Annotated in this window: 41 protein-coding genes; 25 read left to right on the top strand and 16 right to left on the bottom strand. The window is 60.1% G+C overall.

Translation table 11 applies throughout. The annotated features are described in order from the left end of the window. Positions 1-188 precede the first annotated feature (188 nt). Positions 189-902 carry a 4'-phosphopantetheinyl transferase family protein gene (locus PSTU_RS0106570; RefSeq protein ID WP_019340246.1) on the top strand — a complete coding sequence of 238 codons (714 nt, stop codon included), beginning with the start codon at positions 189-191 and terminating at the stop codon, positions 900-902. A 141-nt stretch (positions 903-1,043) separates the two neighbouring features. On the opposite strand, the gene PSTU_RS0106565 is transcribed toward PSTU_RS0106570, so the two are convergent. The 3 genes from PSTU_RS0106565 to PSTU_RS0106555 are packed head-to-tail and all read right to left on the bottom strand — an operon-like array spanning position 1,044 to position 4,390. After that, the gene (locus PSTU_RS0106565; RefSeq protein ID WP_019340245.1) at positions 1,044-2,663 is read right to left on the bottom strand and encodes an ATP-binding protein; all 1,620 of its coding nucleotides are present in this window, start codon (positions 2,661-2,663) and stop codon (positions 1,044-1,046) included. Next, positions 2,660-3,382: a response regulator gene (locus tag PSTU_RS0106560; protein ID WP_019340244.1), complete on the bottom strand. Its 723-nt coding sequence runs from the start codon at positions 3,380-3,382 to the stop codon at positions 2,660-2,662. The genes PSTU_RS0106565 and PSTU_RS0106560 overlap by 4 nt, the downstream gene beginning before the upstream one ends. A 36-nt stretch (positions 3,383-3,418) precedes the next feature. Then, positions 3,419-4,390, bottom strand: a complete 972-nt coding sequence (locus tag PSTU_RS0106555; protein WP_157999797.1) for a diguanylate cyclase — start codon at positions 4,388-4,390, stop codon at positions 3,419-3,421. Between the two features lie 983 nt (positions 4,391-5,373). Here PSTU_RS0106555 and PSTU_RS0106550 point away from each other — a divergent pair. From PSTU_RS0106550 to PSTU_RS0106520, 7 genes are all read left to right on the top strand, one after another. Continuing rightward, positions 5,374-8,268 carry a ribonucleoside-diphosphate reductase subunit alpha gene (locus PSTU_RS0106550; RefSeq protein WP_019340242.1) on the top strand — a complete coding sequence of 965 codons (2,895 nt, stop codon included), beginning with the start codon at positions 5,374-5,376 and terminating at the stop codon, positions 8,266-8,268. 585 nt (positions 8,269-8,853) lie between these two features. After that, positions 8,854-10,101: a ribonucleotide-diphosphate reductase subunit beta gene (locus tag PSTU_RS0106545; RefSeq protein ID WP_019340241.1), complete on the top strand. Its 1,248-nt coding sequence runs from the start codon at positions 8,854-8,856 to the stop codon at positions 10,099-10,101. 62 nt (positions 10,102-10,163) lie between these two features. Beyond that, on the top strand, positions 10,164-10,745 hold the full coding sequence (locus PSTU_RS0106540) for a hypothetical protein (RefSeq protein ID WP_019340240.1): 582 nt from the start codon (positions 10,164-10,166) through the stop codon (positions 10,743-10,745). 11 nt (positions 10,746-10,756) lie between these two features. After that, positions 10,757-11,497: a DUF4145 domain-containing protein gene (locus tag PSTU_RS0106535; RefSeq protein ID WP_019340239.1), complete on the top strand. Its 741-nt coding sequence runs from the start codon at positions 10,757-10,759 to the stop codon at positions 11,495-11,497. A gap of 172 nt (positions 11,498-11,669) precedes the next feature. Further along, a complete protein-coding gene (locus PSTU_RS0106530) occupies positions 11,670-12,158 on the top strand; it encodes an REP-associated tyrosine transposase (protein WP_019340238.1) in 489 nt (162 codons plus the stop codon). Positions 12,159-13,294: 1,136 nt separating this feature from the next. Beyond that, positions 13,295-14,557 carry a hypothetical protein gene (locus tag PSTU_RS0106525; RefSeq protein ID WP_029404645.1) on the top strand — a complete coding sequence of 421 codons (1,263 nt, stop codon included), beginning with the start codon at positions 13,295-13,297 and terminating at the stop codon, positions 14,555-14,557. Beyond that, positions 14,554-14,943, top strand: a complete 390-nt coding sequence (locus tag PSTU_RS0106520) for a hypothetical protein (RefSeq protein WP_019340237.1) — start codon at positions 14,554-14,556, stop codon at positions 14,941-14,943. Before PSTU_RS0106525 ends, PSTU_RS0106520 begins: the two co-directional genes overlap by 4 nt. 519 nt (positions 14,944-15,462) lie before the next feature. Here the strand turns inward: PSTU_RS0106520 and PSTU_RS0106515 are convergent. The 4 genes from PSTU_RS0106515 to PSTU_RS21980 form a co-directional block, all read right to left on the bottom strand. Next, positions 15,463-15,978, bottom strand: coding sequence for an acyloxyacyl hydrolase (locus PSTU_RS0106515; protein ID WP_019340236.1), 516 nt, complete (start codon positions 15,976-15,978; stop codon positions 15,463-15,465). 207 nt (positions 15,979-16,185) lie between these two features. Beyond that, positions 16,186-16,455 (bottom strand): DUF2790 domain-containing protein, encoded by a 270-nt coding sequence (locus PSTU_RS0106510; RefSeq protein WP_019340235.1) that lies wholly within the window; start codon positions 16,453-16,455, stop codon positions 16,186-16,188. Between the two features lie 142 nt (positions 16,456-16,597). Beyond that, positions 16,598-17,032, bottom strand: coding sequence for a hypothetical protein (locus PSTU_RS0106505; protein WP_141566883.1), 435 nt, complete (start codon positions 17,030-17,032; stop codon positions 16,598-16,600). A gap of 447 nt (positions 17,033-17,479) precedes the next feature. Beyond that, on the bottom strand, positions 17,480-17,665 hold the full coding sequence (locus PSTU_RS21980) for a hypothetical protein (protein WP_019340233.1): 186 nt from the start codon (positions 17,663-17,665) through the stop codon (positions 17,480-17,482). 323 nt (positions 17,666-17,988) lie between these two features. Between PSTU_RS21980 and PSTU_RS0106495 the strand changes: the two genes are divergently transcribed. Continuing rightward, entirely contained in the window at positions 17,989-18,486 is a 498-nt protein-coding gene (locus tag PSTU_RS0106495; protein WP_019340232.1) for an RrF2 family transcriptional regulator, read from the top strand. Between the two features lie 234 nt (positions 18,487-18,720). Here the strand turns inward: PSTU_RS0106495 and PSTU_RS0106490 are convergent, their stop codons facing one another. After that, positions 18,721-19,626, bottom strand: a complete 906-nt coding sequence (locus tag PSTU_RS0106490) for a LysR substrate-binding domain-containing protein (RefSeq protein ID WP_019340231.1) — start codon at positions 19,624-19,626, stop codon at positions 18,721-18,723. A 117-nt stretch (positions 19,627-19,743) separates the two neighbouring features. On the opposite strand from PSTU_RS0106490, the gene PSTU_RS0106485 reads away from it, so the two are divergent. Continuing rightward, positions 19,744-20,484 (top strand): FMN-dependent NADH-azoreductase, encoded by a 741-nt coding sequence (locus PSTU_RS0106485; protein ID WP_019340230.1) that lies wholly within the window; start codon positions 19,744-19,746, stop codon positions 20,482-20,484. Positions 20,485-20,770: 286 nt separating this feature from the next. After that, on the top strand, positions 20,771-21,466 hold the full coding sequence (locus PSTU_RS0106480) for a GNAT family N-acetyltransferase (RefSeq protein WP_019340229.1): 696 nt from the start codon (positions 20,771-20,773) through the stop codon (positions 21,464-21,466). A 28-nt stretch (positions 21,467-21,494) separates the two neighbouring features. On the opposite strand, the gene PSTU_RS0106475 is transcribed toward PSTU_RS0106480, so the two are convergent. After that, positions 21,495-22,238: a class I SAM-dependent DNA methyltransferase gene (locus PSTU_RS0106475; protein WP_029404644.1), complete on the bottom strand. Its 744-nt coding sequence runs from the start codon at positions 22,236-22,238 to the stop codon at positions 21,495-21,497. Between the two features lie 204 nt (positions 22,239-22,442). Here PSTU_RS0106475 and PSTU_RS21975 point away from each other — a divergent pair, with 204 nt between their 5' ends. Both PSTU_RS21975 and PSTU_RS0106465 read left to right on the top strand, forming a co-directional pair. Next, positions 22,443-22,619, top strand: a complete 177-nt coding sequence (locus PSTU_RS21975) for a hypothetical protein (protein ID WP_019340227.1) — start codon at positions 22,443-22,445, stop codon at positions 22,617-22,619. A 107-nt stretch (positions 22,620-22,726) separates the two neighbouring features. Beyond that, entirely contained in the window at positions 22,727-23,218 is a 492-nt protein-coding gene (locus PSTU_RS0106465) for an RNA methyltransferase (RefSeq protein WP_019340226.1), read from the top strand. Between the two features lie 85 nt (positions 23,219-23,303). On the opposite strand, the gene PSTU_RS22160 is transcribed toward PSTU_RS0106465, so the two are convergent. From PSTU_RS22160 to PSTU_RS0106450, 3 genes are all read right to left on the bottom strand, one after another. Further along, the gene (locus PSTU_RS22160; protein ID WP_019340225.1) at positions 23,304-23,432 is read right to left on the bottom strand and encodes a hypothetical protein; all 129 of its coding nucleotides are present in this window, start codon (positions 23,430-23,432) and stop codon (positions 23,304-23,306) included. A gap of 151 nt (positions 23,433-23,583) precedes the next feature. Next, positions 23,584-23,733 (bottom strand): hypothetical protein, encoded by a 150-nt coding sequence (locus PSTU_RS21810; RefSeq protein WP_019340224.1) that lies wholly within the window; start codon positions 23,731-23,733, stop codon positions 23,584-23,586. 148 nt (positions 23,734-23,881) lie between these two features. Beyond that, positions 23,882-24,700 (bottom strand): CAP domain-containing protein, encoded by an 819-nt coding sequence (locus PSTU_RS0106450; RefSeq protein ID WP_413771556.1) that lies wholly within the window; start codon positions 24,698-24,700, stop codon positions 23,882-23,884. Positions 24,701-24,898: 198 nt separating this feature from the next. On the opposite strand from PSTU_RS0106450, the gene PSTU_RS0106445 reads away from it, so the two are divergent. From PSTU_RS0106445 to PSTU_RS0106420, 6 genes are all read left to right on the top strand, one after another. Further along, entirely contained in the window at positions 24,899-25,600 is a 702-nt protein-coding gene (locus PSTU_RS0106445) for a response regulator transcription factor (RefSeq protein ID WP_019340222.1), read from the top strand. Continuing rightward, entirely contained in the window at positions 25,600-26,931 is a 1,332-nt protein-coding gene (locus PSTU_RS0106440; protein WP_019340221.1) for a sensor histidine kinase, read from the top strand. The genes PSTU_RS0106445 and PSTU_RS0106440 overlap by 1 nt, the downstream gene beginning before the upstream one ends. Before the next feature lie 137 nt (positions 26,932-27,068). Then, positions 27,069-29,117 carry a TonB-dependent receptor domain-containing protein gene (locus PSTU_RS0106435; RefSeq protein WP_019340220.1) on the top strand — a complete coding sequence of 683 codons (2,049 nt, stop codon included), beginning with the start codon at positions 27,069-27,071 and terminating at the stop codon, positions 29,115-29,117. Between the two features lie 133 nt (positions 29,118-29,250). After that, complete coding sequence (locus PSTU_RS0106430; protein ID WP_019340219.1) at positions 29,251-29,553, top strand: hypothetical protein; 303 nt, start codon at positions 29,251-29,253, stop codon at positions 29,551-29,553. Further along, complete coding sequence (locus tag PSTU_RS0106425) at positions 29,550-31,112, top strand: PepSY-associated TM helix domain-containing protein (RefSeq protein ID WP_019340218.1); 1,563 nt, start codon at positions 29,550-29,552, stop codon at positions 31,110-31,112. Before PSTU_RS0106430 ends, PSTU_RS0106425 begins: the two co-directional genes overlap by 4 nt. Next, positions 31,109-31,444, top strand: coding sequence for a DUF3325 domain-containing protein (locus tag PSTU_RS0106420; protein WP_019340217.1), 336 nt, complete (start codon positions 31,109-31,111; stop codon positions 31,442-31,444). Before PSTU_RS0106425 ends, PSTU_RS0106420 begins: the two co-directional genes overlap by 4 nt. A 434-nt stretch (positions 31,445-31,878) precedes the next feature. On the opposite strand, the gene PSTU_RS0106415 is transcribed toward PSTU_RS0106420, so the two are convergent. Next, a complete protein-coding gene (locus PSTU_RS0106415; protein WP_237709845.1) occupies positions 31,879-34,158 on the bottom strand; it encodes a TonB-dependent siderophore receptor in 2,280 nt (759 codons plus the stop codon). Positions 34,159-34,313: 155 nt separating this feature from the next. Here PSTU_RS0106415 and PSTU_RS0106410 point away from each other — a divergent pair, with 155 nt between their 5' ends. Both PSTU_RS0106410 and PSTU_RS0106405 read left to right on the top strand, forming a co-directional pair. Next, a complete protein-coding gene (locus PSTU_RS0106410) occupies positions 34,314-36,314 on the top strand; it encodes a peptidase U32 family protein (protein WP_019340215.1) in 2,001 nt (666 codons plus the stop codon). A 366-nt stretch (positions 36,315-36,680) separates the two neighbouring features. Further along, positions 36,681-37,457 carry a transporter substrate-binding domain-containing protein gene (locus PSTU_RS0106405; protein WP_019340214.1) on the top strand — a complete coding sequence of 259 codons (777 nt, stop codon included), beginning with the start codon at positions 36,681-36,683 and terminating at the stop codon, positions 37,455-37,457. Between the two features lie 7 nt (positions 37,458-37,464). Here PSTU_RS0106405 and PSTU_RS0106400 read toward each other — a convergent pair whose 3' ends face one another. Further along, positions 37,465-37,719 carry a hypothetical protein gene (locus PSTU_RS0106400; protein ID WP_019340213.1) on the bottom strand — a complete coding sequence of 85 codons (255 nt, stop codon included), beginning with the start codon at positions 37,717-37,719 and terminating at the stop codon, positions 37,465-37,467. Between the two features lie 272 nt (positions 37,720-37,991). Between PSTU_RS0106400 and PSTU_RS0106395 the strand changes: the two genes are divergently transcribed. After that, entirely contained in the window at positions 37,992-38,402 is a 411-nt protein-coding gene (locus PSTU_RS0106395; protein ID WP_019340212.1) for a septal ring lytic transglycosylase RlpA family protein, read from the top strand. Positions 38,403-38,485: 83 nt separating this feature from the next. Beyond that, a complete protein-coding gene (locus PSTU_RS0106390; RefSeq protein WP_019340211.1) occupies positions 38,486-39,799 on the top strand; it encodes a methyl-accepting chemotaxis protein in 1,314 nt (437 codons plus the stop codon). 84 nt (positions 39,800-39,883) lie between these two features. Here PSTU_RS0106390 and PSTU_RS0106385 read toward each other — a convergent pair whose 3' ends face one another. Both PSTU_RS0106385 and PSTU_RS0106380 read right to left on the bottom strand, forming a co-directional pair. Then, positions 39,884-41,071 (bottom strand): sugar transporter, encoded by a 1,188-nt coding sequence (locus tag PSTU_RS0106385; protein ID WP_019340210.1) that lies wholly within the window; start codon positions 41,069-41,071, stop codon positions 39,884-39,886. A gap of 398 nt (positions 41,072-41,469) precedes the next feature. After that, entirely contained in the window at positions 41,470-41,901 is a 432-nt protein-coding gene (locus PSTU_RS0106380) for a hypothetical protein (RefSeq protein ID WP_237709844.1), read from the bottom strand. A gap of 246 nt (positions 41,902-42,147) precedes the next feature. Between PSTU_RS0106380 and PSTU_RS0106375 the strand changes: the two genes are divergently transcribed. Both PSTU_RS0106375 and PSTU_RS0106370 read left to right on the top strand, forming a co-directional pair. Continuing rightward, on the top strand, positions 42,148-43,011 hold the full coding sequence (locus PSTU_RS0106375; RefSeq protein ID WP_019340208.1) for an SDR family oxidoreductase: 864 nt from the start codon (positions 42,148-42,150) through the stop codon (positions 43,009-43,011). Between the two features lie 185 nt (positions 43,012-43,196). Further along, positions 43,197-43,793, top strand: a complete 597-nt coding sequence (locus tag PSTU_RS0106370; protein WP_019340207.1) for a hypothetical protein — start codon at positions 43,197-43,199, stop codon at positions 43,791-43,793. The last annotated feature ends 87 nt before the right edge of the window (positions 43,794-43,880 follow it).

The following is a 43,880-nucleotide window of genomic DNA, read 5'->3' as shown; positions in this document are numbered from 1 at the left end:
GTAGTGCAAGGCGGCCGGTTGATCATCCCCGCCGGCGCGCCCCGGTTCGCGAGCAAAGCTCGCTCCTACGAAAAGCTGCACGGCGCTTACCGAAGGTAGGAGCGAGCTTGCTCGCGAACAGACGCCATGACTGAAGAAGCCCGTCGCCGAGACTGCGTCAGGCCCGGTAGTGAGGCAAACTAACGCCCATGACTTCGATTCTTTATCACCCGACCTGCTGCTCGCCCCTGAGCGATCGCTGGCCGCTGCCGCTCGCCTTGCGAGGCGTGCAGTTGATCAGCACCCGCTTCGACCCCGTTCTGCTCGACCCCGAGGACTTCACCCGTTGCGGCGTGCCGGGCATGAGCGCCGTAAGCAAGCGCCAGACCGAATTCCTCGCCGGTCGTCTCTGTGCCCACGAAGCCTTGCGCCGGGTAACCGGCGCACCCTGCATCCCGACCGTGAACGAGGACCGCTCGCCCTGCTGGCCTGTTGGGGTGGTTGGCTCCATCACCCATGGTGCCGGCTGGGCTGCGACCGTTGTGGCGCGTCGTGAGCAGTGGCGCGGCATCGGGTTGGATGTAGAGAAGCAAATTCCCGTTGCACGCGCGGACCGTCTGGTTGCTGAAATCCTCACGCCGCGCGAGCTGGGAGATTACGCCGCACTCAACGAGGCCCAGCGCCGGCTGCGCGTCACCCTGACCTTCTCCATCAAGGAAAGCCTGTTCAAGGCACTCTATCCGCTGGTGAACAAGCGCTTCTATTTTCAGGACGCCGAGCTGATCCATCACGACAGCAGCGGCTACGCTCGCCTGCGCCTGCTCACCGATCTATCGGAAGAATGGAAGACCGGCGCCGAGTTGGATGGCCAGTTCGTGCAGTTCGAGGATTACCTGCTGAGCCTGGTCGCCATTACGGCCTGATTGCGTTTGAGCTCGATGAATGGGTGCGCCGATGGGTCGATGGGTTTCACCCACCCATATGCAGGGCAATCGCGGCCTTGGCGGCTCGAGAGTTGCTTACATGGATGGGTGCAACCCATCGCTGCAAAGCCCTAGCGCCGATCACTGCGCTGGGAGGCGCGACCCCGTCTGCCTTCGCGGCCAGACCAGACTGAAACGTGCGCCGCCCAGCTCGCTGTGCCCGATCTGCGAACGACCACCGTGCCAATAGGTAATCCGCCGGACGATGGATAGCCCCAGCCCGTGCCCGCCGGACGCACGCGTGCGGCTGTCGTCAAGGCGTAGAAACGGCTCGAAGATTTTCTCCCACGCCTCCTCAGGCACGCCAGGACCATCATCGTCGACCACCAGTTGCGCCCGCTCGGCATCGATGACGAAGCTGACCTGAACCCGCGTTTCTGCATGGCGCATGGCGTTGCTGATCAGGTTGCTCAAGGCGCGACGCAGGTAGTGCGGCTCGGCATCGGCCACACTGCTACCGTCAGGGGCTGAGTTGGAGAGCCCGCGCTCGACCCGCACCGTCGGGCGCAACGGCGCCAGCTCGCCGATGACCTGATCGACCAGCGCGCTCAGATTCACTTGCTGAAACCTCAGCTCCGGCGAACCGCGTTCGAGGCGCGTATAGACCAGCATTTCATCCACCAGACGATCCAGATCGTCGATGTCACCGTCCATGTCGTCCAGATAGCGATTCCGCGCTTCGGGTGTCTGCGCCGAACCGGCCATCTCCAGGCCGAATCGTAACCGGGCGACCGGTGTTCGCAACTCATGGGCCACCGCGCTGACCATTTCCCGCTGCACTGCCAGCAAGCGCTGCAGATGGCTTGCCATGCCATTGAAAGCCTTGGCTAGACGGCCCACCGAATCTGTCCCGGCATCCGGCACGCGCGCGTCCAGCTGGCCGGTCGCGATGCGCGTGGCAGCGCGCTCGACGCCTCGCAGGCGCCGCTCCAGCTGGCGCACCAGCAGATACACCGTCAATCCGATCAGCGACAGGCCCAGCACACCGATGAATATCAGCAGCTCCGGTGGATAGGGATTGAGTTGGCGCAGCGGCCCCAGCGACATGATCCAGGGCGTTCCGGCAATCGCGGCGAACACCCGGATGGCCTCGCCGCCGTTGACCAGCGCCATAACCGTGTCGCCTTCATCCAGCCGGCGGCGCTGATCGTCATCGAGACTGGCGCTGTCGCGGGTCAGCAGTTCCAGTGGATAGCCGAAACCACGCGCCGTCTTCAGTTCGGCCAGGCGCTGGGGTTGTTCGGCTTCGGGATACCGAATCAGCTCGTCGATCAGCAGGTAGATGGTCGCGCGTGCCAGCTGTTCGCTGAGTTGCTCGACCTCGCCGGTCAGCGCCAGACGGTCATCGGCGCTGACCAGGGAATAGATCGTCACGCTGCCGGGACGGACCTGCTCCACCAGAACCTGGCCGCGCAGCAGTCGGGCCTCCAGGCCGCTTTCAAGCCGGATGTCTTCCAGGGTTCGCACGCGCAAGGGGATACCCAGCAGTCGCCCCCAGAGGTTCGCCGCCTGACGCCGCTCGATGGGCGTCATGCTGCTCATGTTGTGCGCCATCAGACGAAAGGTGCCGGCTGCCAGCGCCTCGCGATGATGATCCGCCCGTACCTGATTGAGCAGATGCAGACCACCGGCGCCCAACAGCCCGACCAGCACCAACACGGCGAGCATGCCGCCGTAGATGCGCAGGAAGATCGAATTCACTGCAGCGCTTCAGCCGCTTCGGAGACGAATAGATAGCCTTTGCCACGCACGGTCTTGATCAGGCGCGGGTGATCGGGGTCGTCACCGATCTTTGGACGGATGCGTGAAATGCGCACGTCGATGGAGCGATCCTGGCCGTCGTATTCGATCCCGCGCAGTTCGGTGAAAATATGTTCACGGGACATGATGCGTCCGGGATTGGAGGTCAGCAGCCAGAGCAGGTCGAACTCGGCGCCAGTCAGTTCGATGCCTTCGCCTCGCAGCCAAGCCTCGCGCAGCGCATGATCGACCACCAACGGCCCGTACTGGATACGCTTGCTGGGAGCAGGCGCCGTTTCGCCGCCCTCACGCCGCCGCAGTAGCGCGCGGATACGCGCCAGCAATACCCGCGGCCGCACCGGCTTACAAACGTAATCGTCTGCACCAATCTCCAGGCCGAGCACTTGATCGAGATCGTCCGCGCGGGCGGTGAGCATCAGGATCGGGCCGTCATAACGGTCACGCACCTTGCGGCAGATGGACAGGCCGTCTTCGCCTGGCAGCATCAGATCGAGTACGACCAGATCGGGTCGCTCATTGATGATCCGCTCGGCTGCCTGAGCACCGTCCGCTTCGATCGTCACCTGCAAGCCATTGCTTTCGAGATATTCCCGGGTCAGCTCGGCCAACCGCTGGTCGTCTTCGACAATGAGAATTCGCCAAGCTTCTTGATCCGTCATGCGCCCTCCTTACAGGCCATCGGGCGCATTGTAGCGTCAGGCTGCAGCCACATGGCAGCGGTTGCGACCGCCCCGCTTGGCAGCATACAGGGCGTCATCGGCGCGCCGTATCAGGTCGGCACTGGGCGAGTCGCCAAGGGGACGGGCGACAGCAGCACCGATGCTGGCGGTGACGCAGGATTGATCACCGATAGCGGTATGTGGAATCGCCAGGCCCTCGATCGCGGTGCGCACCCGCTCCGCCACACGCCGCGCGGTCGGCAGATCCGTCTCAGGCAATAGCACGACGAATTCCTCACCACCCAGTCGCGCCACCAGATCCTTCTTTCGCACCTGTTTATCGAGGATCGCGGCGACCCGCTGCAAACAAACGTCACCCATCTGGTGGCCGAACGTATCGTTGTAGGATTTGAAATGGTCGATATCAATCATCAGCAACCCCACCTCATCTCCGGTCGTTCCGGCTTCCCGCCAGATCGTCTCGAAAACCTGCTCGAACCGGCGGCGGTTCGCTAGCTGGGTCAGCGGGTCGGTCTGGGATATATGCGTCAGAGTGAGGTTGTCCTCGCGCATGGCATCGGTGCGTAACTGCTCACGCAAGAGGAACAGATACGCACGTCGATCGGTCACCTCGAATCTGAGATTCGCGATCAGCGTGAAAACCACCGTCGCCGTCGCAAGCACCAGCGAAAACAGCTGCGCATCAACGCCCAATGTAGAGGAAGACAGTACGTACCCCGCCATCACCAGCAGGCCGGCCACCGAGGCGGCGAGCGCGTACTTGAAGCGCAGCGCGATGACAATGTTCCCGGCCAGCAGAATCAGATCGAAGGAGAACGGGTCGAACATGTCGACTGGCGAGGTGGTGATACGGAAAATCTGCCCCGAAACCGCCATTGCCATCACCACTAGGCAGGCCATCAGCCCCTCCCTCCACCGCGCCGTCACGCCCCGATGAATCAACAGCAAGGAGAAGAGGCCGACGGGCGTCATCAGGCCCAGACGCAACAGCAAAATTTCAGCGAAATTTGCCTGTCGCATCGCGTAGTCGCCGATGAGAAACGCATTGAAGATGCACAGGGACACCAACCCAGTAAGCACAAACATCCGCGCCCGTCCTGCGCCGGTATCGGATTCGAATCGTTGCTCCAGGTCCGGGCTAAAGCGTAAGCGCGTTCTACACAGATTGGACTCGATCTGTCGTAACAGATCGTCGGTGGTCGGCGGAGTCGTTCGGGGCGCGTTCATGATGTGGCTCGCTGAGCTCGACTGATATCAGGTGGCCATTATTCGCGATCTTGTAGGGATGCTACGTTGCCTGTCGTCGGAAAACTGCTGAAAGCCATAATTTAGGCGGAAAAACAAACACTACATGTAGTGTCGTCACGAAATTAATTCAACCTGCATTTTTGTGCTCAGAGGGCGACGAAGCACCAACGCCTTGAGCCGTCTGGACCTCAGCTTTTAACCCACAATCCGCCCACATGTTATCCACAGGTTGTTCATTTAGAGCACCTTGCGTTGCTCGTGAAGCGCAACTATCGTGTCGATCCTGGCGGGCAAAACCCCTATATGTGGGGCCTATACGATCACGCAGACACAACTGCAGAAAAAAGCAAGCAGAATAGTTTTTCCCGTTTCTTGCAGCGCTGAGAACCCCTGCTCGGCCAATGCGGCACCCCTGCGAAGCCCGGCGTACCGAGCTCATCGTTGATTTCGGTCAAGCCTATACCTAGCACGCCCGCCAAGCGCATCACACTACATGTTGTGTTTTGAGGTTGTGATCCGCACAGCGGCTGACTATGCTTCGGCACATGCGATTCGGTACCTCCTGGTGCCGAATCGTTTCCCGTTTTGGTAACCCATGCCCAGTTCGTTGGGGATGGTTGATGCAATAGCGATACAGCGATACGCAACACCCGATCAGCGCCGTCCACGAAGATGGCCCGACACCTTACGTGCTACCGAGACAGAGAGAATCCGGAGACCCCATGCAGAACGAGTCCATTCGCGAGAACCCGCAGGCAGCCGACAGCACGCTGGACCTGGCCGCCACGGCGCCGGGCCAGCTGCGCGTGATCAAGCGCAACGGTACAGTCGTCCCCTACACCGATGACAAGATCACCGTCGCCATCACCAAAGCGTTTCTCGCAGTGGAAGGCAACAATGCCTCCGCCTCCTCGCGCATCCATGACACCGTGGCCCGCCTGACCGAACAGGTCACCGCCACCTTCAAGCGCCGCATGCCCTCCGGCGGCACCATCCATATCGAAGAAATCCAGGACCAGGTCGAACTGGCCCTGATGCGTTCCGGCGAGCAGAAAGTTGCCCGCGACTACGTGATCTACCGTGAATCGCGCAGCCAGGAGCGCAAGCGCGGCGCCGTCGAAGCCCGGGTCGATGCCCATCCGAGCATTCGTATCAAGCGTGCCGACGGTAGCCTGTCGCCGCTGGACCTGGGCCGTCTGAACACCATCATCACCGAAGCCTGCGAAGGCCTCGAAGAAGTCGATGGCGCGCTGATCCAGAAAGAAACCCTGAAAAACCTCTACGACGGCGTTGAACAGACCGACGTCAACACCGCCCTGGTGATGACCGCCCGTACTCTGGTCGAGCGTGAGCCGAACTACTCCTACGTCACTGCCCGCCTGCTGATGGACACCCTGCGCGCCGAAGCCCTGAGCTTCCTGGAAGTCGCCGAGTCGGCCACGCACCACGAAATGGCCGACCTCTACGCCAAGGCGCTTCCCGCTTATGTGGCCAAAGGTGTGGAGTTCGAACTGCTCGACCCGCGCCTGAAGGAATTCGACCTGGCCAAGCTGGGCGCCGCGATCAACCATGAGCAGGACCAGCAGTTCACCTACCTCGGCCTGCAGACCCTCTATGACCGCTACTTCATCCACAAGGATGGCGTGCGTTTCGAGCTGCCGCAGATCTTCTTCATGCGCGTCGCCATGGGCCTGGCCATCGAGGAAGAACAGCGCGAAGCCCGCGCCATCGAGTTCTACAACCTGCTGTCGTCCTTCGACTACATGGCCTCCACGCCGACCCTGTTCAACGCCGGCACCCTGCGTCCGCAGCTGTCCTCCTGCTACCTGACCACCGTGCCGGACGACCTGGGCGGCATCTACGACGCCATCCGCGATAACGCCCTGCTCTCCAAGTTCGCCGGCGGCCTGGGCAACGACTGGACCCCGGTCCGTGCACTCGGCGCCTATATCAAAGGCACCAACGGCAAATCCCAGGGCGTCGTGCCCTTCCTGAAAGTGGTCAACGACACCGCGGTGGCGGTCAACCAGGGCGGCAAGCGCAAGGGCGCGGTCTGCGCCTATTTAGAAACCTGGCACCTGGACATCGAGGAGTTCCTCGAGCTGCGCAAGAACACCGGTGACGACCGTCGCCGTACCCACGACATGAACACCGCCAACTGGATTCCGGACCTGTTCATGAAGCGCGTCTTCGACGACGGCAAGTGGACCCTGTTCTCGCCGAGCGAAGTACCCGACCTGCACGACCTCACCGGCAAGGCCTTCGAGGAGCGCTACGAGTACTACGAGGCCCTGATCGAATACGGCAAGATCAAGAACTACAAGACCCTGCAGGCCAAAGACCTGTGGCGCAAGATGCTGTCCATGCTGTTCGAAACCGGCCACCCATGGCTGACCTTCAAGGACCCGTGCAACCTGCGCAGCCCGCAACAGCACGTCGGCGTGGTGCACAGCTCCAACCTCTGCACCGAGATCACGCTGAACACCAACAAGGACGAGATCGCCGTCTGCAACCTGGGCTCGATCAACCTGCCGCGCCACATCGTCGACGGCAAGCTCGACACCGCCAAGCTGGAGCGCACCGTGCGCACCGCCGTGCGGATGCTCGATAACGTCATCGACATCAACTACTACTCCGTGCCGCAGGCGAAGAACTCCAACTTCAAGCACCGCCCGGTGGGCCTGGGCATCATGGGCTTCCAGGACGCGCTGTACCTGCAGCACATCCCCTACGGTTCCGATGCCGCCATCGACTTCGCCGACAAGTCCATGGAAGCGGTCAGCTACTTCGCCATCCAGGCCTCCTGCGACCTGGCCGACGAGCGTGGCGCCTACGAAACCTTCCAGGGTTCGCTGTGGAGCCAGGGCATCCTGCCGCTGGACTCGCAGCAGATCCTTATCGAAGCGCGTGGCCAGAAGTACATCGACGTCGACCTGACCGAGTCCCTGGACTGGGCCCCGGTCCGTGCCCGCGTCAAGAACGGCATCCGTAACTCCAACATCATGGCCATCGCGCCGACCGCAACCATCGCCAACATCACCGGCGTGTCGCAGTCCATCGAGCCGACCTACCAGAACCTGTACGTAAAATCGAACCTCTCGGGCGAATTCACCGTGATTAACCCCTACCTGGTTCGCGACCTCAAGGCGCGCGGCCTGTGGGACGCGGTCATGATCAACGACCTCAAGTACTACGACGGTTCGGTACAGCAGATCGAGCGCATCCCGCAGGAGTTGAAAGACCTCTACGCGACCGCCTTCGAAGTGGAAACCAAGTGGATCGTCGACGCCGCCAGCCGCCGCCAGAAGTGGATCGACCAGGCCCAGTCGCTGAACCTCTACATTGCCGGCGCCTCGGGCAAGAAGCTGGACGTGACCTACCGCATGGCCTGGTACCGTGGCCTGAAAACCACCTACTACCTCCGTGCCCTGGCCGCGACCAGCACCGAGAAGTCCACCGTCAATACCGGCAAGCTCAACGCCGTGTCCAGCGGTGGCAACAGCGGCGCCAGCGCTGCTCCGGCCAAAGCGGCGCCAGCACCAGAAATGGCAGCCGGCCCAGCACCGGTGCCAAAGGCGTGCGCGATTGATGAACCAGATTGCGAAGCCTGCCAATAAGTAAGTAGTTGAAAGTCGCGGTCCCCAGAGCGGACCGCGCGTTGTTGCCGGGCAGGCCGGCCCCCATCACGTACATGCGTACGCTCAGGGGCTCCGACCCGCCCGGCGCCTAGCGCTGCCTCGCTCTGGAAACCGCTTGCACCGAGTGGCTGCTGATCAAGCAAAGCGACGACAAGCGTCCGACTCACTAAATGATTAGTTAGATGTAGTAGCGACGAGCGCTTGCTTGCAAGTAGGCCTAGCCGGCACAGCTGGCAATTTGAGCAACGGACCGGATGCCACCTCAAATCCAGTCCCCTCGCCCCTATGGGGAGAGGGTTAGGGTGAGGGGGCGACCTACCAGACAACACATAGGCCGGGCCCAAACCCCCGACCACCCCTCGCCCCACCCGGGAGAGGGCCAAGGTGAGGGGCAACCCCACCAGACAACATCAAGGCCGGGCCCAAACCCCGACCTAATACAGAACACCCGGGACCAGGGCACCACCACCCTCCCCCAACCAAACACCCGCTTTTGCGTGCACACACAAAAGCCCAGAACATTCCCGACCGGCCACAACCGGTCCCCAATCAGGAGAAACCACCATGCTGAGCTGGGACGAATTCAACGAAGAAGAGACCACCACTGCCGCGCCGGCCGCCGCTACCGCACAGCCCACGCAACAGAACACCGCCAAGCTGGATAACGAAGCCGCCGGCTCCGTCGAAGAAGCCCGCGCCGTAGCCTCTGACGACTCCGCGGCCGTCGCCCGCGCCAAGAAGGCCCTGGACGACCTCGACATCCAGGAAGGCCTGGACGAACTCGAAGGCGAATCCGCCCGCGTTCACGTCGGCGACAAGCAGATGATCAACGCCCGCGCCGACCTCAACCAGCTCGTCCCCTTCAAGTACGACTGGGCCTGGCAGAAGTATCTGGATGGTTGCGCCAACCACTGGATGCCGCAGGAAGTGAACATGAACGCCGACATCGCCCTGTGGAAGACGCCGGACGGCCTCTCCGAGGACGAGCGTCGCATCGTCAAGCGCAACCTCGGCTTCTTCTCCACCGCCGACAGCCTGGTCGCCAACAACCTCGTGCTGGCCGTGTACCGCCTGATCACCAACCCCGAGTGCCGCCAGTACATCCTGCGCCAGGCCTTCGAAGAGGCGATCCACACCCACGCCTACCAGTACTGCATCGAATCGCTGGGCATGGACGAAGGCGAGATCTTCAACATGTACCACGAGATCCCGAGCGTCGCGAAGAAGGCCTCCTGGGGCCTCAAGTACACCCGCTCGATCTCCAACCCCGAGTTCAACACCGGCACCGTCGAGACCGACAAAGAGTTCCTGCGCAACCTCATCGCCTACTACTGCGTACTCGAAGGCATCTTCTTCTACTGCGGCTTCACCCAGATCCTCTCCATGGGGCGTCGCAACAAGATGACCGGCACCGCCGAGCAGTTCCAATACATCCTGCGCGACGAATCCATGCACCTGAACTTCGGCATCGACGTGATCAACCAGATCAAGATCGAAAACCCACACCTGTGGGATGCCGCCATGAAGGACGAAGCGACCCAGATGATCCTCCAGGGCACCCAACTGGAAATCGAATACGCCCGCGACACCATGCCCCGCGGCGTCCTCGGCATGAACGCCTCGATGATGGAGGACTACCTCAAGTTCATCGCCAACCGTCGTCTGACGCAGATTGGTCTGAAGGAAGAGTACCCGGGCACCACCAACCCGTTCCCGTGGATGAGCGAGATCATGGACCTCAAGAAAGAGAAGAATTTCTTTGAGACGCGGGTGATTGAGTATCAGACGGGTGGGGCTTTGAGTTGGGATTAAGTAACGAAGACGGGCCAATTGACCGAGAGCCTTGTACCTAGCATTTACTGAGGGAATAGCAAGTGAGTAGTAACGAAGCCAGGTTTCATCTTTCTATCCGTGACGGAATCTTTGAGATTACTGGTTCCGAAGGGTTCGTCTCGGAGCAAATTAATAGCTTCAAAGAAGCGATCTTGGACACTTTGACGAGAAGAACGGTTGACGCCCCCATCGTTGGGCATCAACCGTCGCCCGCGCTCCCCCAAATTCTGCTAGAGGCGCCAGCAGAGGAAGAGCCTGCATCCGCGAATTCATCAGATACGTACAATCGGGTTCTTCATATGGAGGGCGATCAGGTCAGGGTGCTTAAACGGATCCCCGGCGGCACTCTTGCGAAAAAAACAGTTAATGCTGCACTGGTCTACCTTTGGGGAAAACGGTCTCTAGGCATTAACGAAGTACCCATGCAAGAAATCAGACAGCTTTGCCAAGAACAAAGCTGTCTTGACGCTTCAAACTTTGCCGGAATCCTTAAAAACGCAAAGGAATTTATTCTTCTGGATGGAAAAAAAGGTTCCGCATCCAAAACATGCAAGCTGACTATTCCAGGGGTAGAAGAGGCTGGAAAACTGCTAGCACAGCTGAATGGAAAGTCCAACGAATAGGAACCTAGCCCTTGAAGCTAGAAGTTTTCGCCAATATCGCAAAATTGAACGACAGAACCGAGCTTGAGAAAGCTGAATATCTCGCTTTCTACTTCTCGGAAAACAAGGATCAATCTGAGATCGAAGCAAAAGATCTTAGCGCAGTATTGACTGCGCTAGGCTTTGCTCGACCAAACTCAAGCCGTCTACTATCGAAGATCAGAAAATCACGGTCCTTTGTTAAAGGAACTCAAGAAAACTCTTTTCGCCTAGCCCCTAAAAGACGAAGCGAAATAAAGCTTGAGATTCCAGACATCACAGACATTGAAGAAATTATTTCTGACGACTCGATCCTTCCAGAAATACTTTTCACCAACACCAAAAGACCCTACTTGATAAAGATTGCTCAACAAATAAACTCATGCTACGAAAACAATTTATTTGACGCATGCTCCCTCATGATGAGGCGCCTGTTAGAAATACTACTAATTCATTGCTTCGAAGAAACCGGGCTAGGCGAACAAGCCAAAGACCAAGAAGGCAATTACAACAACCTGAAAACACTAATCAACAAAGCAACATCAAGAAAAGAAATTGGCCTATCTCCAGAATCAAAGAAAGAAATTGACTCCTACCGGGAACTCGGCAACCTATCAGCGCATCGCATAAAATATAACTGCCGAAAAAGCGATATCAAGAACGTTCGCATAATCTATCGAGCGCTAATTGAAGAGCTTTTATACATAGCAAAATTAACTCAACACCCGCTGTAGCGAGGTAGCCTGGAAGTAACGCGTGGAAAAGGCTTCGCCGTTTTCCACCCTACCTACGGCAACGTCGATGCGTCGGCGGTGCGGGCGGGTGAGATGACGTAGGGTGGATAACGCTTTGCTTATCCACCGATACGGACTTTCCGCCCACACAAACGCTCAAGGATGAGCCGCCATGTCCCGCTACCGCCGCGCCCAAGTACCGGGCGCCACGTATTTCTTCACGGTCAATCTGCTGAACCGCCGAAGCGACCTGCTGGTCCGCCATGTCGACCTGCTGCGCGAGACGGTGCGAGCCACACGCTCACGCCACCCCTTCCACATCGATGCCTGGGTCGTTCTGCCTGATCACATGCACTGCGTCTGGACGCTACCCGACGGCGACGCTGATTTCGCGCTGCGCTGGAAAGTCATCAAGTTCGCTTTCGCCCGGCGGCTGCTAAAGACTGAAGTACTGACGGCAACCCAGCGCTCCCGTGGCGAGCGTGGTATCTGGCAACGGCGCTACTGGGAGCACCTGATTCGAGATGAACGGGATTACCGACATCACGTCGACTACGTGCATCGCAATCCGTTAAAGCACGGTTTGGTGGAGCGTGTCGTGGATTGGGCTTATTCAAGTTTTCATCGGGCGATCGGAGCTGGGGTCTACCCAGCGAGGTAGCCTGAAAAATGAAGCGTGGAAAAGGCTTCGCCGTTTTCCACCTCTACTTGCTCACATTTTCCTCGCCCCGACTGGCAGGTTTCCGCGAGACCGTACGAGCCACCCGAGAAAAGGGACAAATTTGTTTTCTTGTCCCCCGCCTGCTTGCATTCGCCACCGGCCTTGGTCGGCCTCAGGTCTCGTCTTGCACGGCGAGCCGCCAACCTCAGCGGACCGCCTCATAAGCGAACTTCTCTTAAACCGATAATTTCCGAATTGAACTTGAATAAAATTTTGATGTACGTTAAAAATTAACGTACATCACTCTGACTAACTAAGACATTTAAGATAACGCACGAAATGAACAAATCAGCAACCATAGCGACGGTTAGCATTTCCGTTTTCGCACTTGCAGTCTCGGCATGGCAAGGTTATGCGTCACGGGAGCATAATCGTCTCTCCGTAAAACCATACGTTCAAAGCACGCCTTACCTCGAAGGGCCTAACAAGCGAAATGGGATATATATTTCAAACTACGGCCTTGGGCCTGCAATACTAAATAAAGCAACAATAAACATAGACGGAACGTCCCACCTATTATCCAAGGATATATGGGAACAGGTATTTAAACCTATAGGAATCGATGACTTGTGCTTTTCCAAGTCATGGGTTCCGCGAGGCTCAGTCATACCCATAAACAAAGAGATTCATCTAATAAAACTAACATCAGCCGAATCATCACGCTGCCTATTAGAAGTAGCCAAATTTCTGAGCGAGCACGATCTGTCTCTTACGCTGGAATACGCTTCAATGTACAACGAGAAGATTACTACAAAGAACAGCTTCAATATGAAAAGCTTTGGAAGAGATCTTTCTCGAGCGACACGTAGCACCGGACATAATTAAAATTGTCCAGATTTATTTTCTAGTCCTTCGCTGGGCCGCCTCCACACACTTTCGTCAGCATTGACGACAGGCTTCGCCTTGCACGGTGTGCGAAGTGGCCAGGAAGAAACGACAGTGATACCGGCCAGTAGTGACTCCGAACGGAAAACCACTGGCCGCACCAGACGCAACTTTCGTGAACAGGAGCTGGTTAGCAAAGGACTTCAAACAGATAGACTGCCCCCGATTCAACAGCACAAGGAAGATTTTTCATGGGGACGGATACCCTCAAAGACGCGGCCTACCCGTTCGATCAGGGATGGGATCTGGACACTGGCTGGAAGCCTGACAGCACCGGCAGCCGCGATTCAAGTTGGTTACCTGATCATGGCTGGGGCCACCAGACCGAGTTGCCGAAGCCCAAGCCAGGTAACGGCGGCGCCTCCTTTGCCGCCTGGGAGCAGAAGGTCGAAACCACTCCAGAGCTTTCGGACTGGCCCCCACCCGATATGCTCAAGCTTCCCGAGGCCCTTCCGCCCGGGTTCTACCGAGTGCCGCGCAGCATGTCCGGCGAGCAGGTGCTTGCCAGGCTATTCGCCGACGCGCCGCACAAACATCTAGTGAATCGCATCAAGGCGCTAAATCCGACCTTTGCGAAGGGCTTCAAAGCCGGGGAAATGTTTGTTCTCGGCAACCTGATCAATCCAGCCGCTTGCTCACGTGAAGAAGCTGACCTGATGGCAGCAGCAGCGAAGGTGCGTACAGCTCTTGAACCCTTGAGCGAGAGCGAAGCCAATTTCATGGCCGATCATCAAGCCGAAATCGCTTTGATGGTCGGCGGCGCAAGCGGGTCGCTTGGGCTCGGCACCGACGTGCTCGGGAATGGTTTAAAGCAAATCGAGAGCACACTGCGCGATATCGAATACCTTCATCAGCGCGAGTTCGCAGCGCATGGTCATCTGCGCAGCCAGCAGTTCTTCACGTCCCGCCAACAGCTGTACCGCCAGCTCGACAACCAGTTGAAGGCGACCTTCCTCGGCAAGCAACTGGGGCTGGGCAACTACCCAACCCTGCGCCAGGATCTCGGTATCTCCACCCGTAGTTTGGTGCACCATTGGAGCAAGGGCGGCGCGCCTGGCCAGATACCTGGCTACGCCACCCATATGGATAAAATTGCCAAGGCGGCGAAGTACTTGAAGTATGGAAGCTATATCGGCATTGCACTGGGCGGTACCGCCTCTACATTGAAAGTCCAAGAGGTTTGTCAGGCAGGCGAAACCCGGGCGTGTCAGAAGATTAGATTTACCGAGACGGGTAACTTTGCTGGCGCGCTGGGTGGTGGGGCGCTAGCTGGGGCGATTGCTAGTCCTGCAGCGGGTTCGATTTGTGTCGCTCTCGGAGTAGCAACAGGCGGGCTAGGCAGTGTTGCCTGCGGTCTGATAGTGGTAGGCGGGGCTTCGGTTGCTGGCGGGGCCGGTGGTGCCGCAGGTGGTGAGTGGATGGGAGAATTCTTGTACAGGCAGACTAACCCATGACTGAGTTCTGGAATTCTTGGTGGGCTTTCGCTTTTATGCTGGCCCCTTTCGCAATTGGGTTCTCCGGCCTGCTCATGATTATTGTCATGGCTTACCGAGATCTCGACACGATTCTCCACACGTTTCCAAACAGCGAATATGTAATTAGGCAGAAAATGCTTTGGGGTGATAGCGGCCTCTACTCCCGTTTTATTCTAACCAGTAGTTTGGCAGCCGTAGGCTTGTTCCCAAAAGGTCACATAAACCGCGGAGAGCTTTTGGAGAGTGAAGTTCGCAATTTACCCCGCCGTCTTAAACGCCGCATGGTCATGGCCTGGTGGCTATGCTTTGCCGGCATGGCCTGGCTGCTTTTGGCAGTAGGCCTGCTAAAACTCACGGCAGCTTGAATACGAGATCAGCATCAACACCCTCATGCCGATGGCCCAGCATTGCCTTACATAGCCGACTCTTCACTTACTAATCGAAAAATGCGTCAGTGCTGGCGATTAGTCAAAGGAATGGTGCGGTGGGCAGACGTAGCGATCTCGAATGTAGTTGGATAATCCAGCCAGGAAAAGGCTTGGCCGTCCACAGACTATCCGCTGGGTGCGGTCAACCGTATAACCTCCGAGCAGCCTATCCAGAACCGTATGCATCATGGCGAGAAACAGACCGCAGGTTTATCCACCCGTCGCCTGGTCGGTTCAAGACTCGGCGCTGTGTAACCGCTGCGCTATTGGCAATACGGTTTTGCATGCCGGTAGCGGCTTGGCGCTTCGATCGCCATCAAGGCTGACTTGAGCGAGTGATGCAAAGTTGGCGGCACCGATCTGTGAATATCTCCGGGATCTTTGGTGCCGCTATAGAAAATCCATCCAGCCTAGAGGCGTCAATAAGTTAGGAATTAACCTGACTTTATAAACGCATCAGAACGAATCACGGTAATGAATTGCGTAACTCTCAATTCCATCGTTTGGATTCTTAATACCTGCGTTCGAATAGTGAATCGCCCGCAAGCCTATCTCATGGCCACCAGCGAAACGAAGGCCGGCGCCGATGCGGTCTTCGAACTGGAAAGAAGATCCTAGGCCATTGTTTTCGATTTCTGTATTTTCGAATACCGCGATACCAACCGCCGCTTCGAGATAGGGCTTGGCTGACGCACCGTTGAATTCGTACACGAATACCGGTGCCAGTGAGATGCTGTGGTTGTTGGAGATCCGGTCTCCCTCCCAGTACGTAAACCCTGCATCCCAGTATCCCTTTAACCTACCGACTTCTGTCTGAAACCAGCTGCGCTCGAACTCCTTTTGAATACCGAATCGGTAAGTTGTCGTTGACTCACCGGTGCGCCCAACAGCAGCGGTAAAATCTAAAGCGTATGTAGCAACCGGCATAAGCACAGCCGTCGCAACCGCGGCGAAATAGGCCCATCTTTTCATTTTGGCTTCCTGGAAATACGGATTATCTCGGCGCCAGGTAACGAGAACCCAGCGCCGTTAAACGGAGTGGAATAACAAGCTGGAATGGATAAAAACACTACAGACATGGTCGTACAGAGAAAGCCAAAAAGATGGCTAAGGCACATGTACTAAACAGTTCTTAAAAAATGGAAAACCTAGGGCGCTTGGATTGGCCCGAGGATCGTCCTAGTGCCCTCTGCTGCAAGCGTCTGAAAGAGCCTTGTATTTAACCGTTTGGATTTTTCCAGACGAATCTGTGTACTTCATTATGTGATCTATTGGCTTGCAGGTACGACCTTCTTCAATTGAAGATATGGACAGGACGTTCTGAATATCCAGACTGGCGTCATAGGTATAGATTGTCGGAGCATTTTCAGCGAGCGCATCTAGAGATAAGAGCAAGCCAAGGCTGGCGAAAATAAGGTTTGCTGGTTTACTAACTTTCTTGCTGGTCATATTTCTATTCCTAGTTACTAAATAATTGCTAGACATCTTCAGGCGCGGCCTCAGCAAACTATAAAATTAGCAAGCGACATGGCGATATTCGCACTCCTGAAGCACTATTAAAGCTAGAAGTAGTCAGCCGAATAAATTTCGATCAATAAATAACCTCGGTCACCCCCTTTTGTAGACTTGCAGATAAATTTTTGGAACACGCGACCATTCGGTCTACTAAGCGGCCTTGGTCACGAAGAGCGGCTCTTTGATACACTGCGTACCTGGTGTCGTCTTGCAAGATATAAAATTCAACAAGTCTTGATGGGCCTGCATCGCCAGGCGAATCGGCATAAATGTTGGACTCGTCGTCTCTTCTTATTACAAAGAACTCGAACCCTTTATTAACATCGAATTTTATACAGTCGTAGAATTCCGCCTCCTGTTTCTGGGTTATTTCGAGGTGTCCATCGCGCCACTGCCTCATTTCCGGGTTTTGCGCGCAGCCGGTTAGCAGCGAGACCGAAACAAGCAAAGCCCACACAATTAACAATGAAGAGAAACATTTACCGAGCGCACGATTTTTAATAGTTCTCACAATCGCTTCCCCTGACGATAATCATTGCAAACAGCCGCAGAAAGGCGCGCCCAACACTTTTCACAACCGAGCGAGAGATTTCGCTATTAATGGCCAGCAAAGATCAGAGGGCTTACGGGTCTAAACAACAGAAAACGAAGTTGTCCTTACACTATTTGTAAGCGTTAACCACTTTACCCTTTCAAGCTAAAGTTTTATCGATAACCGGCTATTATGCGATTACAGGAATTAGTGGATCTTCTCCTGCCCATGCTGCATGTCGATTATTCGTGTATAGACGACCATAATCGTCGCACTCGCCTGGAATGTATTCGGCCAATGATCCCGCGTACGCTGACAGTCCAGACTACGGTAGCCGCAGCTATATGTTCGCCATTTGCCAGGATCACACCCGCTTATCTGCAGAAGGCGACAAGGTTGTTCAGGCGCCACTCCAAACCCTGCTCTTCACTTAGGGAAACAATCGACGCCCGCGATCAAGGTCACGTCGACAGCGGCTAAGAACTCGTCCGGCGGCGCCATGACCAGAACTTCGACGTCATCGCGGTCGTGTTCTTCCAACATACGAGCGGCGCCAAGCGCACTCCTCATGCCGCTGAACCATGCACCAACGATGAGAATGCGCTGCTTCATCTGAACCTTTCCTGAATTACAAAGCGGGTGCTCACCAGACCTGTAGGCCGACAGCGGCTATTAAGCGCTGAAATGAGCGAGCCGCCTCAATAACTACGACAATACTAGTCGGAGATTTGCAGTGCAAGCTTTTGTTGATCTGCAAGGGCCACCGCTTGCCACGTTCAAGCGGCTGCGACCATGCAGCGCTTGGTTTACGTGCGATTCAGGCATAATCTAAGACGGATGGGAGCCTTCTTGCAGGCAGGTCAACGGCAGACTCCCCTTGAAATAGCCCAAAATGTTCCAACCGAAGTGCGGTCACTATAGGCGGAGTTTCTGACATGGCGTTGTACAGTGCAGGAGTGGAGTACGGGGTTCACTGCCTACTCTTCTTAACTGACGAGAAAGGCAATGCACGCGAGGCCAGTGTGCGAACGCTGGCAGAGCTCCAAGGTGTTCCCGCGGAATTATTGGCGAAGGTATTCACTCGCCTGGCCAAGGCTAATTTGGTTGTCGCGACCGAAGGGGTGCGTGGCGGTTTCCGTTTAGCGCGCCCTGCAGACGAAATCAGCGTGCTGGATATCGTTCGAGCAATTGATGGAGAGAAGGAAATCTTCAAGTGCCGCAATGTGCGTCAACGTTGCGCAGTGTTTGAAAGCCACTGTCCAGAGCCGGATTGGGAAAGCTTTGGGCTCTGTAGCATCCATGCCGTCATGATTCAGGCTCAGCAGCGGATGGAGGAAGCCCTTGCTCAGCAGACCATCCTGGATATTGTCCGCCGGATTGCACGTAAAACACCGCCAGAGTATGGAGAGCAGGTACTGAAGTGGATCAGTTGACTGCTCTGGAAGCAGCGAACGGGCCGCCTTTGTAATTCCTTGGCAGCCTTTCTTCACGTCTGCCGACAATCCGAAAATTCGGCCGTACTTCCATGGCCAGCGGCGCTAGATATCTAAGCGAGCCAAGCGAGACAGCCGGATGGCCGAGCACGGACTAACCAGCGAGTAGCCTGGAAGTGATACCTGGAAAAGACTTCGCCGTTTCCACGCTACGAACGCGGAGCACAGCTGGTATCAGCCCACCAACTCACACAACCCACCCGGTACCGCCATTACCCACTCCCTCACCGCCAGCACCGTCGGATCATCCCGGCGGCTCTCCGGATACACGAGGTGAAACGGCTTGCCCTCCAGCTCCGGCCCGAACGGCTGCATCAGCCGCCCTGAACGCACCTCGCTGTCGATCAACTGTCGGCTCATCAAAGCCACGCCCTGCCCGTCAATGGCGGCAGAAATGGCGTGAGTTTCATCGGAGAAAACCAAGCCGGCGCTGACGTCCAGCCCCGGCACCTTGGCCAGTTTCTGCCACGCCGCCCAATGAATCGGGGCGGAAACTGCGCCCTGGGCGCGAAAGTGGATGAGCGAGTGCTTGGGCAGATCGGCCGGATCATGCAAGCCAAGGTGAGGGCTGCAGGTCGGTACGAAGGTGTTGTCGAACATCTTCTCCGCCACCAGCCCTGGCCAGCGGCCATCGCCGTAGCGAATGGCGACATCTGCCGTGACGCCATCCAGCGCGACCGGCTCATGGGAGGTGTGAAAGCGCAGATCGATGTTCGGATGGGAATCGCGCAGCAGGCACACCCAGGGCACCAGCCAGCGCACCGCGATGGCCGGCGTGGTGCTGAGCGTGATCGCCTGGCGACAGGGCCCGGCGCTGAGGCGACTCACCGTTGTGGCAATGGTGTCGAACGCGGTCTGCAGCACCTGTTGCAGTTCGCGCCCGGGGTCAGTCAGCTCCAGCTTGCGGGGTTTGCGCAGAAACAGCGCCACGCCGAGGGATTCTTCCAGCAATCGAATCTGGTGGCTGATGGCGGTGGCGGTGACGGACAGCTCTTCGGCAGCCTGCTTGGCGCTCTCATGACGGGCGGCCGCTTCGAAGGCGCGCAGTGCAGAAAGAGAGGGTAATCGGCGGTGCGCCATGGCTGAGTTTTCCTCACCTGTATCTGGAAATAATCATCGTTTGTGGCTCACAGAGCCTAGACCTAGCCTGGGTCTACCGCGAATGACAGATGAATTCATTCACAGAGGAGACGCACCATGACGCACCTATTGCACCTCGACGCCAGCGCCCGCCCCGGTATTGCCGGCAAAGACGCACACGGCTCCCACAGCCGCCATCTCAGTCAGCGTTTCGTCAGCCAATGGCGGGCCCGCCGCTCGCAGGACAGCGTGACCTACCGGGATATCGGCCAGAACCCACCGTCGTTCGTCGACCATGACTGGATCGCCTCGGCCTTCACGCCGCAAGAGCGTCAGGAACCGTGGATGGCGGATGCACTGGCCGAAAGCGACCAACTGATCGATGAGCTGATCGCCGCCGATGTGCTGGTCATCGGCACGCCGCTCTACAACTTCGGCATGCCGGCGGCGCTCAAGGCCTGGATCGATCAGGTGGTGCGCCTCGGCCGCACGGTTGGCATCGACGAGTCCCGACTTTCCGACGACCCGTATCTGCCCATGCTGGAAGATCGGCCACGGCACGCGGTCATCCTCACCGCCCGGGGCGGCGTTGGCTTTGGCCCTGGCGGCGAAATGGCGCACATGAACCATCTGGAGCCGAACCTGGTGACGGCGCTCAACTTCATAGGGATCACGCGCATTCACCAGATTGCCATTGAGGGCCAGGAGACGGGCGGCGAGGTGTTGGCGGCCTCGGTGAAGCAGGCGTTGCGGCAGGTGGATGTGTTGGTGGATGACATTCAGGGCGCGCTTGGATCAAATCTTCAGCCCGTCTTCACTCAACACGCCTCTGCTGCAGCCTCGGCACCGGCTTCGTGAATAGCGCTACTGGGCTGTCTTTAATCGGCATGGGCTGACTTCTTCTGGTGGTTGGCCTACTGCACTCAAGGGAAGCTGAAGCGCCCAGCGTTAGCGCCTCTGCGGGGGGATACAGACAGCCTTTGACAGACCCGCCAATAGACTGCCAACAACCCTAGGTCGCACCGCAACCAGGCTTCCACGTTAAACGTGGGAGCCTTCATACGCCGATCACCCGCACTGGCGCTCGCGGGTGCGCAACGCCCGGTACAATGGCGCCTTGCCGCACCGCCCGGAGCCTTTGCCAATGTTTACCCTCACTCACCTGAACACCCCACCGCCCGAATCGATGAAAAACCAGGTGTTGCAGATGGTGGTGGATTACCTCAGCGACATCAGCGCGGTATCGCTCCCGCCGAGCAACCCGCTGTATCAGCTGTATCAGTACGTGGTGGGCTTGGAGGTGCATCGTTATCTGGACAGCATGGACGGTGCGCAGGCAGGCAAGCCCGAGCTGATCATGGCGTTGGATGCTGACGATCCGGCTAGCCTGCTCGGCTTTGCGCTGTACCTGCCCTATGTGGATGATCCCGACGCCTGCTCGCTGCTGTATCTGGCAGTACAGGACAGCCATCGCCGACAAGGCATCGGGCGGGCTATGGTCGAAGAAATGCTGGCGCGCTATCCGCATGGAGAGGTGGCGTGTGTAGCCGGTAAAGTGCCGTATTTCCAATCGCTGGGCTTTCAGCCATTGGCGGCTCGCGGCCCTCAGGTACTCATGAATACGCGAAGCCAGGCGTCCAGCGGACTGGTGGCGGTGCAGGACTTGGAGCCGATCTTCAAGTCGGAGGAAGTTCGCCAGATTCATAGCTACCTGGTCAAACAACACGGCGCGCAAGCCATGAGCGACGCGGAGAAAAACCGCGATCAATTACTCGATGAGTTGGCCCAGCAGGCGACTCATCTGACGCAGACGTCCTCGACCGCCAATCGCTTGCATTGATTGCCAACGCCTGACACCTCCGAACAGCTCATCGCTTCACACAAGCGAAGATCGCATTGCCGGACGTCCCGTTCCATGGAAGGATTTTTTCGTAATCGTGCTCAAGCACATGCACCTCGAAGTACGGCTTCAACAGCTCGCTCAGTTCGGCGAAACTCACCGCCACCATGGGATGCTCGTCGTGCCATGTCTGACTGCGCGCCAGCATTTTCCTTTCAATCCGCAGCCTCAACAGTTGCCGCTCTCCCGTGCCTGGGTAGTGCCAACCCGAACTGAAGGTGAATAGGCCGTCGGGATGGTCTGCGTCGTGCGATACGAACGAATCATTGTCGATGGTGTACTTGTCGACGGCATTGAAGCAGAACAGCCCACCGGCCGCTAACGCGCCGTGAGCACTGGCGATACAGGCCTTCAGCCGCTCGACGCTGGCGCTGTAGTGGATGGAATACAGGAAGCAGGTAATCAAATCGACTGGCTGATCCAGGGTGAAACCACACATGTCCTGGCGGGAGAAATGCGCTTCCGGGCAGCGTATGGCCGCTCTGTCCAGCATGGGCTGATTGATGTCGAGCCCGCTGCTTTCGAAGCCCGCGTCGATGAAATGCCGTACATGCGGCCCAGTCCCACAGGCGAGATCCAGGTGCGTCTTCCCGTTGTTGCCGAACAGCTGTTGAAGCCGATGAATACAGCGGCTTTGCGCGCTGTAGTCGATGTCGGCACACATGAGGTCGTAGTAACCCGACAAGTCGGTATAGAGCGCATTGCCGGGCATGATGGCCTGCTGGTCGAGCGGGAGCGTTGAGGGGCGCATCATAATCTCAACCCCGGCACGGTGGAATGGCCCTGTGGCGGCCGAGCTCAGCCCAGAATCATGAATACAGTGAGCCTGATCAGGCGCTGGCCGGCCCGCAGCCGCAACCTTATTTCGCGCCCTATCAGATCAAGAAGCGCAACGCTGACTGGGGGGCCGGCCGAGGTGACCCGCCGCTTCAACGAGGCGCAACTGGCCTTTATCGCCCGGGTAAGCGATGCGCAGCAGCCCTGGATGCAAGTCAGCGAACACGCCGGTCTCGAAGCCGCACAAACACTGGCCGAAGCCCTGATAAAAGGCGACATCAACCCGCTTGAGGGGCACGCTGTAGTTCTCGACTGAGCCACCTGTCGCTGCTGTGATGCTCATGGCAGCCAAACGCAGCAAAGGGCCGGCTGGCGACGAGCCTGTCCCGTATACTCGCGCGTTTTCCGCGCGAGTCTTCCCTTGTGAGCAACAAACGATACGCCTGCATCGGCCTGAGCAACCCGAAATCGCCCTCTAACGTCGGGTCGATCATGCGGGCCGCGGGCTGCTACGGCGCGGCCTCGGTGTTCTACACCGGCACTCGCTACGACCGAGCCAAGGATTTCATCACCGACACCAAGAAAGTCCACCAGGACATTCCGCTGATCAACATCGACGACCTGCGCAAGATCCTGCCGCTCGGCTGCGTGCCGGTCGCCGTGGAATTGGTCGACGGCGCGCGAGCCCTTCCTGAATACACCCATCCGGATCGCGCGCTGTACATCTTCGGCGCAGAAGATGGGTCCCTGAGCAAAGAGATCCGCGACTGGTGCGAGGACGTGATCTACATCCCCACCAACGGCTGCATGAACCTCGCGGCGACAGTCAATGTGGTGCTCTATGACCGACTGGCCAAGGGCAACAACACCCGTTCCGGTCCTGGATTCGGGCGCCACCCCCAACAAACCAGCTAGTCGAATGCCAGGGGTACGGTTGGGCGAGCCCTAGACGCAGCTAACAGTGGGTGACCGGCAGGCCTGTGGGATAAGCCGAGCCGGGTCACGCCGACTTCATCATCACCAGAACGAAGCCGACGACGATACCGGCCACGGCGATTACCCAGCCGATCCGATGGGCGCGGTTCTTTTCTGCTTGGCGAACAGGGTCTACTGGCTTCTTCTTTCTCACGATCTACCTGCCTTTGAAAATACACACCGCTGCCGACTAGCACCTTTGCGCTACCGAGCACGACGCGCGTCCTTTTAAGCTGGGCGGATCGAATTGTCCAGCATGGCGCCTGGCGAAAGGTCCCTGCCGGCATGGGAGCTGGTGCTAGCGGTTAGCCGAGCGGACTTTCTCCGGCGTTCGGCTCGTCTTTGGGATCAAGCTGTTCATCGTGCTCGTTTTCACCCGACTCAGGCACGTCGCCATATTCGTCGTAGTCCGGTGGCGTCAGGCCATCCTTGAGCGGATCTTTAGGGTCGGTCATGTCGTTGGTTCCTAGTCTGCTGGCTGAAAGATTGGGCGGCTCCCTGGTTCGAACGCACTGCCCCATCAAATGTTCGCTGGCGACCGAGCAGGATCAGAAAACAAACGTCCGCCATCGTTGACCGATAGAGGTTTCGGCCCAGCGGGCCTCATTGCGCACCGAAGAATCCGACCCAGTAGATGCCAGCATCACTCTGCGGGTCCACGGCATAAGCCGCGCCCAGTTCGGTGAACTGCGGGTTCATCAGATTGGCGCAGTGCCCTGGGCTCGCCAGCCAGCCTTCGACGATCCGCCGCGGCCGATCCAGCGCAGCGGCGATGTTCTGGCCGACCGGTGCGCCGGGATAACCGGCCAGCTCCGCCCGGTCGCCTGGCGTTCGGCCATCGCGATCCAGATGACTGAAGAAATTGCCGTTGGCCATGGCTCGGCTGTGAGCCTCGGCGAGGCCGGCAAGCGTTGAGTTCCAGTTCAGCGCAGCGGCTGCGGCGAAGGGTTTGCCAGCACATTGGCGCGCGCTGGCTCGCACCCGGTTGATCTCATCGAGCAGCGCCTGGCCTTCAGCCTGAGAGTCTTTCAGGTGCCCGCCGAGCATCGGTCGTGCCAGCACGATGCGCCAATCGCGGCCTTCACGGCTCACGCCAATGTCGGCGTGCTGCGGATCGACCACCACGCGACAAAAGCTTTCGCGAAGCGCCTGCATCGCGGCTTGCGCATCACGGGGTCCGGACAGGCTGATGGCTTGCACGTTAGCCATCGGATACCCGTTGCGACCCAGCGCGCCCTGCAGGTCACCGGCGCCGGTTGCCGGTAACACCAGGCGCGAATCCGGCAAAAGTGCCGTCAGCTCCTCGCTTGGCCGCTCTTCGCAGCGCTGCACTTCGCTGCGATAGGCGTTGATCGACTCGATCAATTGCGCCTCCTCGCCCGTGCGGGCAGCCATCGCAACGGGGCTCCCGCTGAGCAGCATCAGCGTTATGAGAAGCAGTGAAAAGCAAGGCAGGCGCATGGATACCTCCAGATGGCGCGGATCGCAAACGCCGAAGATGCACCGGGCACCCTTGCAAGTCGAGCCCATGTGGCTAACCAACCCTTGAACCAGTAACCACGCTTGCCGTTCCGCCCCAGCAGCAATCTATAATCGTTCTTATTTGCACCGGAACTCTGCATGTCCTCCTGCGTAGCTCGTCAGATACTGGCGATCGAAGACGACCCGATCCTCGGCCCTCACCTGAAAACCTCTCTGGAACATCGTGGCTTTCACGTCACCCTTGCCGACGACGGCCCGACCGGCCTCGCATTGGCCAGCGAAGCGACGTACGACCTGATCCTGCTGGATGTGATGCTGCCGGAACTCAGCGGCATGGAGCTGTTGACCCGGTTGCGGGAGCAACGCTGCACACCTGTGCTGATGATGTCGGCGTTGGGCAACGAGGCGCACCGCATACAGGGCTTTGATAGCGGCGCCGACGACTACCTGCCCAAGCCGTTCAGTATCGAGGAGTTGCAGGTGCGCATCGCCGCCATCCTGCGGCGCGTGGCGTACGAGCGCAGCGTAACGCCAGCGGCGAACCAGGATGCGGTGCGCTTCGATGACCAACGCAGCGACCTGCAGTACGAGGGGCGCTGGGTCGGTCTGACGGCAACCGAATATCGCCTGATGAAGGTTCTGCACGACGCCGCTGGCGAAGTACTGAGCAAACCGTTCCTCTACCAGCAAGCGCTGCGCCGCGGCTATTCACAGCATGATCGCAGCCTGGACATGCATATCAGCAATATCCGTCGCAAGCTGACGCGCGAACAGGTGGCAACCCTGCGCCTGGAGTCCGTGTGGGGTAAAGGCTACGTGCTGGAACTGCAGGCCTGCTGATGCCCAACCGTCATTCGCTGTTCTGGCGACTGGTGGTGCTGGTCGCCGGGTTCTGTCTGTCGATGATCTGGGCCAGCGGCTACGTGAGCCGTTATATCGACCGGACCAGTTCATTTCTGTCTGAACAGGCGCGCGTCACCCTCACCGGTTATGCAAGCGAAGCTCAAGCCGCCCTGCAAGCGGGCCCAGAGACGTTGAAGCAATGGCGGACGGTAATGAAAGACCGTGAGCCGACCTGGCTGGTGGTGGTGAACGAACAGCTGCAACCGCTGGGCGGCCAGACACTGAGCGATGAGGAGCGGCAGAAACTCACCTTCGTGCGGCACTACGACTGGCCCATGAGCCGGCGCCATGACGGCCTGCCGCTGGTTTCCGTGCCGCTGGAGGACAGCGGCGCCCAGCTGATCATCCAGCTGCCGGAACGCTTCCGGCCCTGGCGCAACCATGCGTTGCTCAAGGCCGGCGGCGTCTATCTGCCGCTGGTGCTGCTGTCCGTGCTGTTCTGCTGGATGCTTTACCGCCTGCTGGTCTCGCCGCTGGACAGCTTGCGTCGGCAGGCCAATGCGCTGCGCGGGAACCGCCTCGACTCGCTGCTGCCGCCGTCGATTGCCGGGCGTAACGATGAGCTCGGCGAGCTGGGACGTTCTCTGGAGTACCTCACCCAGCGCCTGCGCGACTCCATTGCGCAGCAGCAGCAATTGTTGCGCGATCTTTCCCACGAGCTGCGCACGCCGCTCAGTCGTCTGCGCGTCGCTTGTGAGAGTGAGCTGAGCGCAGAGGAGATGCGTAGCCGCACCGACCGCGAAATCACCAGCATGCAGCAGTTAGTCGACAGCACGCTGGAGTTCGCCTGGCTGGACAGCGAGCAGCCCCGCTTCGAGTGCGAGCCGGTGGAAGTGGCAGCGCTCTGGGATGTGCTCAGCGAGAACGCCTGCTTCGAATCCGGTTGGCCACGCGAGCGCATCCAGGCGCGGGTGCCAGAGGACTGCCTGGTACTTGGCAACCTCAACGCGCTAGCGCAAGCCATGGAAAACATTCTGCGCAACGCCATTCGCTACTCTCCGGCCGCGGGCACGGTCTGCCTGTCGGCGGAACCCGACGGCGATCACTGGCAGCTGCGCATCGAAGACCAGGGACCTGGCGTGCCAGCGGACCAATTGCCAATAATCTTCCGGCCCTTCGCCCGGCTCAGCGCGGCTCGGCCTGGTGGCGACGGTTTCGGGCTGGGCTTGGCAATCGCTCGCAGCATGGTGTTGATGCAGGGCGGCGACATCTGGGCCGAGAACGGCAACTCCGGGCTACGCATGACCATCCGGCTGCGAAGTGTATAGATTGTAAATGCGCTTTACTCTCAAATGAGAATACTTAGCATTGCGAGCGGCGTGATCACCGACACGGGCGACGCGCCTGATTCGCAGCCTCGATCGGCCGCGGACAATGAATGCTAAGGCTCAGGGAGAACGCGGGAATGGTCATTTTCAATCGACACCGGCTGGCTGGCGCCATCGCCATGGCAACCTGGATCAGCGCACCGGCCCATGCCGAAGAACCGCTCGAGCTCCAGCCGACCACAGTGGTGACCGCCGCCGGTTACGAACAGAACATTGCCAAGGCCCCGGCCAGTATTTCCGTGATTACCCGGGAGCAGCTGGAAAAGCAGTCCTACACCAACATTGTCGACGCGATGAAGAATATTCCCGGCGTTTACGTCACCGGCGGCGGCAATATGCAGGACATCAGTGTCCGCGGCATGACCTCGGCCTACACGCTCTATCTGGTCGATGGGCGCCCCGTTTCCGCCGGTCGCTCGGTCAATACCAACGGTAGCGATGGCGGCAAACAGATCGGCCTGCCACCGCTGGCAATGATCGAACGCATCGAAGTGATCCGCGGCCCGATGTCGTCGCTGTACGGCTCCGAGGCCATGGGCGGCGTGATCAACATCATCACTCGCAAAGGCGGTGACGCCTGGGCTGGCACCATTTCCACCGATTACAGCCATTCGCTGAACGACATCAACGAAGACGAAGCGACGACCAACTTCTATCTCGGCGGCGCGCTGATTCCGGGCCTGCTCGGGGCCAAGCTGAACGGCAGCTATACCCGTGCCGACGAAAGCGATCACATTGGCGCAGACGACGGTGCAGCCAGCACGCCGGACAGCCAGCGCAAGCAGGGCGGCATCGAACTCTACCTGACGCCCGACGAGCAGAATCGCTTCTCCGTCAGCTACCAGGCCGCACGCTTGAACGAAACTCATCATCCGGGCCAGAGCGTCGACATCACTGCGACGAAGAACACCACCGACTACGAGAAGGACATTTACGTACTGGCCCATGACGGCCAGTACGCCGACTGGCAAATCAGCAGTTATCTGCAACATGACGAGTCGGAGCGTGTTCAGGACCTCACCAAGCGCGAAGAGATCACCACGCTGAACACCCAGGCCAGCTACTTCTGGGGCTCGCATGTGTTCACCTTCGGCGGTCAGTACAAGTACGAAGATTTCGTCGACGAATCCAATGGGCTGCTGGCATCGAACGTGCCGGGTGCCGTAGCGAGCGTCGACCGCTGGCTGGCGGCGATCTTCGCCGAGGCCGAGTGGGGCGTGACCGAGGACCTGGCGATCACCACCGGTCTACGTTACAACGACGACGAGCTGTTCGGCGGCTACCTGTCTCCGCGCCTGTATGGGGTTTACCAGTCCACGCCGAACCTGACTCTCAAAGGCGGCGTCTCTACCGGTTATAAGCAGCCTGGCCTCGCCGACGCCACCGAAGGCTTCGGCCGTGGTACGGGCGGCGGTGGATCACCGGCGCCACATCCGCGCGCGCTGATCATCGGCAATCCGGAGCTGGACCCCGAAACCAGCACCAACTTCGAGCTGGGCTTCAATTACGACAATCCCGAACTGGGCTTTGCCACCAGCCTCATGGCCTTCCATACCCAGTACAAGGACAAGATCACCGAGGACCGCCTCTGCGAAACCGACACCGATGGCTCCACCACCAACCGCAACAACGTCGCCGCTTGGTCCTGCGACTTTGGCGGCACCGACTACTACTTCCTCAGCACGCGGATGAACGTCGATGAAGCCATCATGCAGGGCATCGAGTGGACCCTGGACTACAATTTCAGGCCCAATCTGCGCCTGAGCACCAGCTACACCTTCACCGACTCCGAGCAGAAGACTGGCGAGTTCAAAGGCGACCCGCTGAACAAGCAGCCCAAGCACATGGCCAACGCGCTGCTCGACTGGCAGGCTACCTCCCGCCTCAATGCCTGGCTGCAGGGCAACTACCGCAGCGAAACCAGCGATTACATCAGCCGCACCAGCATGTCCGACGGCACGCCGGGCTACGGCTTCTTCGACGCCGGCGTCGTCTATCAGCTGACGAGCAGCGTCGATGTGAAAGCCGGGCTGTACAACATCGCCAACAAGGAAGTCACCAACGACGACTACGAAGTGGTGCTGGATGGCCGCCGGCTGGTCGTTGGCATGACGGTTGATTTCTAAGCGATCGCGACGCGGCGTGCTGCTTGCCTTCAAAGACGCGGCATACCGCCTCTAACCAACTGCCCGACCGGTCTGCTAAGCAGCCGTCGGGCTTTTTTGTCTGACTTCAGCCCTTTCCCACCGGGAGCCTGTCGTGACTCGTTCCGTATCGCAATCGCGTAACGCCTGGCCTGACATCGCCGCACGTGCCGCCCTCGCCGTGCTTGGCGGCTACGCCTTCACCTACGCGTTCACCGCCGCGCTGGCGCGCCTGCTGCCAGTGGATCGCGTGGATGCGCTGACCACCGCCTCGCTGCTGTCGTTCGTGATCTATCTGGTGTTCATTCTCTGGGCCTTCGCCGCGGCCTCGCTACGCCGGGTGCTGGTCGCTCTGGGTGCTGCGGTGCCACTGGCAGCCATCGGCTTCTGGCCACAGTTGCTGGAGGCCGTACGATGAAAGGCAGCCTGACGCAGTCGATGTCCTGGCTGCATACCTGGTGCGGGCTCTTGCTCGGCTGGATGCTGTTCGCCATCTTCCTCACCGGCACGCTGGCGGTCTTCGATAAGGAGATCAACTGGTGGATGCAGCCGGAGCTGGTCGACCGGGCGCAGCCGGCCTCAGAGGCCGCAAACCTGGCGCAGCGCTGGTTGACGGAGAATCATCCGAACGAATCGAACTGGAACATCAGCCTGCCCACCGAACGCTCGCCAGACCTCAGCGTCAGCGTAGGTGAGCGACGCCGCGGTGCCGAGCGCACGCAGCTTGATCCGCAGACGGGCGAGATCGTCGAGGCGCGGGAAACCATCGGCGGCAATTTCTTCTTCCACTTCCACTACACCCTGCACCTGCCACGCATCCTCGGCATCTGGGTGGTCGGGTTCGCCGCCATGGCGATGCTGGTGGCGCTGATCAGCGGCGTCATTATTCATAAGAAGATCTTCAAGGAGTTCTTCACCTTCCGCCCGGCCAAGGGGCAGCGTTCATGGCTAGACGCACATAACGCCAGCGCCGTCCTGCTGCTGCCGTTCCACCTGATAATTACCTATACCGGGCTGGCCATCTTTTTTCTGCTCTACATGCCGGCAGCCGTAGATGCTCTTTATGACGGCGACCGCCAAGCCTATTTCCGCGATGCGCAGTCAGGACGCGCCGCCGAGCAGGCGCCGCGCGGCGAGGGGCGCGGCAGCAAACCCGTCGCGGCACCGGCGGCACCAATGTTGGCATTGGGTGAAATTGTCGGCCGTGCCGAGGCGCACTATGGCAAGGGCATGATCGGCGGTCTGGCCGTCAGCAACCCGGGCAAGACAAACGCCCAGGTCACGGCGCGACCGGTACTGGGCAACCGAATCGAACTGACCAAGGGCGAAGGCATAGTCTTCAACGGCGTCACTGGTGAGCTGATCCAGGCGCCCGAGCCGTCACGCACCAGCCAGCTGACCCAACGGGTGATGGCGGGCCTGCACTTCGCGCAGTTCGGCGGCTATCCAATGCGCTGGTTGTATTTCCTCTGCGGCCTGGTCAGCAGCGCCATGATCGGTACGGGGCTGGTGCTCTATGCCGTCAAACAACGCAAACAGGCCAAGGCCAACCCGCAATTTCTGCGCGTCGTCGAAAGCCTCAACGTAGCAGTCGTTGCCGGGCTTTCGCTGGCCTGTATCTCGCTGCTGTGGGCCAATCGCCTGCTACCGGCAGAGCTGGCTAACCGTCAGGACTGGGAACTGCGCCTGTTCTTCGGCATCTGGGCGCTGAGCTGGCTGCACGGCTGGATGCGTAAACCGATGCACGCCTGGCGCGAGCAGTTGTATGCAGCCGGAGCACTGGCGTTAGGTCTGCCACTGATGGACGCGATGACGGGAAGTGCTACCGGCGACACGGTACGCCTCTCATTGCTCGCCTGCGTGGCGGCCGTGGGACTCGCGCTCGGCTGGACTGCCTGGAAAATCCCGGCGGTCGTCGCTGCGCGGAAAGCGCGAGCGGCGCCGATCAACCGCCCGGCACAGGGAATCTCATCATGAATGGTTCAGCCCTGTTTGCCAGCATGATGTTGGCCTATGCCGGCATGCTCGGCTTCTGCCTGGGCAAGGAGCGGCACTGGAAGCAGTTGGTCAATCCACGGGTTTCCGTGCGACTTCGCCGCCTGTGTACGCCGGCCGGCGCGGTTCTGCTTGGCCTTAGCGCTTTCGCGGCTCTGCGAGTCTGGCCTGGCGGCATGGCGCTGGTTGGCTGGTTCGGCGCGATGTCGCTGACGGGCTTTGCGTTGCTGATGTTGATTCCCTATGCGCCGCGCGTAGCGACGTCGTTGCCCGTGCTAGGCGCGGCGATTTGGGTGGCAATGGCGTCGCTATAGGGTATGAGGCGGCTGATCGCTTAAGCGCGCGGAACAGTCTCCAGGCCGGGCACGTAGCCTGTTCAGGACAATCACGATAAAAATCGGCGCCGCGAGCATGTCGAGCGGAGCTATTTAGCGCCAGAACTGGAGGTTCAGCCCACATCCGCTTCAAACCCGTTGTCTGTAAATCGCGGGGCAATTGATCTTCATGGCGCATCCAATCCAGTTTCGGTAACGGGAAAGAGACTGGCCGACTTACGGGGAGGTAGCAGGGCTGTTTGGATCGCCGTCCAAGGCCCGGGAGGCCAAGGACGGTGAAATTTCCAAACCCGGTATCCGGTAGATCGTAAGGCTGCTCCGCTTAAGTGAACAGCATTAAGCCTTGCGGACGGGGCTTTGAATCTCGGCCTTCTGGATCGCCCTGACGAGCGACCCTTCTGCCGACGCATCCGTTAGAAGCGATACTTTGCCGATGCAGTGACGCTGCGGGGCGCACCGTACGTCAGCGCGCCGTAGGCTTCGAACATGTCGAAGTATTCCTCGTCGGTCAGATTATCCACGTTCAACTGAGCGGTGAGGTTCTCGGTCACATCGTAACGAGCCATCAGGTTGACCAGCGCATAGGCTTCCTGCTCGACCTTTTGCCGGTTGCCGGCAGGGTCGGTGGCATAGGTGTAGATGCTGTCCTGCCAGTTTACGCCGCCGCCGATGGTCACTTTGTTGAGAACACCCGGTAGACGGTAGGTCGTGAAAGTGCGCACCAGCTTGGTAGGGAAGCGCGTGCTGCGAGCGTTACCGTCCGGGTCCTCGACTTCAAATTGGGTATAGCCCGCCATGAGATTCCAATCCGGAGCCAGTTCGCCGGAAACCTCCAGCTCGAAGCCCTCGCTGGTCACGTCGATAGGCTCGTACGCAAACTCCCCCGCCATGCCGCCGGGAACGGTAATACCTGTGCTCTCGCCCAGACCATCCTGCTTGATCTTGAAGATGGCCGCAGACGCGTTTAGCCGGCCTTCGAAGAATTCGCCCTTCAGGCCGGTCTCGTAGCTTTCACCGATGACCGATTCCAACTGCTGACCAGTAATATCCCGCCGCGCCTGGGGCTGAAAGATATCGGTGTAGCTGGCATAGGCCGACAGGTTCTCTGTTAGGTCATAAACGATACCGGCGTAGGGTGTCAGTTCATGCTCATCCAGGCGGGAGGGTGAGGTGAACGGGGTGTCGTCACTGGTCTTCTCGTAGCGGTTGTCACGCGCGCCAAGGATCACTTTCAGACCGTCCGTTACGCTCAGCCGAGTCACGGCGTACAGCCCCTTCTGGGTCAGGTCGCCGTAGCTGTATGGAGTCAACCCTTCCCATGCCGGCGCAGGAAATTCGCCGTCATAGGCGTCGAAATTGGCGACGCCACCGAAGCCGCTCTGCGCGACACGCCTGTCGGCATCAAAGTCCTGCTGACTATAGATGTAGCCGAAAGCGACCTCGTGTTCGCGCCCCAACAGCATCACCGGCCCGCCAAAGCGAATGCTGTAATCGTCCTGCACAGTTTCAGTCTTGTAGGAGCCAGGAAAGGATGACATCGGTGCGCTGCCGTCGCGGCCAGGGTTACCCGACAGGTACAGCAGATAAGAATCGGAGCTGCGTTCGCCGCGGTTGTAGCTCAGGTTCACTTCCCAATCGTTGGCAAAGCGGTGATCGAGATTGATGAAGTAGGTGTCGTACGTGCTGTCCCATTTACTCCACTTGGCGGACGTCGTCTTGGAACGGCTCCAGTCCGTGCGACTGCCATCGGCATACCAGACAGGCAGGCCACCCCACATTGGCGAGTCGGACTCGTTTGTCTGACGGCTAAGACCGAACCAAAGGGTGGTATCTGGCGTGAGGTCAATGTCCATGGTTCCGTAGAAGGTTTCGCGCTGTTTGGATTTCAGGTCAATCCAGCTGTCTCCTTCGTTGAACTCTCCTACCAACCTGGCACGTATCGTACCGGCCTCGTTGACGGCGAAGGACAGGTCGCCCTCCGTGCCATAGGTATCCCAGCTACCAGCGCTGACCTCGACAGAACCCGTCAGCTCGCGGCTGCTAGCACGTTTACGGACCAGGTTGAGCGAAGCAGACGGGTCTCCGGCCCCCGCCATCAGACCGTTTGCTCCGCGCACCACCTCGACGCGGTCATACATTGCCAGGCTGCTGAACATCTCACCCGAACTCCACGGTTGCTCCCATATCGTCGGCACACCGTCGATCATCAGGGAGTTGATCGCGAACCCACGCGCGTTGAACTGCGCCCGATCCGTTTCGTAACGGTTAACCGAAACACCGGTGGTGTTATTCACCACATCAAGGATGGTCTGCATGTCCTGATCTTCAATGCGCTGCTGCGTTATCACGCTAACCGACTGCGGCGTTTCGCGAAGGGACATGCTGAGCGGGGTGGACGTACGTGCGGCGCCGGTCGTGTAGGAGCCCGTTCCTTCCGTCACGTCTTGCACCGCCTCACCGGTGATGGTGACCGCTTCGAGGGTAGTTGCCTCGTCTGCCTCAGTTGCAGCGGCGGACTGCGCGTAAACAGGCATGGCGGGAAGGATCGCACCAACAGCGAGTAGGTGAACTACCAATGTGAGCGGCTTCAGGGCGAGCTTTGAGCATCCGGCAGCGGGTTTGAACTGGGCAAACGTGGTGTTCGGCATCTCTGGTTTCCATGTAATGAGATCGATTATGAGAATATTTCGCATTATATATTTCTATGAACACCGTCGAAAGCCCTTCGATGAAACGAACAACCAAGCCATGAAAAGCGCTCGCGCGACCCACTCGCCCAGTGGCCAGCCCCAAACGTGCCGCAAGCCATTACAATGCGCGCCTTTCGATCTGCACCCGGTCCGCGCCCATGTCCTTGCCCAAGCACCATCTCGAACTGCTCTCCCCCGCTCGGGACACCACCATCGCTCGCGAGGCCATCCTGCATGGCGCCGATGCGGTGTACATCGGCGGGCCGAGTTTCGGTGCCCGGCACAACGCCGAGAACAGCGTGGCAGACATCGCCGAGCTGGTGACATTCGCCCACCTGTTTCATGCGCGGGTGTTCGTGACCCTCAACACCATCCTGCATGACGACGAGCTGGAAGCCGCGCGTACGCTGATCTGGCAGCTCTATGAGATCGGTGTCGATGCGTTGATCGTGCAAGATATGGGCGTGATGGAAATGGACCTGCCGCCGATCGAAATCCATGCCAGCACCCAGACCGATATCCGCACCCTGGAGCGAGCGAAGTTTCTGTCCCAGGCCGGCTTTTCCCAGCTGGTGCTGGCGCGCGAGCTGAACCTGCAGGAAATCCGCGCCATCGCCGACGAGGTCGATTCGGCCATCGAGTTCTTCATCCACGGCGCGCTGTGCGTGGCCTTCTCCGGACAATGCAACATCTCTCACGCGCAGACCGGCCGCAGCGCCAACCGCGGCGACTGCTCGCAGGCGTGTCGCCTGCCCTACACCTTGAAGGACGATAAGGGCCAGGTGGTCGCGTTCGAAAAACACCTCTTGTCCATGAAGGACAACAACCAGAGCGCCAATCTGCGCGCGCTGGTCGATGCCGGCGTGCGCTCATTCAAGATCGAAGGCCGCTACAAGGATGTGAGCTACGTGAAGAACATCACCGCTTACTATCGCCAGCGCCTGGACGACATCCTCGAAGGCCGCCCCGATCTGGCCCGCGCCTCCAGCGGCCGCACCGATCATTTCTTCGTACCCGACCCGGACAAGACCTTCCACCGTGGCAGCACGGACTACTTCGTCACCGACCGCAAGATCGACATCGGCGCCTTCGATTCGCCGACCTTCACCGGTCTCGCCGTAGGCGAAGTGCTCAAGGTCGGCAAGCATGACCTGACCGTGCAGACCCGCGAACCGCTGTCCAACGGTGACGGCCTGAACGTGCTGGTCAAACGCGAAGTGGTGGGTTTCCGCGCCAGCGTGGTCGAGCCGCTGAGTCAGTTCGAAGAAGACGGCCAACCGCTGTGGCAGTACCGCGTCGAGCCCAATGAAATGCCTGCGGCGATCCGCCAGCTACGCCCGAACCATCCGCTGAACCGCAACCTTGATCACAATTGGCAGCAAGCGCTGCTCAAGACCTCTGCCGAGCGCCGCGTCGGCGTGCGCTGGCTGGCCAAGCTGCGCGCCGATGAGCTCGAGCTACATGTCACCAGCGAAGAAGGCGCCTACGCCACGGTTTCGCTGGCCGGCCCCTTCGGTGAAGCGAAGAAGCCGGAACAGGTGCCCGGCCAGATCGCCGACCTGTTGAGCCAGCTGGGCACGACCATCTACCACGCCGAAGAGGTGGACGTAGATGCACCGCAGGCCTTCTTTATCCCCAACTCCCAGCTCAAGGCCTTGCGCCGCGAAGCCATCGAGGCGCTGACCGAAGCCCGCGAAGCGATTCGCCCGCTGGGCAGCCGCAAGGCCGTCAGCGTGCCGCCGCCGGTCTATCCGGAAGCGCACCTGTCGTTCCTATATAACGTGTACAACGAGAAAGCTCGGGCCTTCTATCACCGCTTCGGCGTACAGCTGATCGACGCGGCCTACGAGGCCCACGAGGAAACCGGCGAAGTGCCGGTGATGATCACCAAGCACTGCCTGCGCTTCTCCTTCAACCTGTGCCCGAAACAGGCCAAGGGTGTGACCGGCGTGCGCACCAAGGTCGCGCCGATGCAGCTGGTGCACGGCGACGAAGTCCTGACCCTGAAGTTCGATTGCAAGCCGTGCGAGATGCACGTGGTCGGCAAGATCAAGGGCAACATCCTCAACCTGCCACAACCGGGCAGCGCCAGTAGCGTGGTCGGCCACATCACCCCGGCTGACCTGATGAAGACCATCCGCCGCTCGCCGCAGGGCTAACGCCCTTTCCGCTTCGCCCCGAGGTCGAGGCTCCTATAGAGCCGTCGCTGCACGGCCCGCTTTTGTGGGAGCCGCGACCCGCGGCGAATACGGCCGCTGCAACACCACCAGCGCCACGTTTGTGCCCGATTCCCAAGCCCTGACCGATCCCGCTTCGCCCCGAGGTCGGGGCTCCCACAACAGCGGCCGCTGCACAACGCACCTTTGTGGGAGCCGCGACCCGCGGCGAATACTTGGGAAACGCGAACGCCCGAGCCATTGGCCTTGTGACGAACCGCCTGTGTCCGGTACGTTCCAGCTGTCCGCATCGTCGTGCGGGCCAGAACAATAACCGGGCCGCTGCGTCCGCCTTGCAAGGAAAACTCAATGAGATCTCTGATTGCGGCCGGCATCTTGCTGGCCAGCGGCGCGAGTGTCGCCGCGCCCGCCCCTTCGCTGCTCGATGATGTCCAGCAGCGCGGCACCCTCAAGGTCTGCACCACCGGCGACTACAAGCCGTACACCTTCCTGCGCGATGACAAGCAGTACGAGGGGATCGATATCGCCCTGGCCGAATCGCTGGCCAAGAGCCTGGGCGTGAAAGTCGAGTGGGTGCCGACCACCTGGAAGACGCTGATGCCGGATTTTCTCGAGCAGTGCGACATGGCGGTGGGCGGCGTGTCGATCTCGCTCGAACGGCAGAAGAAGGCGTTCTTCAGCGATCCGATTGCGGTTGACGGCAAGATCCCCTTCGTCCGCTGCGATGAGGTCGACAAGTACCAGACCATCGAGCAGCTCAACCAGCCGTCGGTCCGTCTGATCGAACCGCCGGGAGGCACCAACGAGGCGTTCGTCCATCGCGAACTGCCCAAGGCGCAGCTGGAGCTGTTCCACGACAACACGGTGATCTTCAAGTCGGTGGCCGACAACAAGGCCGACGTGATGATCACCGACTCGTCCGAGGCGCAATACCAGCAGCGCAACTACCCGACGCTGTGCGCGGTGAACCCCGACAAACCACTGCAGTACAGCGAAAAGGCCTTCCTGCTGCCGCGCGGCGACGTGGCGTTCAAGGCCTATGTCGATCAGTGGCTGCACCTGACCAAGGCCACCGGCGAATACCAGCGCATCGCCGACACCTGGCTGGCCAAGCCCGAGCGCTAGGCCTTCGTCAGGTCTTGAAACGCAGGGCCAGCTGATTGAGGTCGGTCGCCAGCCGCGCCAGTTCCTCACTGGCTGCGGCGGTCTGGTGGGCACCGGTCGCCGACTGGGTATCGAGCATGGTTCCGGCTTCGCGGGCGACGTCCAGCCCTTGAACGTGCTCACCGGTATCACTGATGCGCGCCGGGAGGTTATTGATAGCGCTGACGGTTTCGTTGACGCGCCGGCGCCCGGCTTCGGCCGCCTCCGTGGAGTCACGAACCATGTACAGAGTCCGGTGATCGAAAACTGCTCAATCTCAGACCAAAGAACTAGGAAATGCGGCGCATATGAAGACGTGACGCAGCGTGGTCCTTTCCAGGCGCGATGATCCGTAGATTGTGTCGATCGCGCCGATAGCGGCCCGCGCGATCCAGGCGCAGCGCTATAGTCATGACCTGCCAGCGTCGGTCGCTGAGAGAGCACGCCTCGCGTTCTTTCGCGCGCGCAGCCGCTTGGCAATAATCACGAGCCCCCTATACAACTTTAAGGATCGACATGCGTACCTGGCAGACCCGATGGATAACCGCCGCGCTCTTCTGCCTGGCCATGGCCGGCTGCACTACGGCTCCGCAACAGCCAACGCCGGACCAGACGACGCCTGCTGGCGCGGGCCAGCCGATCGGTTCGGGCAAGGCGTCGTATTACGGCGGCCAGCACCACAACAAGCTGACCGCCAGCGGCGAACGCTTCGACCAGCATGCATTGACCGCGGCGCATCGCACCTTGCCGTTCGGTACGCGGATCAGGGTGACCAATACTCGCAATGGCAAAAGCGTGGTGGTCCGCGTCAATGATCGCGGTCCGTTCGTGCGCAACCGTATCGTCGATTTGTCCAGGGCCGCGTTCGAGGCCATCGCCAATCCGCGTGTAGGTGTCATTCCGGTGCGCATCGAAAAGCTCGATTGACCTTCGATTAACGCCGGCGGGCGTCAAGTATGGCGGCGGTGTGCCGATAGAGTCGCATCTCCTCCCCTCTTCCCGGTGCTTGCATGTTCAACGGACAACTCAAAAAACAACTCGTGGAACAAACCGCCGAGCTGGCTCTGCTGCGCCAGCTGCATGACCGCATGGCAGAAACGCTGCTGTCGGTCACGCTGGACCGCGAGTTTCGAATGGTGGACGTCAATCGGAAGTTCGCCGATGCGCTCGGCTATCGGGTCGACCAACTGCTGGGCCGGCCGATGGCTGAAATCGTGCCGGCCTATGTCACCGGTCTGCCGTGTTTCCGCGACTTCCGTGCCGCGGTGGCCCGGCTTTCCCCGATCGGTGACGACTACCGCTACCTGCGTGCCGACGGCAGCCTGGCGTGGTTGCATGTCGACTGGTATCCGATTCGCGACACCGCCGGCGGCCTGCTGGATATCCGCGGCTTCGCCCGGGAGGTAACCCGCGAATTGCAACAGGCGAAGGAAAACGAAGCCTTCATCACCGCGCTGCTTCGCTCCACGGCGGTCATCCAGTTCAACCTGGACGGCACGGTGGTCACCGCCAACGACCAGTTCCTGCAAGGCATGGGCTATTCGCTCAAGCAGATCGTCGACAAGCATCACCGCATGTTCTGCTCGCCCGAGGAAGCGTCCTCCCCGCAGTACAAGCAGTTCTGGGAAACCCTCAACCGCGGCGAATTCGTGGCCGATCGCTTCAAACGCATCGACAGCATGGGCCGGGAAGTCTGGTTGGAAGCCAGCTACAACCCGGTTCACGACACCGAAGGCAAGCTCTGCAGAGTGGTCAAGTTCGCCAGCGTCGTAACCGATCAGGTCGCCCGTGAAACCGAGGTGCGCGAAGCCGCCAGCATCGCCTATGACGTATCGCGGCAGACCGACACCAGCGCCGAGCGTGGCGCCATCGTGGTCAGGGATACCGTCACCACCATGCAGCGCATCGCCGAGGAGGTGGAATCGGCAACCCACGGGATCGAGGCGTTGGGCCAGCAGTCGCAGCTGATCAGCTCCATTGTCCAGACCATCGGCGGCATCGCCGCGCAGACCAATTTGCTGGCGCTCAACGCCGCCATCGAAGCGGCGCGCGCCGGCGAGCAGGGCCGCGGCTTCGCGGTGGTGGCCGACGAGGTGCGCCAGCTCGCCGGCCGCACCAGTGCGGCCACGGAAGAAATCGTCAGTGTGGTACAGAAAAACCAGGCGCTGGTCGACGACGCCGTTCGCGAGATGGCAGCCAGCCGCGAACAGGCCGCCCAGGGCCTGTCATTGGCCAACCAGGCCGGCGCGGTGATCGTCGAGATTCAGGATGGTGCCAAGCAGGTAGTCGACGCGGTCGGGCGCTTCGCCAACGAGCTGAAGTAACCCAACGGCAAGGCTGATGATCGCCGCCAGGCGGGCCAGCCATCCTGACGAGGGAGTAACAGCCTGAAGTCCTGCCGCGCTCCGTCAGAGCGCGGCGCTGCCCACCGGCTTGGCAAACCGATAGGTGGCGAAGCCGCACAGCACGACGCCGCTCACGGCCAGCAGGCCGCCGACGATACCCACGTGACCGAGACCCAGTTGCTGCGTGACCAGGCTGCCCAGCAGCGCACCGCCGCCGATGCCGACGTTGTAGATGCCCGAGAACATCGCCATCGCCACGTCGGTCGCATCGGACGCCAGATTGAGCACTTTGGCTTGTACCGCGAGACCGAAGCACATCCCGGCGATATCCCAGATCACCACCAGAGTGCCCAGCAGCGAGCTGTCACGCGCGGCCGGCGCTAGCAACAACAGGCAGGTCGCCATGATTGCGATGGCGGTGGTAGCGAAGCCCTTCGGATAGCGATTGCTGTAGCGGCTGAAGAGCACCGACCCGAGGATGCCCGCACCGCCGAACAGCAACAGCAGCGCGGTGGTCATGTCGCCGCTCAGGTGAGCGATGGTCTGTGCAAACGGCTCGATGTAGGTGTAAGCGGTGAAATGCGCGGTGATCACCAGCGCCGTCAGCACATAGGCGGCGACGAGCGCAGGTCGCCTGAACAGCAGCGGCAGGCTGCGCAGCGAGCCGGAATTCTGGCTCGGCAGCAGCGGCAGCGTGCGCGCCAGGCAGAGCACCACCAACGCCGCGACCCCGGCAATCGACAGGAAGGTGGTACGCCAGTCCAGTAGCTCACCCACGACCCGCCCCAACGGTATGCCCAGCACCATGGCCAGCGCACTGCCGGTCGCCAGCAGGCCCAGGGCCTGCGCTTGCTTGCCCGGCGGAGCGACGCGCACGGCCAGCGACGCGGTGATCGACCAGAACACCGCATGCGCCAGCGCGATACCGATGCGGCTGAGCATCAGCATGCCGAAGCTCGAGGCCACGCTCGACACCAGGTGGCTGCCGATGAACACCACGAAGACGACGATCAGCAAGGTGCGACGCTCGATGTTGCGGGTCAGCAGCATCATCGGCAGCGACATCAGCGCCACGACCCAGGCGTAAATGGTCAGCATCAGCCCGACCTGCGATGGCGGCATGTCGAACGAGCGGCCGATGTCGCTGAGCAAGGCGACCGGGACGAATTCGGTGGTGTTGAAGATGAAAGCGGCCAAGGCCAGTGCGACGACACTGAGCCAACGCCCGGCGTGGGTGTTCGATTCGTTCATGTAAGCGATGTCTGGCGTGCGATCCAGTCGGCATGTGCAGCGCGCCACGCGGCGCACCACAGCGTGGCGACTGGGAGGATAAAAAGAGTGACCAGCCCTGCTTGACCACAACGCACGCAGCCCGCGGCTCGGGTAAGCGCGGGCTGGCAGGGAGCAATCGGGAATTCGAAACGGGAAGCCGGAGCGGCGCGGATTCTACGCCCGCGCCGTGCCGATGTCAGGCCAGGAAAGCGGTCCGCGACGAGCGGCGGACGCGATGATGCCGACTGGCAGCCGGCTCGGAGGCTGAACGTTAGCGAAGACCGGGTTCGCCTGGATCACCCCCGCCCTTTCCCAGCGGGGCGAGGGCGGATCAGGACCGCGATGACAGCCCGCAACAACGCTCGCGCCAGGAGGTTTTACTGGCCGAAATAAGCCTGCGCTCGCGCGGCTTCGGCAGCCGTGGGCGTGTAGCTGGTCCACTGATCGCTTTCATTCTTCTTGTAGCGCACAACGCCTTGCGCCACGTCGAACTCGTAGTAGGGATAGACCTCGCGCAGGTTGTAGAAAGCCGCCGGCGCGAAGAACAGGATGTCGGCGATCAGGTAGCCCTTGTTGAACTTGAGCGGCACCAGGCCGTACATCGGCTCCATGCCTTCTTGTGTGGCGCGGAAGCGGTACTGGCCGAAGCTGGTGGCCTTGTAGGTCTTGCTGACCGGGTTCTTCAGCACCAGCGGTGCATCGTCGTTGATTTTCACCGCCAGGCTCGGGTCACTCGAGCGCAGAGACGTCGTGGCGGTACAGGCGGACAGCAGCGCGGCGGTTAGCGGCAGTGCCAGGAGTCGCTTCATGTTCATCTTTTCAATCCCTTGCAGGTGGTAGGCGTGGACGACCCGACCGGCCCTACGCTGGGGTCCGGCGGCCATCCTTGGCGCGCGGCACTATAGGCCACGCAGGCCTGATGGCCAAGCGCTACCAGCCGGCGCCGCGCGGTTCCCGATCGCCGGTCAGACGCAAGACGCCACTCGGCACCCGCCCGAAACTTTCCCGCCCCCTGTCAGCCGTATTTACACGACCCATTGCTGACCGGAGTGCTTATGACCTACCCGAAGATTCATGCGCAGAAGCAGGACCGCCTACCCGGCCTGGAACGCGAAATGGACCCGCCGGCCGAATTCATCCGCGACGATTACAAGGGCAGCGGCAAGCTGGCCGGCAAGGTGGCGCTGGTCAGCGGCGGCGACAGCGGCATCGGCCGCGCAGCAGCGCTGCACTTCGCGCGCGAGGGCGCCGACGTGGCGATCCTCTATTTCGACGAGCACGAGGATGCAGAAGACGCCAAGCAGTTGATCGAAGCCGAGGGCCGGCGCTGCCTGTCGCTGGCCGGCGACATCCGCGACAGCGGTTTCTGCAATGACGCGGTGGCCAAAACGCTGGAAGCTTTCGGCCGCCTGGACGTGCTGGTCAACAACGCCGGGCGCCAGGAAGTCCAGACCCGGCTGGAAGACATCACCGATGAGCAGTGGGAAAAGACCTTCGCCACCAACATCCACGGCTACTTCTACCTGACCCGTGCCGCCCTGCCCCACCTGAAAGCCGGTGCCTCGATCATCAACACCACCTCGATCAACTCATTCATCGGCCACCCCATGCTGGTCGACTACACCGCGACCAAGGGCGCCATCGACGGCTTTACCCGCGCCCTGTCGCAACAGCTGATCGAGCGCGATATCCGCGTCAATCAGATCGCACCCGGACCGATCTGGACCCCGCTGCAACCGGCGACCCTGGGCAAGCACGATCCGCAGATGCTCGAAGACTTCGGCAGCCAGATGCCCATGGGCCGATGCGGCCAGCCGTCCGAGCTGGGCCCGGCCTACGTTTACCTCGCCTGCAAGGACTCGTCCTACGTCAGCGGCCAGACCATCCACATCAACGGCGGCAAGGTGGTGAACGGTTGACGAATGGCGCTGGGCCCGCGTGCTCCGGTGCGCCCAAAGCTTCGACGCATCAGGTAACGCGACCGGCGGGAACCATTCACCCACTGCCTTCGCCCAACCCTCCAGGACGGCGTGCCCGGCTGCAGCGGCCGGGGCGCCGTCACCTATATCAACCGCAGCCCGCCTGCGCATCGAGAGGTGACGTCATGCCCCAGATTCTCATCGCGGCCTTCGACCGCTACGCCGAAGCCGAGCAGGTCAAAGGTGAACTGCTCAGCCAGGGCGTGAGCAGTGATGCTATTCAGCTTTCCGCTTCTCTCAATCCGCAGGCGGTCGACAGCAACCGTGTGGAGGTGGTCGGCGAGGAGCCGGACCCTGACGCCACCGTGGCGGAGAAAATCGGCAGTTTCTTCAGCAAGGTGTTCGGCGACGACGCCAGCCAGCACGCCGGCCGTTACCCCGAAGCGGCCCGCCGCGGTTCCACCGTGGTGACGGTCACGCTCGACGATGACCGCCAGGTGTCGCTGGTCGAGCGGTTGATGGAGCAAAACGGCGCCATCGATATCGACGAACGCAGCGCCAGCTGGGGCGACGACGATGCGACGCCAGTGACGGCCAGTACCGAAACCCTGACCACCGGCTACCCCGACGCCACCTCGATCAGCGAAGACGCCCGCAAGCTCGACGGCTCGGCATCGCCCGACCGCGGCGCCGACGAGGGCACGATCCCCGGTCGTGCCGCCAACGACAAGGCCGGACGGCGCGACAATACGGCCGGACGGGTGCGCATCATCCCGCGCTGACGTCGCCTCCGCCTGCCGCTCTCAACCCAAGCGTTGCTGCATCGCCAGGGTATTGGCCGTCGCCGCACCGCTGGCCGTGTTGTCGAA

It is taken from the genome of Stutzerimonas stutzeri SDM-LAC (assembly GCF_000235745.1).
GTDB classification, from domain to species: Bacteria; Pseudomonadota; Gammaproteobacteria; order Pseudomonadales; family Pseudomonadaceae; genus Stutzerimonas; species Stutzerimonas stutzeri_H.
This window is presented reverse-complemented; position numbering and strand designations above follow the sequence as displayed.

Excerpts from the sequence above, each read along its gene's own strand:
- PSTU_RS0106560 (WP_019340244.1), bottom strand. The coding sequence starts at position 3,382 with ATGACGGATCAAGAAGCTTGGCGAATTCTCATTGTCGAAGACGACCAG.
- PSTU_RS0106525 (WP_029404645.1), top strand. The coding sequence starts at position 13,295 with ATGGGGACGGATACCCTCAAAGACGCGGCCTACCCGTTCGATCAGGGA.
- PSTU_RS0106475 (WP_029404644.1), bottom strand. The coding sequence starts at position 22,238 with ATGCCCGGCAATGCGCTCTATACCGACTTGTCGGGTTACTACGACCTC.
- PSTU_RS0106415 (WP_237709845.1), bottom strand. The coding sequence starts at position 34,158 with ATGCGAAATATTCTCATAATCGATCTCATTACATGGAAACCAGAGATG.
- PSTU_RS0106380 (WP_237709844.1), bottom strand. The coding sequence starts at position 41,901 with ATGAAGCGACTCCTGGCACTGCCGCTAACCGCCGCGCTGCTGTCCGCC.
- PSTU_RS0106425 (WP_019340218.1), top strand. The coding sequence starts at position 29,550 with ATGAAAGGCAGCCTGACGCAGTCGATGTCCTGGCTGCATACCTGGTGC.
- PSTU_RS0106510 (WP_019340235.1), bottom strand. The coding sequence starts at position 16,455 with ATGACCAGCAAGAAAGTTAGTAAACCAGCAAACCTTATTTTCGCCAGC.
- PSTU_RS0106445 (WP_019340222.1), top strand. The coding sequence starts at position 24,899 with ATGTCCTCCTGCGTAGCTCGTCAGATACTGGCGATCGAAGACGACCCG.
- PSTU_RS0106440 (WP_019340221.1), top strand. The coding sequence starts at position 25,600 with ATGCCCAACCGTCATTCGCTGTTCTGGCGACTGGTGGTGCTGGTCGCC.
- PSTU_RS21980 (WP_019340233.1), bottom strand. The coding sequence starts at position 17,665 with ATGAAGCAGCGCATTCTCATCGTTGGTGCATGGTTCAGCGGCATGAGG.
- PSTU_RS0106495 (WP_019340232.1), top strand. The coding sequence starts at position 17,989 with ATGGCGTTGTACAGTGCAGGAGTGGAGTACGGGGTTCACTGCCTACTC.
- PSTU_RS21810 (WP_019340224.1), bottom strand. The coding sequence starts at position 23,733 with ATGACCGACCCTAAAGATCCGCTCAAGGATGGCCTGACGCCACCGGAC.
- PSTU_RS0106385 (WP_019340210.1), bottom strand. The coding sequence starts at position 41,071 with ATGAACGAATCGAACACCCACGCCGGGCGTTGGCTCAGTGTCGTCGCA.
- PSTU_RS0106420 (WP_019340217.1), top strand. The coding sequence starts at position 31,109 with ATGAATGGTTCAGCCCTGTTTGCCAGCATGATGTTGGCCTATGCCGGC.
- PSTU_RS0106400 (WP_019340213.1), bottom strand. The coding sequence starts at position 37,719 with ATGGTTCGTGACTCCACGGAGGCGGCCGAAGCCGGGCGCCGGCGCGTC.
- PSTU_RS0106550 (WP_019340242.1), top strand. The coding sequence starts at position 5,374 with ATGCAGAACGAGTCCATTCGCGAGAACCCGCAGGCAGCCGACAGCACG.
- PSTU_RS0106530 (WP_019340238.1), top strand. The coding sequence starts at position 11,670 with ATGTCCCGCTACCGCCGCGCCCAAGTACCGGGCGCCACGTATTTCTTC.
- PSTU_RS0106435 (WP_019340220.1), top strand. The coding sequence starts at position 27,069 with ATGGTCATTTTCAATCGACACCGGCTGGCTGGCGCCATCGCCATGGCA.
- PSTU_RS0106390 (WP_019340211.1), top strand. The coding sequence starts at position 38,486 with ATGTTCAACGGACAACTCAAAAAACAACTCGTGGAACAAACCGCCGAG.
- PSTU_RS0106515 (WP_019340236.1), bottom strand. The coding sequence starts at position 15,978 with ATGAAAAGATGGGCCTATTTCGCCGCGGTTGCGACGGCTGTGCTTATG.
- PSTU_RS0106370 (WP_019340207.1), top strand. The coding sequence starts at position 43,197 with ATGCCCCAGATTCTCATCGCGGCCTTCGACCGCTACGCCGAAGCCGAG.
- PSTU_RS0106410 (WP_019340215.1), top strand. The coding sequence starts at position 34,314 with ATGTCCTTGCCCAAGCACCATCTCGAACTGCTCTCCCCCGCTCGGGAC.
- PSTU_RS0106485 (WP_019340230.1), top strand. The coding sequence starts at position 19,744 with ATGACGCACCTATTGCACCTCGACGCCAGCGCCCGCCCCGGTATTGCC.
- PSTU_RS0106490 (WP_019340231.1), bottom strand. The coding sequence starts at position 19,626 with ATGGCGCACCGCCGATTACCCTCTCTTTCTGCACTGCGCGCCTTCGAA.
- PSTU_RS0106520 (WP_019340237.1), top strand. The coding sequence starts at position 14,554 with ATGACTGAGTTCTGGAATTCTTGGTGGGCTTTCGCTTTTATGCTGGCC.
- PSTU_RS0106395 (WP_019340212.1), top strand. The coding sequence starts at position 37,992 with ATGCGTACCTGGCAGACCCGATGGATAACCGCCGCGCTCTTCTGCCTG.
- PSTU_RS0106545 (WP_019340241.1), top strand. The coding sequence starts at position 8,854 with ATGCTGAGCTGGGACGAATTCAACGAAGAAGAGACCACCACTGCCGCG.
- PSTU_RS0106570 (WP_019340246.1), top strand. The coding sequence starts at position 189 with ATGACTTCGATTCTTTATCACCCGACCTGCTGCTCGCCCCTGAGCGAT.
- PSTU_RS0106375 (WP_019340208.1), top strand. The coding sequence starts at position 42,148 with ATGACCTACCCGAAGATTCATGCGCAGAAGCAGGACCGCCTACCCGGC.
- PSTU_RS0106480 (WP_019340229.1), top strand. The coding sequence starts at position 20,771 with ATGTTTACCCTCACTCACCTGAACACCCCACCGCCCGAATCGATGAAA.
- PSTU_RS0106405 (WP_019340214.1), top strand. The coding sequence starts at position 36,681 with ATGAGATCTCTGATTGCGGCCGGCATCTTGCTGGCCAGCGGCGCGAGT.
- PSTU_RS0106450 (WP_413771556.1), bottom strand. The coding sequence starts at position 24,700 with ATGCTGCTCAGCGGGAGCCCCGTTGCGATGGCTGCCCGCACGGGCGAG.